The organism is Pseudoalteromonas sp. OF5H-5 (genome assembly GCF_021530695.1).
Classification (GTDB): domain Bacteria; phylum Pseudomonadota; class Gammaproteobacteria; order Enterobacterales; family Alteromonadaceae; genus Pseudoalteromonas.
Genome location: NZ_JAKGBF010000005.1, coordinates 1 through 57,671, shown reverse-complemented (window position 1 = coordinate 57,671; position 57,671 = coordinate 1). Strand labels below are relative to the sequence as shown.

Here is a 57,671-nt window from a genome sequence, read left to right as displayed (position 1 = left end):
AAGGCATGATGTCTAAACCTTCGCCTATCACTCGGCCTTCAACAAAACCAATGTCTAATTCGTAGTCACGAAGCATAGCGCACACTTTCGCCGTATTGGTGATAAACAACTGCTGCTGCGTATGCCCTGTTTGCTGCTGAAAAGCCGCTAACATGGGAGGCAGCAAATGATTGCCTAAGGTATCGCTGGCACCAATTTTAATTTCGCCATATAGCCTCTCGCTTTCTTTAAATAGGGACTCTAAGAAGCGACATCTATCTAGCACTTGATGCGCATGCGGTAGTAATAACTCTCCGGCTGGATTTATCATTAATCGATTATTTACACGATCGAATAATGGTTGTTCGAGGTGACGCTCTAACTCCGCCAGAGCCATGCTAACAGCAGCCTTAGTTAAACATAGCTTATCCGCTGCAGCCGTGATCGAACGCTCTTGCACGATTACCGTAAATACATTGAGTTGCTTAAGGGTTACCATTGACGTTAAGAATTACTGAACACTAATTTAAATATATTCAGATATTCTTAATTAAAGCGCAAGCGTATTATTCCCTCATCGAACAATTATTGTGAAATTACGCATGGCTACTCTTCATTCTTACAGTAAAAAACTCACCGCCAATATCCCCACCCCGATGTCTGGTCTTGCTCTTGGGCTGGCTAGTTTAGGCTGGTGTATCAGTAACCTCTTTCCCGCATTTTTTGTGTTAAAACCTTTAAGTGCACTGCTGGCTGGCTTTATTTTATTGCTGTTAGTGCTTAAGTTTATTCATCAACCTGCTCAATTAAGAGCAGATCTCGCGCATCCAGTGGTTGGGAGTGTATTACCAACCAGCGCCATGACAATCATGGTAATTTCTCATAGCATCGCGGCCTATTCTCACCTTATTGCAACTGTGGTTTGGCTACTCGCCATTGCAGTTCATCTGGGTTTGCTAGCCAGCTTTGTGTATTTTCGCAGCCGCAGTTTTGAGCTTAACCAGCTTGTGCCAAGTTGGTTTATTCCCCCAGTGGGGTTTGTCGTTGCCGATGTCACCTTTAACGGCATGTCAGCGTTGCAACCATTGGCGATGGGGCTTTGGTACTTGGGAGTGATATTTTACTTACTGCTGCTACCGTTCATGATTTACCGTTTATGTAGAGGCAGTGCCATACCACAGCAAACCCAGCCCACAATTGCAGTCATGGCAGCGCCTGCGAGTCTATGTTTAGCAGGATATTTAAGTGTCCATCCAATGCCAGCGGCTGGCGTGGTGTTTGCCCTACTGAGCGTCGCTATTATTATGACCCTAGCGATATACCTTGCTTTTATTCAGCTGCTGCGGCTGCCATTTAGTCCTGCCTTTGCGGCATATACCTTTCCATTAGTCATCGGCGTCACCGCCATTAGTAAAGTCGTCACTTGGCTAAGCAGCGAACACTTAAGCCCAGGCTGGTTAAGTGTGTTGCAATACCTAGTTTGGCTTGAACTTGTCGTTGCGATCGCAGTAATTAGCCTCGTTTGTATTCACTATGCGCGATTCTTACTAAAAATAAGCACTGCCAATTCAGAGAGTTAAAGCTAATATTGCAATAACCTAAACACACACCATTTACTTAGCATGCTAACTAATCTAGAATACTTAGCATGCTAAGTAAATATATCTTAAGTTATGTCGTCACTTCCATTTCATGAAACGCTCGATCTCAGCCTCTGTGGCAAGTTAGGCCGAGTCCATAGAATTTGCCGTCAAGCCGTAACCCAAGCTGTGGAGCCACTCGGTTTTACCCAGCCACGCTGGACCGCCATGATGCATATTCATCATTTGGGTGAAGGTTGCACACAACACCAATTGGCGTGCAGTTTAGATATCGAAATGCCGAGCCTGACTCGCACGATGAAACAGTTAGAAGAAAATAACGTGATAGAGCGCCGCATTGATAAGCAAGACAAACGCTGTCGTAAAATCTACTTTACCGAACACGGGCAAGCCCAGTTAGCGCAGCTAAAGATGCGGATCAGTGAAGTGAAGGCACTTTTATATCATGGGCTTAGCGATGACGAGCTCAATGCTATTGCACGTGCTTTGGTCAAACTTGAGAACAATGCTCAGCAATGTTGTGACAATATTTCTGAAAATGGGAGTACCAGTGAGTAAACTTAGTCCAGATCAGCAATTTTCCCGCTACGTAAAGGTTTCAATCGCCCTTTTTGCACTCTGCTTTAGCTATTTTATCTTTGCTGATCTCTATATACCAATGACGCCTCAGGCACGTGTGTATCATCAAGTAACCAAAGTGACGCCTAAAGTCAGTGGTGAAGTGCTTGCAGTAAATGTCAGCAATAATCAAAGAGTTCAGCAAGGGCAACTACTACTTACTATCGATGAAGCGCCGTATCGTTTAGCATTAGCTAAGGCTGAGCTCGCTTTGGCAGAAGTTAATCAACAGAACAAACAATTAGACGCCCAGATAGTTGCCCAACAAGCACAAATAGAGGCTGCTGTAGCCAAGTATGATGAGCAACAGCGACTTTATAAACGCAGCCAATCTTTGCTGTCACAACACGCAATTTCAACGCAGGAATCAGATCAAATTCAAGCAAATTTTGCGACGGCTAAGTCACAGCTCAGTGCACTCAAAGCTAATCTACATGCGCTTGAAGTAAAGCGTGGTGCAACCGACGAACAGAATATTGCACTAATGCAAGCACGAAATGCCGTAGAGCAGGCTAAATTGCAACTCAGCTACACCGAAGTCCGCGCGCCCCATGATGGCATCATTAGTAACTTACAGATCACCACGGGGACCTATGCTCGCACGGGTGTGAGCCTAACCAGTTTGGTTTCGGACAATGTTGACTTAGCTGCGGATTTCAGAGAAAAATCGCTTTACCACGTCAAACTTGGTGAACAAGCGTTAGTGAGTTTTGATGCGTTACCGGGCAAAGTCTACCCCGCCGTGATCCATGAATTTTCTGCTGGCGTCAGTGATGGACAACTCAATGCCGACGGCCAATTAGCTGCCGTTGAGACCTCCAATCGCTGGGTGCGAGATGCGCAGCGTCAACGCGTTCATTTAGCATTTGATGAGCCATTACCTATACTAGCAAGTGGTGCCAGAGCGACAGTTCAAGTCCTGCCAGAAAGCACTTTGCTTGCAACCCTTGCACAAGCGCAAATCAAATTCGTCAGTCTACTTCACTACGTTTATTGATATGAAAGTTGCACTGAACGCCAATGACCTAAGACAGATGCTGCGTATTGCAACTGGGAGTACGCTAGGCTTTGCACTAAGCAAACTGCTCAACTGGCCGTACGGTATCTTTTTTACCGTATATCCCATGCTGCTACTTGGGTTAGTACCAATGTTAAACGCACACATAGTGCGCCAGTTTATCTTAAGTGGGTTGGTCTGTGCCTTTTCGGTATTGGTGCTACAAGGGCTATTTGGCTTCCACCCTGCGTTAATGTCCTTACTCACCTTTGCCTTATTTGCCTTTTTGTTTTTGCAAATGAGCAAAGGCGTTAATTTCTTATTTGGTGCAATGAGTGTGGTGGGACTATCAATCCAACTTCATTTTGCCAGTTATGCTTCAACCAGTGGTGGCTTATATTCACTCATAGCCAGTAACTCTCTGGCTATTATCATTAGTATCGCAACCGCATATGTAATGCATTGGTTATTTCCGGACGTTACTGTGCGTCAATTACCGCCACGGCCAGCAAAAGATGCTGCAAGTATTCGCCATGAAGTCTTACTGTGCGCCACCGTAGCCACACTCTCATTTATGGTATTCCAAACCCTAGATTTACAAGATTCTGTTTCCGCCCAAGCGGCATCAATATTAATCCTCTTTCCACTGAGCTGGAAAGCGGCGGGCACAGCGGGCTGGCAACGTGCAGTTGGCACGCTGATAGGTTGTAACTTGGCATTAGCAGCGCAAATTCTACTGCAAACCTATAGCCAAATTTTACTTTTTCCAATTTTGATTTTATGGATCTTAGTCTTCATTTTTAGTCGCTACCACTTGTTAAGTGGTGGTGCTCCTAGGATTGGCTTTGGTATTATTACCACTTTTGGGATCTTGTTTGGTCAGTCTCTCGCGCCAAATCAAGATTTAATCTACAGCGCACTGTATCGCTTCAGTTCGGTGAGCGTTGCAATTACGGTAAGTCTCTGTGCAATCTACCTTATTCATCGCCTACTTAACCACTTTAGTGCAACGCGCCACCATACCTACGCCTGAATAAAAGGAATCCACTTGAAGCTTGGAAAACGCTTACAGACTTTGCATGATGTTGTTACTGAAGACTATCAACATATTTGGGACTGCTGCTGCGATCATGGCCAGCTTGGCGCACAGTTTTTAGATTCGAGCCAAGCGCACATACACTTTGTTGATGTAGTCCCAGCGCTTATCGCGAAAGTGAAACTGGATCTCACACGCTTCTTTCCAGAAGCCGAAACGCGCTATAGCCTTTACACCCAAGACGTTGCGAAGCTCCCTCTTGCACAATACTCAGGCAGGCAATTAGTGATCATCGCAGGTGTTGGCGGCGACTTAACCGCAGAGCTGATGACAAGTCTTTGCTGCAATTTGCGTGACGAGGTCGATTTCTTGCTTTGCCCAGTTCATCATCATTATACCCTGAGGCAAACCTTGCAATCTTTGCCACTTAAGCTGACCCATGAATCACTGGTTGAAGAAAATCGACGTATTTACGAAGTGCTCTATCTTACTTCAGGTAAGACTGGCGCTGCCATAACCCCGTTGGGCGAAGCGATTTGGCAACAAGGAACGCTGTCCAAACGCTATTTAGAGAAAACGTTGGATCATTATGCACGAGTTGCCAAAGGCAAACCCGAAGCGCAAGCCATTTTATCGGCTTATCAACACCTTACACTATAAAACACAGCGCACTCAGCCAAACTAACTGAGTGCCATAACTTAATCGCTGATAGAGCCCACTATTACGTTTTTGTTTGTAAGCGTTGGCAAGCTGATAGCTAAAACCGACACAAACAAGTACACAAGCAGTAGAAAACCAAGCAAATAGCGAGCTTAAAGGGCTTACAAACCAAACCAATAAAGGAGCGATAAGTAAACTTAATAGCATTACCATGCCCGCGAAAGAATGAATATTACACGCTCGACTTGGCGAGGTTGTGTATGGATCGGGATCCATAGGAAAGAAACCTGCAACAGCGGTTGCTAGACCATGACAAACAATCAAACCGCCAATAACACCTAACGCCCAGTTCCCTTCGGGTACCAAGATGATATAAAAACCAAAACAACAAAATAGCAAGGCTAAGGGGTAATTATTAACTGCGGGAGACAATCGTTCTGTTGGACTACCACTGGCACCTAACTCACTACAAAATTGATTTTTGTGACTATAGTTTGGATAACGCTTGGCAACGCCATACACCCCTACCAGCATCCATATACTTGCTAGTATGCCAAAATAACTCACCAACTCTTGCAACATCACGCCTATCCTTAATGCGCTAAATTTATGTCTACACACTTTATACTAATTTAGGAACATACGAAACCAAGCAGCTGCATTCAATTTAGTGTATTTTCCAGCGCTCCAAAATAGCTTGTTGTTGACCTCTTTGACTTAATTCCGCTAGTGCGTGCTGCAAGCGGTTCGCAAGTTCATTGGGAAACTCTGCATTCACCGCCAGAGCCAACTCACTTGGGAAATGCTCAAGAAGTAACTTATGCTCAATTGCTTTTGGGTCCAGTTTTAGGGCATTTAGTTCTTTCTCGAGTGTTAGTGTGTTGGTTAGTACAAAATCAATCCGGCCCTTAAACAATAAATTCCAAAGACTTTGGTAGTTTGACACTAATACCAACTCATAGCCTTCAGAAAAGCCAGCTTGTTTGAGAAAGGTTTCACTATAGTAACCGCGTATGGTTCCAGTACGATAGCGCTTTGCAGCGTCAAGATCGTTTATTGGCGTTTGAGATTGTTTCAGGCCAATAAGTGATGCGGACGTATGGCACATAGTCCCCAAAAAGCGGAAATAGACTTCCCGAGTTGGTGTTTTTAGCCAAGATAACAGCACCACATTAGGTTTAGTTTCTAATTCGTGTAACACACGTGCCATCGGCATTATTTCAATTTTAGCAGCAACATTTGCTTTATCTGCTACCGCTTGAGCAAGCTCAACCAAGCCACCATCCACTTCGCCTTGGCCATTAATAAAATGATAGGGAGGCAAATCTTCCGCAACAAAATGCACAGTATCTTGCAGCGAAGCAATTATTTTGGTTGATGCAAGTAGCGCTACAAGGAATAAAATTTTCCTAATCATTTTATCTCAATAAATTAAATAATCATTCGGTCAGTGTGCCCGTATTTGCATTGCAATTCAATCAGCAGCAATGGCTAGATTGCTTCAGAAAGTATTTCATTTGATAATCCAGTACATCATGTAGTAATGGTTTTACCTCGCCATGGGTACAGTTAGCTACTTTTGACCCGCGTTTACCGCTGCCAGACCTTGCCAATCTTCTAAATCTTGTTCTGGCTTTTCAGCACGAAATTGTTGATACAAGGCAATACCTTGCTCATCTTCTAAAATATCGACTTGTACGCCCTTACTTTCAAGTAACGGCTCATTGCCTGAAGCATTAGTGATATCCCCTACCACGACTCGCTGAAAACCACGCATGTAGAGTAATGTTGCGCATACATCACAAGGACTTAGGCTGGTATACAAAGTGGTTTTACTAAAATCAATCCGTCCCGCATCTCGAATTGCCGAGGTTTCACCATGGTTATATGGGTGGCTCTCTTGTACTAACGTATTATGTCCTTTACCTACAATTTGATTGGTCTCGTTATCAACAATAACCGCACCAATTGGGCAACCGCCCTCTTCATAACCCTTTTTTGCCAGCAAAACAGCAATGCGCATAAAGTCTTGATCGCAAAGCTTACGCGTAAAGTCGCTATCGAGTAATACGCCAAGACTCTTGGTTGGCATATGTGCAATGGCATTGAGCGCTTCGCTATTTACTTGGGTTTCTGCGTTGAGTAATACAGTCATTTTTTTATTCCTTGTTGTATTATATGAACCGAGCTTAACACTATAATTTGGCGCAATTATGAAGTACCCAATCACATAGCTTATCTAACCAAGGTTTTGCCACATCAAGCGGCCAACCACAATTGATCCGCAGATGATCTTGATACAACTCACGACTTGTAAATAAGCTGCCTTGGCGAATCTCAACCCCAAGTTCAGCTAGACGTAAAGCGAGTGCATCACAGTCAATATTAGGCAGTTTCAGCCATAATGCCATTCCGCCCTGAGGGGAAGATATTTTACAGCCCTTTGGTAAACGCGATTTCAAATAGCTTTGGTAAGCGAAGCAGTGTGCCGCTAAGGTGCGATTAAGCGTCCGTAAATGGCGCTGGTAATGTCCTGTCTCAATAAAGCGTGATACCGCCATTTGTAAACATTGATTTGGCATGCCGTGAAACGCCTGCATGAGCGCGGCCACTTGGCTTTGATAACGCCCAGCTTCACACCATCCAACTTGCAAGCCCGGCGCTAACGTCTTAGACACTGAGCTACACCAAATTACATATCCGGCTTTATCCCACGCCTTTATCGGTAAAGGCATTGTGTGATTATGGCTCAGCTCCCCAAAGACGTCGTCTTCGATAACCGCCATTTGATACCGCGCAGCAAAATCCGCAAGCCACGCTTTTTGTTGCACAGATAGACTGTGCCCCGTTGGGTTTTGGTGGTTTGCTGTAAGCAAACACGCAGATACCCTTTGCGTTGCCACTACCCGTTCCAAGGCTTCCAGGTCGAGCCCTTCGGGCGTCGTTGGGATCTCAATCACCTTGAGCTGTAGCGTTGCAAGCAGTTGCAATAAACCTTGATAACAAGGTGATGGCACTACCACACAATCCCCCGCTTTTGTAACAGCCTGCAGTCCTGCCATCACGGCTTGAATACAGCCGCCAGTCACCACGAGATTATCAGGATTCAGTGCCAACCCCTTTTGTTTAAAGTGCTTGGTTAGATTCTCTCTAAGCGACCTCAGTCCCATCGCATTGGGATAATGAAAATGGTGATACTGAGGAGAGTCGAACGCTTGCTTTATAAACTTAGTCAGGCGATTTATGGGCATCAACTCGGGTGCTACTTGCACCGTCGATAACATCGTATTGAGCCCTACGACAGAGGGTCTTAACGCACTTTTAGGAGATTTCACTTCACTCGTAAACATGGCAAAGTCAATGTCACTATTTTTCGCTTTCGGTTTACAAATATAAAAACCAGATTTCTCTTGAGAAGCTAAAAAGCCATTATCCTGTAATTCCTCATAGGTTCTAATTGCGGTACTCATGCTCACGCCATGCTGCTTGGCAAAGATCCTAAGTGAAGTCATTTTTTCACCGCATTGACGCTCACCAGCGTTTATCTCTGCAATCACCTGCTCACTTAATGTAATAAACTTCTTCGCCATCTGCACCCCTAACAACCAAGAGTTCTGTATCTGTACTGCATTTTTACCGAAGTTACACTGTAATTCCAGTATTCGTTCACAAATGGGATTGACACATGACGATGACACACAACCAATGGCAAGCATTACCCCAATTGCTCACTGAGTTTTCTAAACTTACCGAGGCGTTTATACAGTCTAGCAATAGCCGCCCAGTCGCAGGTCGAGATATTGCTCCGCCCGACCTAACACTCACAGAGTCTGGAATTGCATTTGAATCACTGATAGAGATTTTTAGTAAACAAGTAGTGCCAAACTTAAGCACCAGTATTGGACCTAGGTATTGGGGATTTGTCACTGGCGGCGCAACGCCTGTTGCCACCTTTGCCGATTGGCTAGTGTCAACCTATGACCAAAATGTCTCAAAAGGCGATGGCTCCATTGCGACCAGTATAGAGCGGCAGGCCATTCGCTGGCTAACCGAATTATTCGACCTACCAGCAAGCTTTGATGGTCTTTTTACTACAGGGGCGACAGCGGCAAATTACTTAGGTGCGGTCGTAGCTCGCCAGTTTGCAGGACATCAACAAGGGATCAATGTGGCAGAAGATGGAGCCTTCGGTTTAGAAATTGACGTTTTTTGCGCGACGCCCCACGCGAGTATGATTAAGGCGCTTGGTCTTGCAGGCCTTGGCCGTAACCAAATCACGAGAGTCGCAACGCAAGTAGGCAATGAGGCTACGGATATTGCAGCGCTTGAGTCAGCGCTTGCAACAAGTAACGCCAAAGGAAAAATTGTCATCGCCAGTGCCGCCACGGTTACTGGCACTAATTTTGATGATTTAATTCAGATCCGCCATTTATGCGATAAACACCAAGCTTGGCTGCATGTTGATGCTGCATTTGGCATTTTCGAGCGTCTGATTTCTGGCTCAGAAGGTCGCACTAATGGGCTAGAGTTAGCCGATAGTATCACCTTGGATGCACACAAGTGGCTCAATGTACCATACGACTGCGGTATTTTTCTCACTCGTCATTTGCACTATTTGGTTGAAAGCTGTGATGTTCCAGCTCCTTACTTAGTCACATCAAAAGCCGAACCCGACTTTTTTTCGATGGGTGTAGAAAACTCTCGTCGATTTAGGGCGCTGCCCGTTTGGATGTCATTACTTGCGTATGGTAAAGACGGGATCCGTCAATGGGTAAGCAAAAATATTGCGCAAACTAAACAACTTGCAGACTGGTTTACTGATTCTCCAGACTATGATTTAGTCTACTACGGAGAGCTCAACGTAGTGCTTTTCAAGCCAAGTGGCAAAGATGACGCAGCAACAACCGCCCTTCTTCATGCCATTAATGCGGACGGCCGTATATTTGTCAGCCCAGGGAGTTGGCAAGGACAGAAGGTGATCCGTGCTGCGCTCAGTAATTGGCAAACGGAGCAAATTGATTTAGACATAGCAAAAAGCGCATTAACCGAATTAGCTAAGGCGCTTTAAGATTATAATATTTGCAGTTAGCTAACGCTGTGGTTAGGAGTAATACTTTGCGCCAATTTGCGACTGTATTCCTCAAAATCGATATTGCTTTGCTCACCAAGTCCAGCCACCGCATGAGAAATAAACTGCGGTGGTACAAATAGATAAGTACGTTTTTTAAATTTCCAATGACGCACGATGTGCTTGGGCTGATGCTTGTCTTCATCTAACCCAGCCAACGAAAATAAATCTTGCCAGTCACTCTCGGTATCGCCTGTCGACTGGGCAACGCTTTGTGGTTCAATACTGAGCAAAATTGCCGACGTTTGTGGCACACCCATCAACAGCTCACCAATAAAAAAGATGCTACCACTGCGGCACAACTGCTGCTGCGCTTCCGTCATCTCAGATTGCTCTGCCATCTTCGCCCTTTGATATTGCATACCATTAAACATAGACTTGGCAAAAGGCAGCTGCTTTTCAGAAAACTCTCGATTTAAGACATGCTGAAACAGCGCTTTGCCGAGCGTATTACCTACGCCATCGTGACTAAAAGTGCCTTCTTCCACATTGGTTTCAATGAAAAGCCCTGACTCTACCAAAATATTTTTCACAGCTTGGTAGTTAAATATTGAAAACGGCTTACCCGTCACCGGATTTGTTGTCGACGTCACCGCTTTTGTCATCGCAGCAAAAAACACACTAATATCAACGAATGCACTTTTTAAGTCAGTGTCAAAGCTCTGAATGCTATCCGCCGTTGCACACAACATGATATTACCCGTTTCATTAAACACATAATGTTTAGTAATTGGGGTATATATTGGCTTTGATTGCAGTTTTGACGGTTTATCTTGCTTGCTAAACCAAGTTGAGAACATTGTTTACTCCCAACATTAACTGTCCTTTTTAGTCGTTTTACTGGCTGCTGTGGTTTGCGGCGGTGCGGCTATGACACTTCGCATTGATTCAATCAGGTTATTAAACTCTGGATCTGACATCGCCTCATTGAGCGATGCCGCTTGCTTAACAAAAGCAGGAGGAACGAATAAATAAACAGACTTACAAAGTGTAAGTTGTATCTCCGTATGGCCCCCTTTTAAACAAGGGCCTGCTTGCCACACCGATTTGACATCATTGGCATCCGCTGAGATAACAATTGGCGCAATAGAAATAGCACCGAGTAAATATTCGCAAACAAAAATGATGGTGCCGACCTTTTTGTCTTGACTGTCGGAACTCGCACTAATACTTACCGAGGCTTGCCCCATACCAGCGATCATATCCATCAATGATTTACCTATGGAGGCTAAATTACCACTGAGCCCTAGTAAAGTTTGAATCAACTGGCTCGATAGTGTGACCCCTGTCTGTTTACTCTCAAACTGAATATTACTCTCTGTCACTTTGACAAAAAGACCTGAACTTGAGACTAATTTATTGAGCGCGTCATAGTCATATAAACTCGTGCCTGACTCTGCCATCGCCTTGGTTAAAGCAGCAAAAAATACACTCACTTCACCAAACGCATTTTCAGCTTCTTGCGGCAATACACTTCCACCTGCGGTACTGTTTAGCGTACTTGCGATAAATAAGTTGCCGGTGGCATTCACTACAAATTGTTTAGTCGCTGGCACTTCATTGCTGTTTGTCGTCGTTAAATTAGCGGCTCTGGTTTGTGCATTACTCACAACAGTGCCGGGTTGAGGTGTTGACATACTCGTTCCTTAGATCTTGGTCTAGCAGATATTCTTCTTATGTCGATTTAGTGTAGTCGCATTTTCAATTACTTAAAATTTACTTTTGTGATTTTTTACAACCCAACCTATGTCGTAAAAACAGCACTAAAATAAACTGGTAGGCGTACCCTGATGATGTAACAACTGCCACTTATCATTTTGCTCGACCCATAAAGATGATCGATAGGCATGCTCTGAAAGCGTGCCATCAGTGTTCCGCCATGCGGAGCGATAAGTAAGAAGCAAAGCGTCACTATTCATATAAGCACAGTGAAACTGCTCTGCTACTACCTCCCCATCTGGCCATTCTTCTTCATTCATTAAGCATAGGATCTGGCCTAAGTTATATTGGCTTCCAGAGCGTCCAACCTCAATAAATTGAGGGTGAAGGAGTTCGCGACACAGCGCCATATTATGCCTATTTTCTTTGCGGTGAAGCGCACACTCCTTCGCGATCACTTGCTTAATAATTGACGTTGAACACATCAGAGCAGGCTAAGGCTGTTTATCAAATACGATGACGCCCTCTGGGATGGTATACCAGTCTTGCTTTTCACTAACCCATGCATGGGCCGTCGGTTGAATAAGGCGAGTATCGTCCAAATTACTTGGTTTGAGTTTAATTGAATTCGGCTCTGCTGGATTAAAGTGGTAAATGCGATTGCCGCAAGTTGGGCAAAACTTAGCTCCGCTAACGTTACCGCTGTCAGCAGGGCGTCGCCATTCCTTCATCGGACCCGAAAATTCAATATCGTCTTTATCAACAATGGCTGTAATGCTAAATGCGCTGGTTGACAGTTTTTGGCAAGCCTTACAATGACAGGCGACCACCATTTTAGGTGCTGCTTTTAACGTGTAGCTTACTTCACCACATTGGCACGAGCCGTTAATTGGAAATGTCATAAAATATCCTTGCTTAAGTTCGGTCCAACTTCATTGGAACAAATCTAATACCGTTTTTCTGTGCTTCTTGCCCTGTCGCCTGAAAACCTAGCGCAAGATAAAACGATGCTGCATTAAGCGATGAACATAGCGAGATTTGAGCTGCGGATGTACTCGCTAACACAGTATCTAATAACTGCCGGCCAACCCCTTTACCTTGAGCTGACTTAGCAACAAATAAATGGGTGAGGTAGTTACCGTCTCTTAATAAAGCAAACCCGATCAGCTCACCGTTTATCAACGCCTTGGCACCGACAAAGTTGGCGTTGCACATGACTTGAGTTACTTCAGGTATTATTTCGTTTAGATAAGTGTCTTTGCCAAGCTGCGAAAAATTCGGTAAGACGTCAGCCTCTGAGACTTCACGCATTAACCTTTCGATGGCATCCGCATCCTCGCCCTGAATCGCATTGATGTTAATCTTCACTTATGACCTTTTGATTTATTGCGTGCTTACATTTCTGGCAAACATTATCCCAAAAAAGCAATGCATTGCCGCTAGGCTAAATATTAACTTACTTAAACTGGCATCGAAAAACCAAATGCCAATAGCAAATACGGGATGCATAGCAACCATTACCCACCAGCACACTCGGCCAATGTTGTAGAGTGGGTAGCCATGTTTGTTTTGGAAATTTAATAACCCAAACGCCCAAGGCAACAAAGTCCAGACGAGTGACATACAAAGTAATAGCGTTACAACAACCTTAATTAATACTTCCCCGAGCATCTATAACCCCTCAAGTGAGGTACGCAAAACCTCTTGAGGTTTAATATTGAGCCCATCGCGTCCAAACGCAAAACTATCTCGCTTATAGCGGGGGAAAATATGCAGGTGATAGTGGCTCAATTCGTTAAAATGCCCGTTGTTTTGCACCAGCGTAATCCCATCTGGGGAAAATTTACGCTCAATTCGCACATAAAGGTCACGCGCAACGCGGTGGATTTCAGCCAGTATGGATTCAGGGACCTGAAGAAGCGTTTCATAAGGGGATTTGGGGCAAATTAAGATATGGCCAAAGTTTATGGGGTCGTGATCGGCAAACGCAATCACCTGCTCTGATTCATATACAATAACCGCTTCAATATCTCTAGCAACTATCTGTTCTACAATCGTCATCAGCTACTTCTCCTTAACCTGATTACATAGAGTAATGTACCTGAGCGACTCTCTTCCTGCCAGTGATATATTCTATTTTCTCCTTTGTTAAGTGAATACTTTTCAAGCCCAAATTAACTCACAACCTATTTAAACCAGTTACATTATTCAATGAATAACCCTACAAGGAATACAACATGTTAAAAACGTTAGTTACGGTGGCTTTATTAGCTTCTGGAAGCGTAGCCAGTGCCGCAAATCACGCAGCGACCCATCATGCGATTCATTATGAAGGACGCGTCAGTAAAAACTATGCCGATGGCAGTGTGAGTTTTAATTGGCCGGGTAGCCAGCTGCATACCAAGCTCACTGGTCGTGCCTTTCATATCGAGTTGATGGGCTATGGCGATCAATTCGATGTATTGATTGATGGCAAATTTACAAAAAAGCTAAAGACCAACGCCAATGGTGTTGCGGAGACCTTCACGCTATTTGAAAGTACAAAGACAGAAACCGTCACAATTGAACTCGTTAAACGCTGGGAGCACTATGACCACAATACCCAGATCCTAAGTGTTGATGTGGACGGAAAATTAGACTCAATCCAGCAGCCACAGCCCCATATCTTATTTATTGGCGATTCAATTAGCGCAGGCTTTGGCAGTGAGTCCACTCAAAGACAGTGTGAATGGAGTGAAATTCTTGATTTAAGTAACGCGCGTAAAGCATTTCCGTATATGAGCGCGCAACAGCTGGGAGCCAGTTTTACCCAAGTTTCATACTCAGGTTTAGGCTTAATTCGAAATTGGGGCGGCAATCAACCACATCATACGTTGCGTAGTTACTACGACAAAATGTCAGCAGTATTTACCGACAACACTGACTTTGAAGAGAAGTTTCCACAGCTTATCGTCATTGAAGTAGGCACCAATGACTTTAGTACCGATCCAACCCCTGCAGAGCCTTGGCAAACTATTGATGAAGTCAAAACGCAGTGGGTAAAAACGATGGTCGTTTTCACCAAACAGCTGCGTGCAAGATATCCTGCAGTCCCCATTATTTATATGCCTCGTCCGGCATATCCATATAATTTTATTATTCCAGCAACTCACGATGCAATTGCAAAGCTTAATCAGCAAGATATCAGTAAACTATACAGTCATACATTCGACTCACCATTAGAAGGCTGTGTGTGGCATCCAACCGCTTCAGAGCATCAAGACATTGCTGAGAAACTCGTTACCTTTATCAAGCAGCAAGCACTTCTCTGAGCATATATTCAGCGTTATTCAGTGAGATTAAGCTCGATGTACTGAATAACACGCAAACCATTTACAAACTTTCACATTGTTTTTTATACAAAAATTCACAACAAAAAATCAACTCACCCGCTTTAAAAACAAATTAATGAGAACGATTTTTATTTGTAAAAATAATACTTGTTGAGATTTATACTTTTTCAACACGTAAAGCCGGTACTTTGAACGACCTACATTAATTTCACTTTTCACAACAAAAATCACCGAGGATAACCTTTTGGCAATAACTCCCCTCTTTTCAAGCACGCAAAAACATGATTAAGATCGTTACGTTATAACATTTTTAAAAATAATCATTTGTATCAAATAAATGATGGTTCTTTTCACATTCGTTTTTGCAGTTGGAATAACAAAATGACAAGGTCACTCCTGACAGTTAGCGTGCTTAGTAGCTTATATTCTTCACTTAGTGTTGCCGAACAATCCATTGAAACAATTGATGTGCATGGCACTCGCGCGCCTCTTTACAGCACAAGAGACGTGAACGCTTCGGCGTTGGGGATGAAAGATCCACAGCTTCTTCCTATTTCCATTCAATCATTTTCTGAAGAACTGATCAGCAATCAAAGAGTAAAAACGCTAGGCGAAGTGCTTGCCAACGATGCTTCTGTTCAAAACACCTCAATTGGTACGGTTTTCGACTTTGTGAGTCTGCGTGGCTTTCAACTAGATTGGACTAACGGTCTAAGACGCGACGGTTTAGCGCTTGCCCCCTACCAAGATGTACCGCTAGAGAATATTCAGCGCATTGATATCGTTAAAGGCCCGTCAAGTCTCGTATCAGGCTTTAACAACCCCGGCGGTACCATCAACTATGTGACAAAGCGCCCTACCATGGACGCCTTTTTGGATGTCACAACAGAAGTACGTAGCCGTGGAGGAAAGTATTTACACATCGACCTCGGTGGGCCAATTTCCGAAGAGCAAACGCTCGGCTATCGTATTAATGCCGCAGCAGAGAAAAACGGTGACTTTACCGGTGGTGATGACTTAGAGCGCTATTTCTTTAGTGCAGCACTGGATTGGCAAGTCTCAGACCGCCTATTTATCCGGTTAGACGGCGATTACCAAGACAAAAGCACTGTATCACAGCCTTTGATAGGACTTGCCAGCGACCCCAATGATCCTGACCGTAAAATATTACCGCCCTATGTCGACACCAGTGATGTCTTGCTCGGACAACCTTGGGCAAAGTATCAAACCGAGTCATATAACCTTGCCGCACGTGCTGATTTTTGGTTGAACGACTCCTGGCAATGGGTAAACCAAGCTGCGCTTTCTGGTAATGACAGGTTTACCGTTTTTCCTGATATCTACTCGGTTGATACACAAGGTAATGTGCTGTCTGCCGCTATCCACATTACCCCAGACGAAACGTATGACACACTCTCCGCACATAGTTTTGTCAGCGGTCAACTTACCACCGCTGCAATTGAACATGAGCTAGTCGTCGGCGTTAGTATTCGTGATTATGAGTCAAAGGATGGGCGTTGGTTTGAGTTAACCAACCCCGTTGGCAATATTTTCAATCCAATTCATAGCAGTAAACCGCAGTTCCCTGATTATCCAGAACCAACCAAAACTGAAGCCTCTGAAAGCGCGTTATTTATCACAGATACCTTGCACTTTAACGATGTATTTTATGCCACCTTAGGGCTGCGTCATATTCAATACAAAAAAGAGCAAACTCTACCTGGCCAAACTAAAACCACGCTAGACGACCGAACTTTTAATACCCCCATCATAGGTCTTAACTACAACCCAAGCGATCAGCTCGCGTTTTATGCCAGTTACTCAGAAGGCGCGGGGGAAGGCGGCGTTGCAGTCATCGGCAGCGGTGCAATAAACGAGGGCGAATCACTCGGCCCACAAGAAAGCGAACAAATTGAAGCTGGCATAAAATACCAAACGGACACCATGAACTACTCGATAGCCGTCTTCGAAATAGAAAAAATGTTGGAGTACCACAATCACATTACTAACTTTTTCGTGCAAGACGGTGTCCAGTCACATAAAGGTATTGAGCTCAATGCTAGTGGTTCATTGGCTCACGGTCTTGCAACCGTAGCATCCATCACCTTGATGGACCCCAGCTTAGATAAGCTCGACGGCGAGCCCGCGCTTAATGGCAACACCCCAGCCAATGTGCCTGAATTTCAAGCAAATCTCTATGTCGACTATCAGCTGCCATTTTGGGAGGCGTTAAGCATCAATGCGGGTATTTTCCATGTTGGTGAGCGCGAACAAAACGTCAATAACACGCTAAAGCTACCAGCCTACACGCGCTTCGACTTAGGCGCTAAATACCACTTTACTGACATTAACACCACGCTACGACTCAAGGCCGAAAACCTGTTCGACAAAGAATATTGGCTATCTGGCGGTGCCAAAGGCATAGACTGGGGAGTCGCTCCCGGTCGTGGCCGCACCTTTATCGCCTCATTAAGCGTGAGCTTTTAAGGATAATTCATGACTACACCTGTTATTCAAATCAATAACCTGCAAAAGCGCTTTGGTGAATACCAAGCGTTACAGGGATTAAACTTGAGCGTACATCAAGGTGAAATTCTAGCGCTGCTAGGCCCAAATGGTGCAGGTAAAACCACCACGATTAATTGCTTACTGGGCTTTTTACAACCGGATGCCGGGGAAATCACCATCGCTGGAATTAATCCACAACATGACGTAGTAACGGCAAGGCAGCAACTGGCTTATATTCCTGAACAAGTCGCGCTCTATCCACGACTTAGCGGACTTGAGAATCTCGCGTATTTCAGCAAAATGGCCAGCATAGAAAAGACCGACGAGGCCTTTCGCACACTGCTCAGTGAAGTAAAACTGCCAAGTCACGCTGTAGACAAACCCGTTGCAACCTATTCAAAAGGGATGCGACAAAAAGTGGGCATAGCCATTGCCCTCGCAAAACAAGCCAAGGCATTGATCTTAGATGAGCCTACATCAGGTCTTGATCCTTCAGCCAGCCATGAATTTAGCCAGCTCATTCAGTCATTAGCAAAGCAAGGCGTCGCGATTTTAATGGCGACCCACGACTTATACCGTGCTCAAGAAGATGCCCATCGCGTGGCAATTATCAATCAAGGGCAATTAGTCGATACCTTAGTCTATGAACAACTGCAAGAAGTCCAACTTGAATCCGTTTACCTCAAACATATCAAGGTGGGTGTCTGATGTTTCAAACGACATTAAAAAAGGAATGGCTCGATACCAAGCGGCAGGGACAAGCGCTTTGGCTTGGAGGCATTGCAGTATTGCTGCTCTTGCTTGCCTGCTTGACCGGTTTTAAAAGCCACCAAAGCTATCAGCAAGCCGTTATTGAGGTGTCTCAATCAGAGCAATTACGCTGGTTAAATCAAGGTGAAAAAGGCCCTCACTCCGCCGCCCACTACGGTATTTACGTGGTCAAACCCACTACCCCACTGGCCGCACTCGACGCAGGATTACAAGCATATCAAGGGAATGTGTTGAGACTTGAGGCTCATATTCGCAACGATAGCATGTTTAGAAGTGCGCAAGATAACTTGCCGATGTCACGTTTTGGTAGCTTATCACCCGCCTTTGTGCTGCAAGTGTTACTACCGCTATTGATTATATTAATTGGCTACCCACTACTTGCCCGAGAGCGTGAGCAAGGCACCTTAAAACAACTGCTCGCATCGGGCGCAAGCCCAGCTAAGTTGTTTATCGCCAAATGTGCGCTGCTTTTTGCTATTTCTTGCTTATTTTTATTGCCTGTCGCGCTTTTTTTACTTTATAGCCAAGTAACAAGCGCGGAGCCTCATACACTCAGAAGTGGACTATTTTTACTATTTTATTTGGTTTACTTATTGCTTTGGTCGTTACTCACCACCACGCTTTCAAGTTTACTTCCAACGGCAAGGCGCGCATTGATAGCGCTATTAACCATTTGGGCCCTTACAACACTTTTACTACCAAAACTGGCGATGAATATCGCAACCACCATTCATCCGCAAGGTTCAGGTCAAGCGTTTCAAGCAAAGCTTGAAAGTGAGGTTTATACCGAAGCACGAGTTGAAGCAATCGCAAAGTTCAAACAGCAAACATTGACTCAATATGGAGTCAGCAATGTGGAAGACTTGCCCTTTGACTATGCCGGAGCGCAACTCCAATTTGGTGAACAATACGCAGATAAAATCTTTGACCGCTTATTTTCAGCGCGTTTAGCTCAACTAGAAGCGCAATCACAAAGCTATCAACTTGCAGGAATGTTAACGCCGTTTATCGCGATACAAACGCTGTCGATGGCCACCGCCGCCAGCGACTTTACCCACCAGCAAGCATTTGAGAATGCGGCAGAGCAGCACCGCCGCCTGATGCAAGAGGTGCTTAACTTTAATCAAAGAGATCACGGTCACAAGGCGGACGGACATTACACCGCGGGCGAGGAATTATGGCAGCAGATCCCAAAGTTCGCATTCCAATACCCCAATTTCATTCGTTACCTGCCTCACTACGTTATAAGCCTGTTTAGCCTGAGCTTTTGGTTGATTGCGCTGGTGTTATTGAGTTTCTTCTCGATTAAAAAACTGCGCTTGGAGGAGCAAAGATGAAACGCTTAATGTTAGCTACTGAGTTTAAAAACCTCTGGCGAGAAAAACTCGTACTCGCGCTGTTTGTGACCACTACCATGCTTGCACTAGTGGCATTTTTTAACGCCCATTACTTTGCTAAAAAACAGCATGACGTGGTACTTGCCGCACAGCAAATGCAGCAACAGGCCATCCAAGATGCCAAAGCTGGATTACCCGAAAGACTCGCCAGTACAGCAGACTATAAATGGTGGGAAGACCCATACGACCTGCGCGGGCAGGCTTTTTACTTAATGCAAAATTACGCCACCAAAACCCCGCTTGCAACGTCGCCAATCGCAACAGGGCAAGCCGACGTATTACCTTACTATTTTAAGATGCTAATCAAAGAAAAACAGCACATCGTTCATCAATATGACTATGTTCATCCGCTATCTCTGTTGTTAGGCCAGTTCGATTTAAGTTTTGTGATTGTCTATTTACTGCCATTGCTCATTATTGGCATTTGCTTTAATGCCTTGGCAAGTGAACGCCAAGATGGGCAGCTAAGACTACTGATGCTTCAAGGAGGCAGTGCGACCCGCCTTCTGACCTATCAATTATTGCTGCGAAGCGCGTTAATTGTGCTGCCATTTTTAAGTATTAGTAGCCTGCTTTTAATAACAATACGAGAGCAGCTAGGGGTGGTTGAACTGCTGAGCTATAACCTTATCGCACTATGTTATTCTGGGTTTTGGATTGCCTTAACCGCTTGGGTAAATAGCAGAGCCAAAAGTGCAGCAAACAACGCAGCTACCTTAGTCACCTGTTGGCTTGCCTTAGTGATTGTGGTTCCAGCTTTGGTCAATACCAGCATCGCTTTGCTTGACCCAACCCCTTCACGAATTCACTATATAGATAGCCTCCGTGCCGCTAGCGACGATGCCCAAAAAGCGAGTGAAAAGACCTTAGCTCAGTATTTTCAAGATCATCCAGAACTTGCGAAGAATGGCAGTGGTTCCAGCGATTACGCAACCAAAAAAATCGCCACCATTAATTCTGTTGAACGCGCAATGACAGCCCAAGATTTACGCTTTTTAACTGCGCAACAAGCACAGCAACATAATGCACAAAAGCTACAGTATCTCTCCCCCGCACTCATCGCACAAACACTGCTGGTTGATTTAGCGGGCAATGGATTAGCACGTCATCACGCCTTCATGGCGGAAGTTGAAGCTCATCATCAAGCACTACAAGGTTTCTTTGCCAACGAAATTGCCAAAGCCAACCAAAGAGGAGACTTTGCTCCTTGTGAGGGTTGTAGCGCAAAGCCAACGCTCACGGACTTAGCTGATATTCCTCAATTTAGCAGTGACTTTGCCACACCAGTGAACAACTACACGCCATTAATCTGGTTGCTGCTACTAGCCGTCGGCCTGCTCCTTATAGCAAAACGCCGTGTCAACAAGATAGACAGTGCAAACAACAAAGAGGTGTTAGTCGTATGAGTGATGCCTTCACTGCAAAATTGCATCCGCAAACGCAGAGCCTGCTATCGGAGCACCAAGCCAAGTTATTTGAATGGGCGGCAGCATTGGGAGCGCCGCTACATTTAGTGTTTCCTCAGCGTTTTGCGGAAAATATCGAAACCCTGCAAGCTAACTTAATAAAGCTCGGGCTTGAACATGAGATTTATTTTGCCAAAAAAGCCAACAAAGCCCAATGTTTTACTCAAGTCGCGTCCAATCACGATATAGGAATAGACGTGGCTAGTGTGCAAGAGTTTGAACTCGCCCTAAGCGGTGGTATTCAAGGTGTAAAAATTGGTGTATCTGGTCCGCATAAATCAGATGCACTACTTAGCTTAGCACTTGTGCATCAAGCACTTGTCGCCATAGATTCAAGTGCTGAGTTAAGCTCCATCATTACACTGGCCCGCCAGCGAAAGCGCCCAGCGCGAGTGCTACTGCGTTTACAAACACAACCAACTAAAGCCTCACGCTTTGGTAGTTCGCTGTGCCAGCTTACGCCGCTATTAGCACAGTGCCGAGAATACAAGGAATGGGTAAGCTTAGAAGGATTTAGCTGCCACTTAAGCGGGTACTGCCCACAAGCACGTGGCGAGAGTATCCATACCTTAGTCGGTGCAATAGACGAGGCCAAGCAAATGGGGCTGTCGCCATCAAAAGTGAATATTGGCGGTGGCCTGCCCGTCTCCTACTTACAGAATGAGCAGTGGCAACAAGCCTTGGACTTTGAATGCTTTTTTGCAGATAAAACCTTTGCAGGATTTTATCCCTACCATAACAAACAAAGCCCTGCGGACACCTTACACGCTATTTTGGCAGTGAAGAACGCGCATGGACAAACCGCATTAGCGGCATTACGCCAAAGGAACCTTACATTGATGCTTGAACCTGGGCGCGCACTGCTCGACGAGGCTGGCATTAGCTTGTTTAAAGTGCAAGGGACAAAGCCGCACCTAGGCACATCAGACTGCCATATCGCCACACTTTCGGGCTCAAGCTTATCACTGTCAGAACAGTGGTTTGAAAGCGAATACTTGCCGAGTCCGCTGTTACTCACGGCACATTCAAACCGCAAACAAGGAACGTATCGCGTTGCTTTTGGCGGCGCAACCTGCCTAGATAACGACATGATAAGCTGGCGGTTTATTCCCTTGTCGCAACTACCGCAGCGCGATGACCTAATGGTTTACCTCAACACTGCAGGATATCAAATGGATTCGAATGAATCTGAATTTCACTCTATGCCATTGCCACGAAAAATCGCCGTAACGTGGGAGCACAACAGACTTTCTTGGCAATTACTTAGCTAAAAAATACCCGACAACACAACGTAAAGGAGCCTATTTATGAACATAAATGCGCAGCATTCGCTCGCCTCAACATTGCACCTAACCCCTTATTTAAGGGTATCGCAAAGCATTGGTAATACACCACTCATGCAGTTTTTAAGTCTACCAAACGGTAGCAAACTGTATCTTAAACTTGAGCAGTTTAACCCCACAGGTAGCGCGAAGATCCGAATGGCGAAGTCTATGTTAGATGAAGCAGAAGCCAGTGGCCAACTGAAGCCGGGGGGCTGGGTCGTTGAGTCAACCTCTGGCAATACTGGCGTTGGTCTTGCGCTGCTTGCAGCGGAGCGTGGCTATCGCTTTACCGCTCTTGTGGATAACCATGCGGCAAAAGAGAAAATCAGCAATATGAAAGCTTTTGGCGCGGAAGTGATCTGCGTTAGCGAAGCCGGAGACGACAGCTTATCGACTGATATTCGAGATGCAATGGCTGCAAAGCTGGCAAAAGAGCAAGGCGCATTTTGGACCGCTCAGCACAATAATTTTGCCAATAGCCGCGGTTATACAGGACTTGCACAAGAGGTCTTTCATGAACTTGGTGAACACATTAGTCACCTTGTTGGTGCGGTTGGCACAGGTGGGTCGCTATGCGGCACAACAAGGGCTTTGCGGGATTTAGGTTGTCATCAACTCACAACGATTGGGGTTGAACCTGTGGGTTCTGTGATCTTCGGTGGACCAGGACTGAATTATCATCAATCAGGAACGGGGACGCCGGAAGGCGCTGAGATAGGTCCTGTAATTGAGTATGAACTTATCGACAAAGGCGTGAAGGTATCTGACAAACAAGCGTTTAATACCGCCAGATACCTTGCCAAGCACTACGCCCTAATGGTCGGTGGCTCGGCAGGTGGGGTTATATACGAAGCGCTACAGGCGTTAAAAACCGCCCCCGCCGATAGCTTATTCGTGGTGCTCGTTTGTGACGGTGGTGAGAAATATCTCGATACGGTATTCAATGATGATTGGATGGCAAAACACGACCTTATCGACATTAACATCGAGCAAGAGCTCGATGACCTATTAACGCAATATAAACCTGCCGCGAGAGCCTAACCATGACCCAACAAACTATTCTGCCGATACTAAATGAAGCCCGACTGGCGCAACTTGATTTTCCCTATAGTAAAGTCATTGAGGTGGTGGAAAATGCCTTTCGTTCACTGCACCACCCTGACTCTGCCAACCCACTCAAAGTGATTATGACGCCACAAGATGGTCGATCCATTGCCTATAGTATGGCTGGCCGAGATGCCGCAAGTAATACCGTAGGGTTTAAGGTGGTCTATGAATACGACCCAGACAGAAGTCGTAACCAATATCAATTCTATTCCTTTATTTTCCTTTGCGATGATGCCACAGGCCACCCTGTGGCCCTAATGGATGTAAAAGAACTAGGCCCTATGCGCACATCAGCCACCTCCGCCTTGTTTGCAAAGTATGCCGTTCATTCAGATGCCAAAAATGCGTTGGTTGTAGGAACAGGTGTTCAAGGGCAAATCGCTTTACCAATGCTCGTCACGGCATTACCACAACTCACACACTTAACCGTCCACGGCAGCTATCAAGCAGGTTTGGAAGCGGTTCAGCAAAAACTAAAGGAGCATCACCCACAGCGACAAGTTGCGGTATCACAAGACTTAGAAGCTTCAGTAAGACAAGCCGATGTGATCCTTGCCGTTACTGGGTTATCCGCCAAAGAGAACATTAAATATGAATGGTTAAAACCGGGCGCTGTGGTGATTTTAGTTGGCTATGGGATCGAAAAGCCAGTGCTACACCGAGCTGATAGATTGCTCACAACGGATGCAGAACAAATGAAGGTCACCGGAGACGATTTATTAGACGAGAACGACAAGCTACCCGCCGTTGATGCGACATTAACGGAAATACTAAATGGTGAAAAGCCGGCACGAACCCACCCTGATGAAATTATCTTTGTCTATAACAGCGGCATGATCATTACTGACGTGGCACTCGGAAGAGCGGTTGCAGACTTTGCCATCACACAAGAAAACGTGGAGGAAGTAACGTTATGGTAGCTTCAGCGCGCGCCGATATTTTTAAAGTAAGTCAGCTCGCAGGGCCGCTTATTCTGACCAATCTGCTCTACGTGGCAATTGCAACGATAGATCTTATCATGCTCGGTATGTTGAGCCCGTTAGAACTGGCTGCAGGCGGCCTCGCCATTGGTATTTTTAATCAATTTAGAACCATGGGAACGGGCGTAGTCACGGCAACGGGTAATTTGGTATCTGATGCAATCGGCAAGGCTAAACTAGATCAGATCACTCCTCTTTTTAACGCCAGCATGCTTATTGGAACATTTTTGGGTCTGCTATTCGCCGCCGCGATGTTTGCCATAGAGCCATTTTTAAGGTTTATCGGTACATCCGAGGCAATTGCCAATTTGACGACCCAATATTTAACCGTTGTCGCTTTGGGCTTATTACCCTGTTTTTGGTTTCAAAGCGTGCGGCATTTTAGTGTTGGATTGAAAAGACCAGGGCCATTGATGTTAATAACGGGTGTATCTGTTGTACTCACTATCGTGCTCAATTACGGTCTAATTTTTGGTCAGTTTGGCCTACCACAACTCGGCTTTGTGGGGGTTGCAGCCGCCACGTGTATCGTGCTGTATTTATCGTTTTTACTGTTTGTACTATTTGCCAAGCGCGATGACGTACTAAGCCCCTACCTCACTATAAAGTTTTGGCAAACCGACCGTGAAGCACTTAGTAAAACATGGAAAATGGGCGTGCCAATTGGCGCAACTTACGGGCTTGAAGCTGGTTTTTTCACCGTGCTTGCGTTGTTTGTGGCAACACTCGGCGTAAATGCCTTAGCCGCCCACAACGTGGTAAGCCAAATGGTGTACATCGTATTTATGGTATCTGCTGGCATTTCATCTGCTTGTTCTATTTACATCAGCGAAGCCAATGCTGCGGGGGACTTTCATCATGCAAAACGCATCGGCAATTTGGGGATTATTTGCGGTGCCGTGGTCATGTCTGTTTTCGCCTTAATCTATTTATTCTCACCCGAATTTGTACTGCGGCCATTTTTAAGTGCAGAAGAATTACAAAACTCCGATGTCGTTGTTATCGCTATAGAGCTACTCGTTATTGCCGCCTTTTTGCAGTTTTTTGACGCGTGGCAAAATATCGGGCTCGGTATCCTGCGTGGACTTGGCGATGTTAAAAGCACCCTAATGCTGTCTTTAATTGGTTATTGGTGCATTGGTCTTCCCGGTGCGTGGTTATTTCAAGAATTTTTCTCTTTGGGTATTTTGGGCGTTTGGTACGCCTTAATGTTAGGACTTGCGGTCACAGCGCTATCTGAGATTTGGCTTTTTAATCATAGGGCTAATCGTTTACTTGAGCCCACATCACTCAAGGAGCAAAACGCATGACAACGACAATGCCAAACCCAGCCCGCAAGGAAGTCATTGCACTACCGCCCTATGGTGCAGGACAAACCATTGAGCAAGCAGCAGCGCGTAATCTCCACCCCAATATGATAAACCTCTCAGTGAATGAAAACCCTTTAGGGCCAAGTCCTGCTGCGCTTAATGCTTTTAAAGCACAACTGCATACCGCTAGCTGCTATCCAGACAGCCAATGCACTGAGCTAAATGAGCAGCTGGCAACTAAACTTAACGTTGCCAGAGAACAAATTGTACTCGGCAATGGCTCTGAGGATGTACTCTCAATGCTGTGTAAAGCTTTCCTCAGTCAAGGCGATAAGGTGTTAGTGGCCAAGCCTACCTTTGCGCTTCATGGGATTTACGCCAATATGATGGGGGCAAAGGTCCTAGAAGTGCCGATGCAAAGCGATTTGTCCTATCGAATTGATGATTGGCTCGATGCTATCGCATGCCACCCAGATTTAAAAATGCTTATGCTTGCTAACCCATCCAACCCCATAGGTTGTACGTTTGATGCCAATAATTTGCAGCGCCTCATTGATGCCTGTCCGCTCAATACGGTTATCGTCATTGATGAAGCGTACTGCGAATATGCCCAAGGCCATAAACAGTTTGTCGATAGCTTAACACTACTTCAAACACAGCCTCGTCCCTACGCGGTATTACGGACTTTTTCCAAAGCCTATGGTCTTGCAGGGCTTAGAGTGGGCTACGGCGTAATGGCAAATGCCCAGTTGGCGGATTATCTGCACCGCGTACGTACACCGTACAATGTAAATCGACTAGCACAACTTGCTGCGATTGCGGTATTGCAAGATCCCTCCTATTTGGTAGACACGGTCACGCAAACAAATAGCGAAAGGGAAAAACTCAGCGCCGCCCTCACCGAGCTGGGTTATTTTGTCGCGCCAAGTCTAGCCAACTTTTTATTTATTGATGTCAAGCAGCCGTCTGCGCATGTCGCATCTTTGCTGCTGCAACAAGGAATAATGATAAAACCATGGCTAGAATCAGGTTTTGATCATTTTGTAAGAGTAAGCATCGGACTGCCGGAGCAAAACCTTAGGGTGCTTGAAGCCTTTAAACAGTTGTAAGTATCGCCCTCTGTGAGGGCTTTTAAGCACAAGCTGCCTGCTGATTTAAATGGTAAAGTACTTGGCTGTCGGCCTTATGAGTAAATAAGGTCGACTTTTCTGGAAAGTACTTGCCTGCTTTGGCAGCAGCAAAGATGTCTTCAATTATGGGGGCGCGACAGATGGCGGTTACAATATGAGCGTCATCACTTAGCTCAACTTTATTTTTAGACCACAGCTCCTCAAACGCTGGCAGTGCCTGCAGTGCTCTACGCAACTGGGTCTGAATAAGATAAGAATCGCTTGTCGCGCGTTGGAGAGCAAAACATAAAGCAGCTTTCCCCAACCAAATAGTATAATCGCCCTCAGTCTCCAGGGATTCACAAATATCAAAATCGCTAAGGTGCTGTTTGAATTTAGTAACATCTACAGCTTGTGTGTAAGATGCCTGCACCGCGAAACTCGTTATCACCGCATCTTGCTGTGGAACTAACCATGCCATCATCCGAGATTGAGGCGCATGACGTTGGCTGGCAGCAAACATCCTGTGATGTCCATCAGCAATTAGCCATTGTTGGTGCATTGCGATCTGCTGTCTGAATTCTTGTAGCACGTGACGATTTTCAACAGCATAGAGGCGATGAGTACACTCACCGCAATCACTGTGCCACTGCGCAGTTTCAACACATTCCGCTTGCCATCGCACCTTGTCCAAATTAAGTTTTCCGACCAAAAGACACGGGGGTAACAGCAACTTCTCGAGCTGAACACGCTTTTTCAGCGCCATAGCATGGGTAACCGAAACCGACTCGTGAGGCAGAATCGCTTGCTCAGGTAACACTGAAACGTCAAGCTCGGCCAAAATGCCTGTAACCAAAATACCACCTTGCTCCACTTGGTAAAGATGAAGTGGTCCATCCGTTATTGTGATCATAAAATAAACCTTGCACCATTTTAGATACAATATAACATACCAGAAGTTGAGTAACATCAAGTTTACATGACAATTTATACTGACTTGTTTAGTGTGGTTATTGCTTTGCTTCAATAATCGGAAAAAATTCAATAAGTTTGCTTTAACTTACTGAGCTTTTTGTATTACAGATTTGGTGACAACGAGAGTTGATAATCATCAAAGTGTACTTCAGCCTGTTTTTGATGTTGAACCGTAACACTAGGGGAAGCGATAAGAACTTGACCCTCAGAAGATAAGCTGTAAATCTCGGTCACTATTTTCACTTGGTTTTCTTGTTCAATTTTTGAGGTGAGGCGAATTTTTAGCTTATCTGAAAATACAATCTCGCTGAATGCGCCTTCGTCATTCAAAACCTGAACATCAGCCAGCGTTTGTCCCTGAGAGGTTAGCATAAGGTCAACCATCACGGGCTTAGCTGACGCCGTTAAGGTAAAAACACTTGCAGCCATCACAGCAGTACCTGCAAAAAATGCCGCAGCTTTGCGTGTTAATTTGGCACCTTTTAGCTTAGGCTGATGTTGAATTTCTATCACCTTAACTTCATAAACCGCAGCAAGTGCTTTTATCGACTCGAGCGATGCCGTCCCTGACTTTTCGATACGTTGTATAGTTCGCAGGCTTAGCCCAGAAACCTGTGCCAATTCGGATTGACTCCACGCCCGCTCTACTCTTTTCGATTTTATAAGTTGTTTGTTAATTTGCATTTCCATGATTGGTCTCCTGTATTAGTTAGCTCAACTATACTCGGAGACCTTCCTACTGATTACGCCACTTAGGCGACATAGGTATGTCAACTCTATGACATTAAAGAATAAATTAAAACTCTTTCACTGTGTTCTGACACATAACGTTTAAGAGTTAAGCATTAATGATATTTTCACTTAATATTGGCAAATCAATTTACACAAATACTAAATGGACATCTCATCGAGTTGTTTCACCATCGACTTTAGCTCATTAACTGTGACTTTTTCTGCACTAAACTCTTTGCTAAGATTTTGCTGGGCTGCTGCGAAAAACGGCTCAGCTGTTAGTGAGTTTCCAAGCTTTTCGTGCAATAATCCGATACGGATGTAAGTAAATGCTAAAATATTGGGCCCCAACTCAGCACGAACACTTGAGGACTCCGCTTGATTCAAAAGCCTAGCCAACGACTCTAGAGCATAGATTCCACTTTCAATTGAGCCATCTTTATATTGCTGAAATGATATTTCAACCTCATTTTTAATAAAATCCATTTCCATATCTTCTGCATAAGCGGTTGTTGTATTGAGTGTAATTAAGCCGCATATGCCTATTAAACATCCTTTAATCATCGAATTCTCCTTAGCCTGTTGTAACATTTATTTTTAGAGTTCGTACCTTTTATAGCAAAAAAAGTTTACTGTGTACATTTTATCATCTTAAGGATGAGTTATTATTGAGCGGGTTTAATTACTGATACAAACGCCAGCTTCTCTATTCCATGTGTGGGCAACCAACGTTTAAACTCAATAAATCCATACTTTTGATAAAGCGCTATGGCGGGGATATTTGCGCTAGCTGTTTCAACTATTACCTTCTCCGCACCCAGCTCAGCTAACACAAAATGCAGTAATTTACCCGCAATCCCTTTGCGAAAATAACTGGGATCAACGGTCAGGCTATCTATTTCTAGCGTTTTCTCAACAATGACAATTTCAATGACAGCAGCAAGATTTTGATTTTCAAAATATCCATAAAAGTGACTCGTCGCACCGCATATATCTTCTATCGTTCGAGATAAAGGCGGAAAATAACTCGCCCCAATTAACTCTGCTTCTATTTTGTATGAGCGTTGAAATACATTGAAAATCTCTCTCGCCACCAACGCATCGCGATTGTTTAATTTTTGGATCATATATTCCGCTTCATAAAAGCGTTCCCACAATTGTACCAATTGATGACCAAAAAAGTATCAATCTCTTGGTTAAAACACAACGCAACCAGTTGAAAAATTTCCAAGTTTCACGGAAATACGATATAAATGGATCAGGATCATTGCTTTTATTAATATCAAGGAGGTGCCCTATGTCGTTAGCTAAACACACACTCGATTTATCACTAACGGATAAAGTGTGGTTCAAATATGTGACTCTAAAAAACAAAAATGAATTGAATGATGACTCTCAAGTATCACTCAAATCTATCGCAGCGCTGGGCATGCTTTCCGGTGGCGCTGAGTTTTTATTTGCATTATTAGTCTTCGCCTTGGCTATCACAGCGTCGTTTATTGATGGCGAGTACCCTCGCTACCTTGCCTTTCCTGCTTGTTTAATCGCATTTTTAATTATCTTTTTCACTAAAAGAGTCATGCTGTACAAAAAATTTGGCTTTGGCTCTCAATGGGTGATGGACGTGTCGAAAAACCAATTAACCATTTCGCCCAAAGCAATAAAAACAAAGGTAACTGGCACGCAAAAAATTGCTAGAGAAGATATTACTGAAATCACCTTTCATTACTTACTATTAAAAGACCGCAAAGGCGGAAGAATAAAAACCACGGCCAATTTATGCTTTGCCGAAATCTTATTAAAAGATGGTACAAAAGTAGAACTCAATGGCACTCGGATCGGTTTTTTTGACTTACTCTACTTGCTTATATTTTTTGACTATCCCTTAGTTTATCGAAATACGTCTGCGGGCGGCAGCTCTGATATTGCCGTCATTTTACTGAGACTACTCTCTCTTTCTGCCATTGCCGCCGGTCTTGCTAAGCTTGCGCTGAATTAAAAAGGTTCGCGCTTATTCTCGTGTAAATTGAGTAATAAGCGCTTCTCCTTTGTCGCCATTAATTTTCTCAATGGCCTCGAGCATTTCAATGATCCGTTGACGGTCAAACGGATTAGTGATGGTATTGCGCACATCGTCGATGATGGCCTCTAAGTAATTAAATAAACTTGCCGTCGCTTGTTGATCCGCACTTGAGCGAAACAGTATATTTTTAAACGCTTCCAACACATTAACCATGACATAGCCATCGGTCTTTGCATAGTTTCTTATCGGCGTAAAATTATCATGCAATAATTCATCAAAAGACGCTTCGTGAATATATAAAAGCGGCTCATTTTTAGCGTGTTTAAAGGAGTAGTTCACATCGCAAATATCCAAACGCTGGATAAGTAAAATACTCAGCATATCAATCGCCTTTACCGCAGTACCGGGGTCATTAATCCCTGGGCTCATGGCCTTCACTGCAATCTCCGAGATTTGTGTTAAACCATAGCGATAATGGTCGCTGATGTACTCTTCAACATAAAAAATAAAACAGCCAAGTAACGCATCCTGTAGCGCCTCATTTTCACTAAGATCCTTATTACACTTAAGAAACGGATAGCCTTTAACGGTAAAAAACCCTTGTTTAACTGCAATATATATTTTTAAGTCATGTTGCTCGCACAACCCGCACAGTTTGTCACTGTGTACTCCCTTAAAATATCCCTCTTCTGTGCTGGGTAAATTATGCCAACTCGAAAAGTCAGGAAAGTTATCAAAAGGCTGCTCTTGCTGTTTGGTGATAATATTCTTCATCTCATTCTTGGTGTTGTTAAACAGGTCATTTAGCACATTATCGACCTGTATGGCGCGGGAGATTGAATGGATAAAAAATACAAAAAAGCCTAATGAGATCAGTCCAAACACCAGCGAAAATAAAACCCCTAACGCCGGGATCCCAGTTTCACCATAGCCCACACCACGAATGTTTATCAGCATAATGATGGCATAAATGATACTGCCGAGATAAAACCCCAATACCAGCTGGTGTGACTTTCTGGTGATAAGACCCGGCAACACTCTAGGTGATAACCCAGCGCTGGCATTATTCAGCACAATCATCACCATTGAAAAACTAAATACCGTCAATGAGATGATACTACCCACGAGCGTGCTTAAGATGGTTCGTGCGTTCTCTTCACTGTCGACCAGTACAATCGCTATAAGCTCCTTAAAGTTGCTGATAGGAGCTGCATATTCAAGTGCCGTGGTTATAAGCGCGAAAATAAAAAATGCAACTGCAAGTAAAGAGGGGTAGAAACCGATACTACTTATCAGTTCGCGATAATTTTCGGCTAACTTGCGAGGTGTGAACATTGCTATCCTTACACTTTGAGAGTCTGGTTATATAGCCTAGCAAGACTTGAGCAATAGAGTAATGTATTTTAGGAAGTTAGCTTTGAAACTAACCCCAAAAACTTACTTGCGATTATGCAATGATCAAGAAGCCAACAAAGGCGATAGCAGCCGCAATCAACGCATAAGGTAGCTGAGTGATGGCGTGACTGACTAAGTTACAATCTGAGCCTTGGGCTGCCAATACCGTCGAATCCGAGTAGAAACACGCCTGACTACCAAATGATGATGCCGACAACAATGCACCTATCACCAGAGGAATATTAGCATCTACAGCAACGGCCAATGGCATCACGATAGGAATAGTCACAGCGAAGATCCCCCAACTAGAGCCTGTTGCAAAGGCCAAAATAGCCATAGATAAAAACACCATCGCAGGCAGTAAACCAGCTGTCATATAAGGACTCAGCGCATTTATCACATATTGTGGCAATAGCAGCTGATCGCACACATCCTTAAAGATAAATGCGGCGATAACCGTTCCTATCGCGGGTAGCATGCATTTAAAACCATTGATCATTTGCTCAAGCATGTCTGCAAGCGGCATCAACCTTTGCACCATATAAAATGGGATAGTCACAGCCAAAGTCGCTAACAAGCCTTTCCATACATCAATGTCAAAATATACCGTAAACGCCACCAGCAAACCAATGGGCACTAAAAAGTTAACCAGTTTGCCTTGAGTGTCGGCTTGTTCAAATTCCTGCTCAATGGCTTTTGCAGCATAGTGATCCGGTGTATGCACTTCTTCCAAATCAACCTGCTCAAGCGCAGGCTGTCCTTGTTTAGCTGCAAGCTCTGCTTTTTTCATTGGGCCGAATAGTGGAACAACACCAAATATCACCAGTGGCACCATAATTACAGCCACCCAAGCATACAGCATGTAAGGAATGGCCTGAATATACGTGCTGATCCCCTGTCCTTCTCCGGCGACACCGTTATCAACCAGCAAACCACCAAAGAACACTGCCCAAGTCGAAAGCGGTACTAAAACACAGATAGGCGCAGCGGTTGAATCCACTACATAGGCAAGCATTTCCCTAGAAATCTTAAACTTATCGGTAACGCGACGCATCGTCTCACCAACCGTCAGCGCATTAAGATAGTCATCAATAAAAATGATCACACCTAAAAAATAGGTCATAAGCAAAGACGACTTTGGCCCTTTTGCCATTTTCAGTGCATTGCGACCAAATGCTAAGGCACCACCCGTGTGCACCAACAATGCTATCAAAACACCAAACGTACCACATACCAGAATAAGCCAGCCGATGGTTTCATCGCCCATCACTTTTAGCGAAGCATCAGCAAAATTTGCCAATACGGTGGCAGGGTCTAACAATGCGAGTCCTACAAGCGCCCCTAAGACAAGGGACAAGATAGGACGACGTAAGATAATTGCAAGCGTCAATACGACGACTGGGGGAATGATGCTAATTGCACTTGGCTCAGCCATGCGAATTTCCCAAATCAAAGGAATTTGAGCAGCGGAAAAAAGGGACGCAACATCGGCTATAAACAGCGGCTGATGCAGTCTTATCCGTTTCCCAAATTCAGAACAAAAGGTTAAAATCACAGGCACTTAATGCGTGTGAGGATCTGCCTAATATTGGGTTGACGAGTTGACTGTATGGCCCTCATTGAAACATCGCGGAGAAAATATACAGAATTTGACTTTGCGTCAATTTATTTTTTGTCTAATGCTAGTTTTGCCATGTGCTTATTTACTTGCTCTATCTCTTCAGCGGTCAATTCGGCGTAACGTCTAGGATAAGACCACCCGTACCCCCAACGAAATGGCGTAGGTAAATAAGGCAACCCACCAAGTCGTACACCCGCTAACATCAAGGTTGCCACTTCTTCTTGACCTACCGCAGCAACACATTTTTGCAAGGCAATGTCGGCATTTTCGCGCTCTATAGCGGTACCACCTTTCCAGTAGGCAAGGTCGTGTGCCGTGCAACAGCTCAACCACAGTTCATTTTGCGCCAAAGTACCATCAGGAAATGCACTACAACCATCGCTTGTGAATGGCTTTAATTCATCAGCACTGCCGTGGCTAGATGCAAACAGCAGCGAGAATATAATTACTATTTTTTTAATCATCGTAAATTACCGTATGGCTACTTTCCTTCCAAGCTTAGCTGGCGCACCTTACACTTTCATTTCCATCAGCAGCGCATCTTCACCATAACTTTTGCATACCTTAATTGGCTTTGGAACATCAACCAAAACCCCACGCTATTTTGTACAGCCACGAGCCGAATGCGACAGTACCCCATTTGAGTCGCCAGCTCAACTAAGCGTTTAATCATCAAGGCACCAATTCCCTGCCCAGATACGGCTTGTGAAACAACTAGGTCATGTAGAAACAACGACGAACTAGGCGGCTGTTCAGGAAGTAATGTAAACAAACTCGGCGGCTTTTCATCGTACCAAGGGTGCGCCAATAAATAGGCATCCACGGCTCGATGTTGTTTAAAAACAACTCTTTGGCGAGCGCATCCATTTACTTTTTAGGATATCCACAGTTTCCGGCGCAACATCATGATACGCCTGACTTTGTAGCGTTAGGATCTCAGGCCACGACGCATCTTCGATAGCGTAATAAGTCATAATATACTCGCATACGACGCTTAGGTTAACTTCATCCTATGCGCCACCATTTTGGCCTTTTTGAAATATAAGAATGAGATTTGGGTTCTAGGGCTTTACGACTATTGGCATCAAAAACGCCGAGCACTAATGCAATGACAGGTGCGTCATCTATTGCACCTAATGTGCTACCACACTCAGGGCAAAAGGCGCGCGATGAATAATCCGATGAACGCCACGCCTTAGGAGCACCGCCAGGCCCATCCCAGCTTACCTCTTCACTTGCGAACTCTACCCATGTAACGGTTAGAGCACCGCTATGTCTTTGGCACATTTTACATGAGCAGGTATGAGGGTTACGAGGGACGCCAATCGCGGTAAAACGGATCTTCCCACATAAACATCCTCCAACAAAATTGACAGCCATCCTTGTGTTTCCTTAGTATTTCGCCATTATCCTAAATTAAGTACGATAGTAAATTACCGTGCCTATAAAGTTCCAAGTGAAACACAAAACTGAACACTAAGCCACTGAATTTGTGATGCATTAGTTAGGTATCTCTTAGTTACGCACTGTTACCATCGAAGTTATCGTGGGGCTCGCCGGCAAGTTCATACTTCAATACTCCAAGCTCCTGATAATAATGCAAGATATCGATAAAAGATTCGTATTCTCTTTGCGGTGAAACCGTCAAGGCAAAGCACCCATCATCCAATTGCTCGCTCTCCACGCCAGATAGAGTAAGCTCTTGAAGTAGCTCTATGTTTTTGGCATTTTCTAACTCGTTTGTAAAGCGGATCCGCAAAGAGTGATACTCACTTCGAGCCACAATCTCGATGACGTCTAAAGAACCTTCGCTATCTGGTGCAACCAAAACGTGGTCGTCGTAGTTAACACCAAAAGCAAAAAGCGGAGCGCCTTTTATTTGATAAATATTATCGCTCACTGCCGTCGCAACAATAAATTCTTCAGCACATCCTTGAGGATGGTTTTTAAAAGTAAACCGTATTTTGTCAGTGACTACATCATTCATATGGATACAAACCGCCTTTACATGGACTGATCTCGTTTTATTTAACCGACCGTAAGTCCAACAAATAAAAGTTACCCACAATTACAATGTGTTACTTGTATATGGGTTTAGATTGCGAACATGATGCAGTAGCAAAACTGAAGAGAAAATTAAGCGACGACCCATAGAAAACAAAGTGGTTAATCACCAGCTAATTTTAGCTTTGAGATCGACTGTGCGATCTTTCTTTTTATAATTTTCTGTTCAATATATAAAGAGACTCCCACTCCTATCATAGCGGTGATAAGCATCACTAACCAAAAGGACAAATTGTCGTAAGACAATAACCCAGAAACGGCAAGGTAGACGTTAAACGGTACTACAATAAACAATACACCAAGCGCTTTGCACAGCTCATTTAAGGTTGCTGAGTCTGCTTTCGCTTCTGTAATTACCTCATGCAATATCCGATCGTCTATCAGCTCGATTTTCGTGAAATTATTCCTTATCCATCGTAAGTAATCCAATTTATCTTTGCCTCCAAATTTCGGTTTTAGATATAACGTATATAACTTGGGAACATGGCGCTCTGAGACTCAAAGTGGCATACTAACGTTTGCCCCAAAGCACATCAATTTCTTTACCGTCTTTAACAAACTCTAGCTTCACCGTCACTTTGGTACCATTTTGTGCCTGAGGAAAAGTGCGCGTACATTGCAATACATAATGGGCGAAAAAGCGGTTATAAAATCCATGTTCGCCCATGTCATCAAAAAGATTAAATGCTTTTTCAAGCACAGAATAATCACCTTCTTGGTGATAAGCGAGGTTAAGTTGTGCAAAACCATCGCATAGGTTTTTAATGTCGTGCAAAATCCGCGGATGCAACTCGACTATTCCTGCAAGAGTTTGGAATTTACTCGCACCTAGCCTGCGCCAATCCCGCTCTTTGCGTGCAAGTTTTCGACATCCCTTTGCTTTGAGATATTGATATGTCGCCAGAGCCACTTCGTTATGAGAGTTAAGTTGCGAATTTAACAATGCCTCAAAAATCGCATCATATAATTTCACCCGATTTTCTATAGTCGCCCGCTCAGGAAGTATTTTGTGATTGATAGGTAATGCAGCGGCAAGCGAGATGGCCAGTCTTCTACTATCAAACTGACCTAATAAAGGTAGTAGCTGAACAAACGCGTCATGGTCAAGGTGTAAGGACTTAACGATCCGCACATTATCGACACCTTTGAGTATCTCGCTCAATCGGTGTTTTGTATCCTCAGAGTCAAACTCTGGGATCATACCCCATACCGATAAATCATCGACCAAGTGGTCCAGCTCGTTACTGGTCACACTCGCCTCTTGCTGTTTATGTAAGAGCGTCAGACCCAATGTAAACTCGTTTAGCTTGGGCGGCGTTGATGTTGAAAAGGCCACCATCTGAGCATCAAAGCTGAGATAGTAATGACGTTTATCGCCATTAATATCATCTTGATAACCACGCATTCCAAGCGTAGCAAGTTGCACTCTATTTAGCTTGTCTCTCGTTTCAATGGTTTTAAATGAATAGCTGTTACGGCTCATGGCCGACCAAGCACCAAAGCCTAAATTGAACCCATAGGCTTGCTTGATTTCAGTACTGGTTTGAAAGAAGAAGCGCTCTATCTCGATTTCATCTTGGTAACTAGGCTGAGTGATAGTACCAACCCGCCCAAATAGCGCATCAAGATGCACCTGCTCTAGGCCTTTGGTAGTTAATTTCGCTTCAAGCAGCGATTGATGACTGGATAAACGCGTGTATTCAAACTTAACACTTAGCTCAGCTTTTAACTTTGCAGCCGTTTCAATATTTGCTAGCACCGTTTTTTTAATGGTCAGTAGCTCGCTTTGAAGTCGTTCTAAACTGTCCGTTAGTGGATCAAGTCGTAAGCGATCTTTTAACCCTAAGATCAGATCATATTGCGCTTCATCGGGAGAGTCTGTTGCGACGAGTGAAAGGACTTCTTCAACCTTATCCAAAGGTGCATTGAATATCCCTGTCAAAATACTCGAATAAGCTTGCTTAAATCCGGCTTGGTCGGCAAATTTGGCGTTCACTCCCCCAGTGATTGTTAAAGCGGTATTCGACAATGTTGATTTTTTAATTGCGAGGAAAGTATGGTGTGGTTTATCCAAGCGTTTAGAAAAGACAACACGAAAGCCACCACGGATCTCGATATTAAGGTCCGCATTCAAAGCCGAATCAAGGTTAACATCAAGTAATTCTCCTTGGTCCAACCAGCGGCTAAACATATCGAGATTTTGCGCGATTATATCTGACCACCTAAAATTGGCGCTCACGGTTAACGCCCCTGCCGTTTCCATCATTAATGCATTGTTAGGTGCAAGTGACTTAATATCCTCAACATCGAAAATAACCGGCATAGTCGCAAGGTCGCGGCCTAAGGCAAGACCCACAGCTTCATGTGGTTGATGGCATAGGTAGGCTGCTAGTTTACATTGTGCCTGCCCATCTGTATTGATGCCAAGCAGCTCCGCTTTGGAGGCACCGGTTAGATCAAAATCAATCTGTGTGCTGTATTTTATCCAGCACACCTCATCACTATAGGTAAGTGTTGTGGTAGGTTCGAGATCTGCATTAACCGCTTTTTGCTCACCAATAATACCGTCTTCATCGATGACAATGCTCGCGTTTATGAGCTCTACCTTAGCGTCACCAGTAACACTTGCGGTTATCCCCTCCAATGCGAAGCTATGGCTTTCTACCATTTCCCCGCGCCAAGGTAACAAATCACCATGATAGTCTTTAAGTGGTGTGAGGGTAGTCTCGACAAGCATTTGTAAGCCCGCCATATTCAGTTCAATCGTCATCGAATTTCCTTTTCATTTAAAGTGGAATTATCTAACCTAAGCTCCGATTAACTATAGCTGTAATTTAACCCTAAGAGGATAATTTTAGACCAATAATCCCAATCACTATCAACAGTAAACTGAGTAGCTTAAGTGATGACAACGGTTCTTTAAAATAGACAAAGCCAACAATAATCGACCCTAGCATACCAATGCCAACCCAGACAGAATAAGCAACGCTAAGCGGTAAAGTTCGTAGTGCAACACTGAGAAAGTAGAAACTTGCGGCCATCGCCACTAAAGTAATAATTGAGGGAACAGGCTTCGTAAAACCGTTGGTAAATTTCAAACCAATAGCCCAAACGACTTCCAATAAACCTGCAAAAGCAAGTAGCAACCAGCTCATGACAACTCCAAAATGGGGTCGTCCCCGCCAGTAAAAGAAAGCTCTGCAGGTCGTCCACCAGAGCGAAAGCAAATTAGCACGCCCGTGAAGCTAATTCAAGCTTCACGGCAGACAAATTAAGACTCAATTAAGATTGTAAAAGAGCGAGGGCCTGTTGACCTTTGCTGTTTGATTTTTGTTCTTCTGAGTGTGTTTTGGTCGCGACGCTCGACTTGTCGCCTAGTAATCTAGGCAAAAGTTGAGCAACAATGAACAAAGCGCACTCAGGTGAACCCAAAGGGCAGCGCTTGATTGGCATTTCTACTGTGTTATCACCTGACTCACATAGAATGACTATGCTACGCTGGCTCTGCCTTGTATAAATACCAATCAAACTGCTGCAAAAACAAACTTGAAAGATCAACAGGCCCTAATATCCTAAAAAATCGCAGTTAGCCGTGACAGATAACACCTTCCAACCATCTTGCTCTATCTGCTCAATCTCTTGGTTGAGTAACTCAACGTCTGGTCCTGGCGAAAAAAATGCTTTTTCTTATTAAATATTACAACTCTTCTCACGCGTCTCTCCATACGCAATTATCAAACTGGCTAAGTATACAGCACAACAAAAAAGGTACAAAGGCAAATAATGGTTACGATTATATGATGATTTATCACCGTTTTAGTGAGGGTAAGACCGCTACAAGCTTTATTATTCATCAGTTCCAGCGCAAAAGACGTAACACCAAAGGCTGTAAATCAAATCAATACATTACTCACGTTTACCCTTTGATGATATTACTTCGCATGTTGGCGTACAAAGCTATCAAGCGCCGCAACCGACTTAATCACATAGAGTGTTTTGGTTTGCGCACTTTCCTCTAACTGCGATAAGAATTTTTCATTCCAAAATTGCGGGCAGCGCCTTAACGTTTTAATACTGGCAATCGTCCCTTTAAACACTGAGCTACCATCTGGCCAGCCTTCAGGCTTATTGAGCATGCTTTTTAAAAGACGTTTTATCACAAACCAATAACTCACTCGATATGGTAAGTCGATGTAGACTAAGGTATCTGCTGCATCTAAGCGCTGTTTAAACGCATCTAACGGGCCAAAGCCGTCAATGATCCACGCATCAGTATTCAATATGTTTTGATGTGCTTTATCAAAAGCGGCTCTGTCAACAAACTCGCCATTTGCTTGGTAGAGCATCGAGTCTAATTGATATAACGGGATGTGTATTGCCGCGGCCAGTCCTTTACTCACCGTAGACTTGCCGCTTCCCGGTTTACCAAAAACTGCTATTTTCTTCATGTAACCTCCTTGCTGTGGCCCCACAAGGCAGATACAAAAAACCCACCTTACTTTGGTGGGTTCATTAAAAAAGCACACAAAACCACCACTCCTAAGGAATGGTAATGATTCGTGTACTTGTGAGAAATAGTTTTATATTCATACCGATACTTTCACGTAATGATTAGTTATTGTCAAGCACACGCAGGCTAGATGAGTGAATTGAGAAACAGCATCACTTTGTGGGCTAGCGAGTCACTAACTTTGGCATCGCTACTGTCTACTCAACAGTAAGTTGCCGCCAGATAGCGCCAAAAATGAAGCACATGCACGATTAAAACGTTTAACCAGTTTAGGTTTACTAAACCACTGCCTTAGATACAGCCCAATAACAGCGTACATAGCGATAGCCACTATTTCCAGAACGAGAAAAGTAGCCCCCAATAGTGAAAATTGCTCTGTCACATTTTTTGCAACGTCGACAAACTGAGGGAGAAAAGCGGTAAATATCAAAATTGCCTTTGGATTACCCGCAGCAAGAGCGAACTCTTGCTTCATCAGTCCGGTAATGCTCAGATTGCGGACATCATCCGAAACTGGACTAACGTCTGAGCGCCATAAATTATAAGCCATCCATAATAAATAGAGCGCGCCACAAATCTTAATGGCAAGAAACAATATTTCCGACGTATACAGCACAACAGCAAGGCCTGAAGCGGCAAGCGCAATCATCACACAAAATGCGGCGAGCCTTCCAAATCCCGCAAGTAGAGCTATACGAAAACCATAACGACGAGCATTATTTAGCGCTAGAAGATTATTTGGCCCTGGAGCCATATTCAAGGCAAAGCACGCTGGGATAAATAAAAGTAGTGTCCAGATGTCCATAGTCTTTCCTTTTAAAAAATATTGGCTCAGCGATTAAATTCTGACTTTAATAACCCAAAGCACGTTAGGTCGTGAAATTGTTCTTTCCAATATCCACTTTGTCGTCTAACCCCCTCAGCTTTAAAACCTAGCTTTTCTAACACAGCTTCTGACGCATGATTTCCCGGCACCGTATCTCCTTGAATTCGATTCAGTGCGCCACATGCTAGTAAACCACCAAACGCTGCGGTGATAATTTGGTGTAATGCTTCAGTGGTATAACCCTTTCCCCAAAATTTCGGCATCAAATCATAACCGATAACTGCATTTTTCATCGCTGAGTTCCATGAGTTAAAACCACACGTACCTATAAGCTGCTCAGTATCTTTTAATCGGATAGCCCAACGGATCCCAACACCGCTATCAAATCGAGAATGAAAGAAATCTATGAGTTTTTCAGCTTGTAATCGCTCACTAAACGCCTCTAAATCGTAGTATTTCACTACCTCTCGGTTTGAAAATAGTTCAAAAATAGCATTACTGTCGCATTCGGATAGCGCCGTAAGCTTCAAGCGTGGTGTTTCAAATTCTGGAAATTGCATATTGATCTCCTAAACATTCAAAACGCAACACAGAGATAACTTCAAACCGCGATAAATAGCATGGTGAAAGTTATCTATACTGCGCGAAATAGCACTTTGACTGCATCTAAAAAATGGCCGGATTGCGGCTGTTTAGTATTAAAACTTCTACCACCATCGTCTTCGACCACAATACTGTAATTACCTGACTCAAGTTCAGCGGTATACCACTGCATAAACTCAGAGAACGACTTAGCAATCACAAACTTTTCGTCTTCATCACGACCAAAGTTTATCACTTGTCCAACTGTGCCATTTTCGGCCGGATCAAAATCTAAACCAAGGTAGTTGCCTGCCCAATCATGGGCAAACGGTACCCACTTTTTATTGGCATAAACTTCTTTGATAAACCCAGGAACGTGAGAGGTTGAAAACATGCTCAGCTCTTTCATTCCCTCTTCACCTTGTGAATCGATGATTTCAGCCCACGAACACCATTCTTCATAAACTCTGTTCAAAGGTAAAAAATTGAGTCCGTAAAATAAACCAGTATTGATCTCATCTTTCTGGCCGTTATGTTCGAGATACATCGCTTTCAATCGCTCAGGCAGTTCAACACCGAGCTTATTCTCTAGGCTTGCTATTTCACTCGCTGTCGCCGGCTGATTAAGATCACACATAAGCTCAGGCAATGTTGCCTGTACCCACTCCATCAAGTTCATTTTAATTACTTCCTTATCACTTAAATCTAAGAGTTAATTCCATTGATATCTAAAATACGCGTGTTTGCTCATCCGCCTTCAACCAAACCGAGCATGCCAATCATTGAATCGGTTCAGCAACTCTGCGCTATTTAGCTTACGATTTGCTGCGCTTTCAAGTTCCAACATATGCTCGCTTGGATCTGTACTTAGCACTGACAGAAAAACATTTTTGGCAAAGACGCCTTCTTGCCTCAACTCTAAAAGCGCCAATACAAAAGCCTTGAAAGTGGGGTTGATAATTTCTTCAAGATAATTTTCATAGAGCTTTGCATCTTCCAGTTCAAGGCGAGCTGCGAGTAAAGTAGCAACACCTTTAAAATGCACATCCCTATCGCTTAAATCCCACTCAACGGGAGAGAACTCAAACTCAGTATTATCATCTTGTGAAAGCCATTGTTGTGTCATGGCAACGTGATAGAGCGTCATTACACTGTCATCAGTACATAAGGCATAACCGAGCAACTCATCTGGCTGGTGTATACGTTGGAGGTTTGTAAAAGTAGTTTTTACGGCATCTTTGACGAGACTTTTCAACTTATCAAAGTCAATCAAATCTGACATGGCACAACCTCCATACACTACACTCTGGATAACACACCAAACAGATCCGCAGGCTTATTTATCTGCTAATGACATCGACCCAACTATTTTGCCATTTTCGATTAAAAAGAGCCTATTTGCGATAGGTGCGTTACCGTAACTATCATCGTTCCAAGCTTCGCTATGTAAATAAATAAACTTATCCAATAAATCGTGCGATGCATCTCTGGATACCACCATTAATCCGGTACGTCTCGCTATTGAGACAAGTAACTGTTCGGCATCTAGCATTTCGTGCGCTTTCAGCATTTGCGTTTGAGATAAAATCGCTTCACTACTAAAAGACTCTCCGCTGGCAGTTAATACTTGGTTGTTTAGCACTGCGGACGGGACAAAGGTTACATCTAAAGCATCAATATTTTGAAAAGCCTGTGGAACTACCACATTTAAATCGATCTCTTGACCGTCTTGATGTGTTAAAAAAACGAAGTTATCTGGGGTATCATAACCAAAACCAATCACGACTTCTGGGTCATCTTCTGGGCCAATTAATACTGAATAAACCGCACCGTATTGAATACCTGGCCAATCTCCAGCCTTAATAATGGGATAAATTGTTCTATCCTTTAAGTCCATTGCTATTTCCTTATCTAAGTTGTTTGGTAAAGTAGTTTCTATTGGCATGTCTGCAACAACATCTCCCGAAAACGCAGCTACCAATAACAGTATTAAAAAGACCTTCATAAAAATTTAAGCCTCAATCAAGTAAGACGTACTGCGTAATTGTCGGTTCGAATGTGTTCGTACTTATGCTGACGGTTGTAAGGGAGATAAATAGACGCACTAGATTTTTGGATTTATTTTGCGATATCCATACCATGCTATCTAAATACGATACTATTCTCAGCAATCCCTGGCAGTATCCATGCTTTTTTATTAAATCACCTTTGTTCCTTTTTTCAAGGTAATTTTATTAGACCATTAATAAAAAATTCAGTGATGTAGAAAAAGGCATGCATGCATGCATGCCGTTTAGTCTAGGTTTTTAGTAGTAGTATAACCAAGAATAATTGAGTGCTAGCGTGTTGGTCTCAGCGTTTCAATAACCTTCGCATCCATCCAATATGGATTACCTTCCCAGTAACTCGTGCCGTCTTTTTTGACTTTTTTGTCACCTCGCCAAAAAAATAAGTACTTTCCGTCTGGTGATACTTTAGGTCGTTGCTCGTACGCAGCCGTATTAATCGTATCTCCCATATTTATTGCGTTTGTCCATGTGCCATCTTGGTTACGAAAACTAATGTAGATATCAGGCGTGTTTTCACCTTCCTTTTCAGCATCCCACATAATATAAGACTCATCTGGCGCGATGTAGGGGTGAGCAATGTACTTTCCTTGGTTAATTGCCTTACTCATTTTGTGCGGTGTTTCATATTTGCCATCAACCAGCCGTGAATAACTCAAATGCCCACTGCCGTCTTTCAAATCTAAGACATAAAAGTAGTGTGTCCCTTTTGCTGAGGTGGTATAACCTCTGATTGGAATATCTTTAAAAGGCTCGATGTTTTGTATGTGTGAAACCGGTGGGCTAAATTGCTCCTGATATGCTTTTATGTCTGCTTCGGGTATTGATTTTTCAATCCATTGATTGTTTTTATATTGCATCACAATCCATGTTGGTTTTTGATATTCCCCACCAGAGCGAGTAAAAGAAAGCTCTGACATATCTGGCAAAAACAACACTTCAGTCTCGCGGTGCTCATCCGTAGAAACGACACCTGGAGCAAATAACTCGGGTGTTAATCCCGGTGTTTTTTGTCCTAAATCGTAATTGTTTTGGGCATAACTTTTATCGCAAATTATTAAACTGCAAAACATAGCAACTAGAATGCTCATCTGCTTCATAAACTATCCTTTTATTAGAGCCTTTAGTTTTCAAGTAAATATAATTGCACTAGGAAACAGACAAATCCAAGCACCTTTACAAAACCTGACAATGACACCAGTTTGTCTTAATACTTGCTCAATTTGAAGGAGCAAATCTGACGCTAACTGCGTTAAAGATTTCTTATTTAGAATAACTAAATAACCTGAGCTGCGGATAATTAATGCCTTTCTAGCAGCCAGTTTTAGCGCTAACTGCGTTGAATTCACTTCCAATAGCCAGCTATTGGTGCGTAAATTCGCCTTGTTTTCCCTAAAACTCTCTGGCTAGACAAGGAGAAAACTAAGTTGTGCTTTAGCAACAATGAGTTGGAACATTCCTTATCCAAACCTCAGGTTAAATATGAATCGTGTAATAGTCATTGAAATAGTCTCCATACCGCTTTATCTGAACGTCTATACCATTTACTGTCAGCGCACAGACCTACTGGCGCTCATTTGTTTTCTTTAATTTTTGTAGCGTTTCTTGGTCAAGACCTGGCACAACTGTCGCTTGCGAGCTGTTTTGAAGTATTTTTTTGATAGACGTGCCATCCACATTTATAGAAAAGACATCATAAAAGCCAAATACATTCTCTGAAGCGAAATACACCTTTGTGCCGTCTGGAGACCAAGATGGATCCCACTCTTGAATGTTATTACGAGTCAGTCGCTTGTTATTGGTTCCATCAATACCCATAACATATAATTCCTGATTCCCATCTCTATTAGATAGATAGGCTATTTTTGTGCCATCTGGGGAAATTTGAGGAGACATGTTATCAGTGTCGTCTTGAGTGAGTTGAATAACCTCGCTGCCATCCAAATTGGCAATGCTAATTTGGCTTGGGCTGGCTTTAGATTGGTATAGTAATCGACCATCTGGCATAAATTCTGGAGCACGACCTTCGAGATTTTTAATTTGGCGCTGTTCGCTACCATCAGCATTCATTAACCAAATTTCTTCCTGCCAAACACCTTCCTTATTTTCATATTCTCTAGCAAACGCTATCGTCATTCCATCCAAAGACCAAGCAGGTGCACTATCCCACACATATTTTTTACTGGTTAATCTTTTCAGATTGCGGCCAGTAATGTCAACGGTATGAATTGACCATGTTTTGAAGTTATCGTATTTACCGTAAAAGGTTACTTTGTCTCCCAATGGGGAGACAGCAGGATAGCCGTCACTTGACGTGGCTTTCACGATCTTTACTGGCGATTTACCATCTTGGTCACTTAAGTAAATCGCTTTGCTATTACCGTCTTTAGAACCATATATAACACCATACGACTCTGTTGGTGGTTCGCTATATGATTGAACTTCATGAATAAAAAACAACATAATGGTGGAAAAACAAGCCAATTTTGAGATACCAATTTTTTTAACAAGCATTACTCAATCTCCCTTTTGTAGTTGTGTATCTAATTGGAAGACTACAGAAGTCTATCTACCAAAAACATGATGTTTTATTGATTTTTCGCTGAATTACACTTTTTCGTACTATTTAACCTGAGCTTCAGATAATTAATGCCTTTCTAGCAGCCAATTTTAGCGCTAACTGCGTTGAATTCACTTCCAATAGCCAGCTATTGGTGCGTAAATTCGCCTTGTTATCCCCAAAACTGTCTGGCTAGATAAGGGTATAATTTAATGTGGGCTTAAAAACAATGAGTTAGCTCATTCCTTATCCAAACCTCAGGTTATTTAGCTGTCACAAAACGCTGATATTGCTATAACCCCTTACACTTATTGCGTAAAATCAATCAATAACCTCGGAACTCGTACTTTCCTAACTCATTGATATTTAAACTCAATGAACAGAAAATGAATAAATTTACCAAAAACCACGTTATTTTCTTGATATTTTTTCACTTTTGCCTGTATTTTAGCTTTGATAATCTCCATTTTTTAGCTAATTTAGCCCTATTTAGCAACAACATTGAAACAAGGTAATTCATGAAAAGAACACTTGCTGCCACCCTAATCGCTAGCGTGACTACTATTCCAACAGTACACGCTATCGAGATATTCAAAGATGAAAAGAATAGTGTCACGGTTGGCGGCTTTATCGATGCTCGAGTTATTAACACTCAAGGCGAGACTGAGTTGGTAAACGGCGCATCGCGTATTAACTTTGACTTTAAACGCCAATTGAAAAACAACTGGCAGGCTTTCGCACTCCTTGAATGGGGTGTAAACCCTGTTGGTAGTAGTGATATTGTTTACAGCAACCGCTTCGAATCAATACAAGACGAGTTTTTATATAACCGATTAGGTTATGTTGGTATTAAGCACGATGAATACGGCCAAGTTACCCTAGGAAAACAATGGGGCGCTTGGTACGACGTGGTATACAGCACCAACTACAGCCTAGTTTGGGATGGTAATGCCGCAGGTGTTTACACCTATAACAAAGACGACGGCGCGATCAATGGTACTGGTCGTGGTGATAAAGTGCTGCAATACCGTAATCAATTTGGCAAGCTGAGCTTTGCTGTACAAGCTCAGCTAAAATCTGATGACTTTTATACTTGTGATGTCGTTGATATTTCGAGCAGCTCCTGCGAAGCCCAATTTAATCAAGGGAACAACGCGGCACAAAAAGTAGAGTTTAATTCAACTTATGGTGCCTCACTTACCTATGCTGCGACCGAAAACTTAACTCTCACAGCCGGTGTTAACCGCGGCGCGTTTGATATTGTGTACGCTGGTGGCCGAAATCAATCGGTTAAAGATTTAATTTATGGCGTCGGTATTACTTACGGGGATTTCTATAAGCCTGGTTGGTATGCAGCTGCAAACATCAATAAAAACGAAAACCACGATACAGATAACCTAGGCCGCTTAATCAAGGATGCCGTTGGATTAGAGTCGCTTGTTAGCTACCGCTTTGATAATGACGTGCGTACATTTATCGCTTACAACGTATTTGATGCGGGCGATGACTATGTGATCCAACCAAACTTTAATGCTGATCCTAATGATGTTTTTAAGCGTCAGTTTGCCGTGATAGGCGCACACTACTTTATGTCTGAAGACACCATTTTGTACATTGAAGCACGTAAGGACTTTAGTGACTTCTCAAGCGCCGATGCCGCGCAAGAAGCACAAATGTCACAAACCGAAGACGACGGTATCGCCATCGGTTTCCATTACACGCTGTAAGACTAAGCACTGTAATAACAACTTCAAGTGCATCAAAGCTCATAACTTTCGTGATCTTTGATGCACAAACTTACAATGAGTTTAAAAATGCCAACACGGCTGATTTATCATTTGCCGACAAGCTTTCGTAAGCTACTCTCGCTGCTTGCGCTTCACCATCATGCCATAAAATAGCTTCTTCAATCGTTCGCGCACGACCATCGTGCAGATAGCTTGGCTCAGCGGTACAAAACTCATTGCCCTGCCCACCTAACACATTATCAACACCACCTGTCACACAAGCAGACAATCCAATCCCCCATAATGGCGCTGTTCGCCACTCAGCACCGCTAGCGATGCCTTCACCTAAGTTATCCGCAAGACCTGGGCCCATATCATGTAGTAATAAATCGGTATACGGATGGATCGTTTGCGCACGTAACTCCGCAAATGGATGATACTCACTGGTTTCAAATGTTGCTGTATGGCAACCTTCACAGCCAATTGAGGTAAAGCGTGCCTTTCCTAATTGCACCTCAGGGTCGTCAAGCCCACGCTGCGCTCTTACACCCAATAAAGCGATATATTTGCTTAGCGCAGTGAGGTGTTGATCAGACACTTCTACACCGCCACCTCCGCAGCTTGATTGTGATGCCCCACAGTCAGGATTTGGAAATACCGAGTTGGTTACTCCCATATCCGTATTAAATGCACTAGCGACTTGGTGTTTAATTGATGCCGCCGCAGCTTTGTAGCCAAAGCGTCCTAACCGTGTTTGACCGGTAATAGGATCGTTCACGCGCTGCGCTTTGCCCGAAATACCGTCGCCGTTACTGTCGTTTTCATCCGCCAAGGCTAACACCGCACTCTCTGGTATCGCTTCAAGTAAGCCCAAGCCCACCAGCTGAGGCGCGATACGGGCTGAGTAGCGTGCTGGAGTGGTTTTATTAAATTGGTAATTGGGTGAACGCAAACCATTATTTTCAGTCCACGAAGCAATCGTTACATCTCCCTCGCCTTGCGTCTCGGTATCTATGCCTGTGTTTTTAGGCTGTAACACATTCCCCAATAAGGGATGGGTGTTGCCATTGATATCGGCCACTTTAAACACCCATTTTGCCAATGAGCCGCCAATAGCTGGTGGAGCCGCACGACCATTGCGAACATGGCAAGCTGCGCAACTGTCGTTGATATAGTGTGGGCCTGACTTTCCAACCACCGCACTAAACACGCCATTTTCTCCGTTGCGTTCATCGTGCTCACCATTAACAAAACTACTGTGGTGAACACGTCGCCCCTGAACAAATGCCTGTCCATTTTGGCTCGATAAATTGGTCGCCATTTGCATAAAGTGATTATCAGGCTCATTAGTGTAATTGTATGGCAATGTGGTTTTGCCTCCTAACCACCCCGCTTCTGCAATCGGGTAAGAATCTTCGCGTTGTGATGATGGATCAGCAAAGTCGCCAACGGTTTTCCATGGGACAAGCCCTTCACCTACCATGTATAAATACGTTGTACCATAATAATTTTCTCGTCCTTCTGGTGGCGCATCAAGAAATTGGCTAACTTCAAACTCCATGCGCTGACCAACTTCAAGAGGCAAAAAGCCTGCAGCAGGGTCCCAATTTAGCGGCCTGTAGTCATCAATGATCACTCTATAACGATATTGATCACCTGAATCACTTATCTTATTAAAGTTCGTATCATAACTGCCGTTATCAAGCTCAACGACCGCACCGCCACCAAAGTAATTACCGTGGTACTCAGCAACTGTGCCTAATCCACGATACCAAGCACGAAATTCGCGCGCACCGAGTTTCCATTCTGTAATAAAGGTCACTTCAATGCGTGAGCCGCCTTTAGCTACAAAATCAGCGATTTCAAATTGCGCAGTTCGATGCGTCCAATAATGCGATAAATAGTGATCATAGATTTGAAACTGATCTTCTTTTGCATGGCGGTCTCGGCCGCGATCAGCAAAACGCGTAATTAGTGCATCGCCACGGTCATAACTCACAGCTTGCTCTAAAGGTGTTGTTGCATCATAAAGTGGCACAATAGTGCCAAAGCTGATCTCACAACCTTGGCTGTCAACTTGGCGCCCCGTAGGGGTATTGGGACATTGGTCTAGATTATCTGGCACACCATCGTTATCGCTATCATTGTTAGATGAACCAGCGATATTGAACTCAAGCCAGTTTAGATTTAACTCGCCACCCGCCATTTCAACACGAACGGTATGTACACCCTCATTTAACGTAATCGACGCAATATTTTGACTAATAAAGGTTTGCCAGCCACCCGTAGCAGGCACAACGGTACTGGCAACTAGATTACCATTAACAAGAACGTTATACGCTCCGTTACCAACTTGGGAGGCAACGCGTGCGGTCAAATTATAGCTTCCCGCGCCTAAATTAGCCTGATATTCGAGCCACTCTCCCGCCGACGTCCAACCTACGTTGTAACCACCGCCGTTGTCGCTGGTCAGCTCAATATCAACATCATCATTGCGATATTCGCCACCTGTATTGCCTGCATCGTTATCAAAATAGTTGCTGTAGTCTTCCGCTTCGATACGAAGTTGCTCAGTGATTAAAATGCTACATCCATCGGTGTTTACCACATCCCCCACAGGCGTATCTGGACACTGATCGATACCATCATTCACGCCATCACCATCGCTATCGTTACCAGCTGAGGATTCTGAAAGTATATAGGCCTGCTCTGCGGTATCTACGACCGTTCCGTCCTCCTGTTGGTAAGTAAACCAAAAACTAACTACATCCCCCACTGCTAGCCCAGATATTGTCAGCTCATTGCGACCATTAATCACTTGCATGCGGACATTTTGCTGCACACCGCCGTTGACTCGATAATGAACATCCGCCCAGCCGGTAGTGTTAACATAGAAAGTTAAGGTATCCAGAGAGACCTGTTCCAATCCATCGGGTAAATTATTCAGTGGACAGCCATTCGCATCAACTTCTTCATTTGGTTGAGTATTTGGGCACTGATCGAGGCTATCCTCAACACCATCTTGATCACTATCGACAGGTGCACTACCGCCACCAGTCCAGGTAATATCGTCAATTGCCATTTGAAAAGAATAGTTAAGTTCTTGCCCAGCGACAGAGACAATATTGAAGTGATTTTTAATTGATTGTAATGCCACCAAGCTACCCGCTAACTCAGTGATTGGAATACGCACTTCACCCCATTGACCATCACGAACAAGGCCATACTGATTGGTGTTCGCGGGGAATGTGATCCAGTTCTCATTAGTATAAGTGTCAGCAATGCCAATTCTGAAACTCACATTCGCAGGAATTTTAATCTTAAAATTTAAGTAACCATCCCTAAAGTTGCTCATATCTCGCGCTTGACGACTTTGAATACCGGCTCCAAACCACTGCGTTGGCAAATATTGCCATGCAATCACTTCATTGCCTTCATAGGCAGGGATATTGCCCTGTGTGAGTGAGTTTTGGTTCCACACATAAATATCCGCGTTGCTTCCCGGCACTAACTGATTATCGCTTGGCCCCTCACTAAAAACACCAAAGGTGCCAACTTCGGGCTTAGTGACATTGCCGCTGAACACTTCACCTTGACCATCTAGCTCATAAATACGCACATAATCCACCACCATTTTCCCAGGAAGTGGTGCGCTCACCTGGTCATTGCTAAGCGCGTCCGTAAATAACCCGCCGACAGCCAAGTTCATCAATAGATAAAATGGCGCGTTGAATTCGTTTGACTCTTCACTAATAACAAACGGGCTATCGAACATATCATATTCGACCCCATTATCTTCAACTGTGAAACGGATCGTTTCTTCGGTCCAATAAGTACGATAGATAACAAAGCGATTGGTTAAGGGGGTTGAGGACAAATGTGCATTATCGGTTTTGTATGCCACACTTGCTGCACAGGTTGGATTACCTTCATTGCAGGCGGCATCTGCATAAAAAATTAAGTTTGAGCCTGTATAGTTATTGCTTGGCGCACCGGGAAAGCCAGCATCATTACGAGCGGCTTGAGATTGGCCCATCTCCATGATGTCGATTTCGCCTTTTGCCGGCCAGCTAGCTGTACTCGTCCCTAGCATCCAAAGTGCAGGCCAAAGCCCCGTGTCGACATCAGATACCTTCATTCTGATCTCTATCATGCCATATTGCACAGCAAGCTTATTCTTACTCTGGATCTTACCTGAGGTAAATGCCTTGCCGCCTATCGCTTGATTTTTTGCTTCAAGAACAAGGCCTTTGTTTCCCACCTCGCCTACAATGTCGCTAATATAGACATTATTTTCACTGTACCACTGTAATTCTTGATTACCCCAACCACATATTCCTTGGTCACAACCATCCCCGACATCTATATTCCATGTGTTGGTATCTAAATTATTAAAATTATCTTCCCAAAGTAAATTCCCCACAGCCGCGTTACTTTGCGAAGACGCACAAACAATCAGACTGATAACGCTAATGTTTGCGAGCTTTGCGATTAACTTGCTACTCGTTTTCACTTTATGTCTCCAAATGTAATGTATAAAACTGCTTTAGTGATCAACCACTAAAACACGGATCCTTTTAATCACTTCATAAACCGCAGAAATAAAAGCGCTTACATTTCAATCCATAACAACCCCGAACAATTGAAAAATATAGCGCTTTTCAAACACACGAGCTTTACTACACACTTTTCAGCGCGGTGTAATCGTATGTTGAATGTTAAACCTAACATGTAAGCGCTTACATTAACGAGAAAATAACAACAATTGTTATATTTTTTACTTTTATCAATTGATGGACTAACGACAAGTCGAGCGCTGTGACCAAAGCACATTCAGGGAAATAAAAGTCAAACCGCTGAGGTCAACAGACACGATGGATCTCATATTCAAAGAAAAGTGGACTGTTTTCATCATGCACTTGCTGTGAAAACCCCAGCTTTTTGAGCAACCGAATGGAAGCATGGTTGGATTGCTCCACTCCCGCAATTAGGGTACTCCAACACTCTATACTGGTAACTGCATGAATAAACCCTTGCAGCAACTCACTGGCGTAACCTTTACCCCAGTGCTTTTCAGCCAATAAGTAACCGATATGCGCATCACTTTCGTTTTCAACGTAAACAAACAAAAAGCCAATTGTCTCATGCTGCCCAAGCTTAACTTGCAGTAAGCGGCTCTCTGAACACATACGCTGAAACCAGTTTTCGGCCTGTTTTGTTGAATCAATACCATGAAAATAAGGGGGAAGGTTTTCAACCACGTTAGAACTCAGGATATGGGGAATTTGCTCTATCAGCCGTTCACGATCGAGTGCTGGAAGATCGTCGTTAACCTCAATAATGTGCAACCTTAAGGTCTGAAATGATAATGCCATTAGCTTCCTACTTTTTATCAACTCGATTGTTATCCTAACTAGGATACTAGCATTGCTTCTTTTAATGTGTAAGGCGTACGCAGCTATTTGCTGCAACAATTGATTGGATATAGGTTGCACAATCAACAAGATTGAAATGCACAAAAGTCCAACGCTGTCATTTTTATTTGCTTGATAAAAATTCAATATAATAAACAACTTAAAAAACAAACAACTAAAAGATCTACTGAAGTTATTTGCCATCCCCGCTTGAAATGTGTTTAAAAATTAAACACATTATTTAACAGATAAGTACTTAGAAATAGGTATTTATCTACATTACTAAATAATCAAAGATAACAAAATAACTGGATACAACATGAAACTGAAAAAAGTAAAATTAAAAAACCTTAACGCAAACAAAGCGCTAGATGCTAAACAAACGAAAGAAATAGCAGGCGGAACCGGCGCTTACAGTAAAGACTACGGTGCATGCTATACCGCACCTGAATTTTGCTCAACAGTTTACATCTGCTAAGTATGCCAAGCCCAGCAACTAGCTGGGCTTGGCTGTGTTTCTCAATCAAGTTATCTTTTTAATTTTACATAGAACTCTTACAGCTAACGTTACTCTACTTTTGCAAAATATTCGGCTTAATTGAAAGTCACCAACCTTATTCAAGACTGTCAGGTGAGCTTAGCATAGGCCTTTAATAACTGGGTGATTTTCCTCCCTATAAAACATGGACATAAACTTAAAAAGTACTAAGAAACTATTTTAAAATATTTTTATTTCATAAAGCATTTGTAGAACCTCATAGTATTTTTTAGTAATTAATATTTCACTCGCACCAAGAAAAATTAGACTATAATTTGTCGGTAACGTGAGGAGGGATTCGATGAAAATTATATTCTTGATGGCAGCCTTTTTTCTTTTTCACAATCTTCAGGCGGCTGCTTCACCTGAAGCTCGCATGATACTGGCTGTTGATTATAGCAAGCTGTCAGATGATGAAATTGGTCAGGTCAACAAACTCTTGATCGAAATGCAGCCTCAAGAAGAGTACTTCGAACATACGGTAGCAGAGAACGAAAATCTTTACTCTATCATACAAAACTACACTAGATATTCTGATGGTGCCTCTCCATTATCTGTCACCCAAATTGCAAACGCAGTAGCTAAAGCTAGTGGTGTTGGTAACTTGAATATAATTAGACAAGGTCAAACTCTTCAATTTCCATCACTGCCAGTGCGTCCTTTCCGTGAAGGTGCATCATATAATCAATATCAAGAGTTTAACCTTGAAACAAAGGAGCTAGCAATTTGCTCCGCAGATGGGTGTGATCCTGTTGGTTTACCAAAAACCTTGATTAACAATCAACGTCGCAGCCTTGCTGACTCAGGTGCACTGTCAATATCCGTAAGTAAAATAGCCCCTCGTGAATTTGAGAAAATAGACGTACTACTCTCAAACCTCGGCTCAAAGGCAACTTTAATACCTTCTGGATATGTTGAAATTGAACTACTGCAAGATGACTTTGGAGTTTCACCAACAATAGTAAAATCCCACCTTCCACAGGCTCCAAGTGCTGGAGCTGCATCTCTATATATAGTGGATAAATTTTCAGAAGACAATTGTGCACACGGTAATCTCGTTGAAGATGTTGTTAGAGATACACTGACTAAGCTTGAAGCATGGGATGAGTTAAAGGCAAGAGTTCATAGGCTTGAACTAGATTTTTGGAAAGACCCTGAAAAAGGAATTAAAATAATCAGGAATTTTATAGACTCTAAATATGCTGACTTTCATGCTAAACAGCTATTCGAGAAAGAGCTTTACGATATAAAAAAAGACGTCGAAAGAGGCGCTGCTCGTAATGGTATCCCAGCCTTATATTTGAGAGCATTGTTGGAAAACGTTGAAGCCGACAATGGTATTCCAGTTTTATCAGCTTCCTTTTGGGTAAAAGATCAAGGAATAAGAATTCTACCTCGGGATCATAGGTTTTATGAGCGGACCTTCATCTTTGCTGCTACACCAAATTTATCTCTCGAAATTGAGTCAGCGAGCCTTCCTGAACCTCAAGGGAGTGTATACTCAAATCGTTCTCGCTCTGCAATTCTTGTTTCGGCTTTTGACGCTAACCTTGCTATTACAAGTATGTTTTCACGTAATGGAGATGGAATAGAATTCATTGATTTAGGTACTGTCACAGGTCAATTTGGTCATTGTAAAAACCGTAACGACCATGGCAGTAGCTTTGCAACTCCAAAAATAGCAGCATTGGTATTCAAACTCGCAAATGAATCTCCACGCGACAAAGTAATTAGGCGAGTTTTACTCAGTGCCGATATACAAGAAAAGTTTGTGAATAGAGTTCAGGCTCCTGGCTCACCTAGGCTAGATCTTGCCAACCTTGATTCTGGCCTCTACGGAATTAAGCATAATGGAATTATTGAACGATTAAGTTCCACTTCAAAGAAACACACTTTAACGGTTGATCAGATTAAGCAACCTTTTGGCCTTGTCAGCGGAAATACCCCCTCTATCGCAGGTGTATTTTTCGGAGTAAATGATACGTACGTATTCAGAGAATCTCTCTGGAGGTGGAGCCAAGCTAAGGTAAGTACATTCAGTATTGTAACAGACATAGGCACTATTGAACTTAGTGAGTTGAAACTGAAATATAAAGGAGTCATTGCTTTATGAAAAAATACTGTCTTATAAGTATTATTTTTAGCACATTATATATTACGGGTTGTGACGAAGATTATAATGGAATAATGCGAGAAAAAGTACGTAACGCTTTAGGTGAAGATTACAATAACTACTACTTTTTCTCTTATCCAACTGATAATTTTGGAATCGGTACTATCCACGTTTTAAATAAACCCAACGAACCGATAAACACATCAAATCAATATTGCGCGACATATAGCTGCCTAGGCCTGGAGAAAAATAGAGTCTTAGGCAAGTCAACTATAGACTTAGACGGATTTGCAAGCACAGGCTTAAAAGGCGGAGTCATTACATTCTCTGAGAATGAATCAAAAAGCCTTGGCTTGAGCTTTGTTTTGCCCCAATTATTCGCAGCTCTTGGTCTTAATGGTAATTTCGAAAAGGAATCTGTTACACGGGCCAAAATCACTCTTGGCCAAGCATACCCAAGAACCCTTGAACGAAGAAAGTTTAGAGAGTTTATCACTAGAGCAGATATTGGCGCGGATACATTCCTTAGAGAAGCTTTTATGGAAGGACGTCTTGCCGTCGTTGTATCCGACGTAGTTATTGAAAATATGACAGTAGAAATTATGGTTGATTCTAAATTACAATCAGGGCTAGATGCTAAGCTAATTGAGATTCCAGGAGGGGCTTTTTCTGATTCACAAGTAGGCTTCAAGCTAAGTTCTTCCTCCCAAGGAACATTTGTATTTGAAGTGAAAAACCCTGTTATCTTAGCAAAATTTACTAAGAAACAACCCAGGGGGGGAGAATTAGCAGATGAGAACTCGTGGGATGATTGGATTGCTATCCCGACGATTTCAGAAAGCTCAGAATAGATATCAAAATAATTTCCCAATCTTACTCACGACAGCACCAAAATTGAGACAGTTACTAGATCACCATGGCGTGCTGGCAAAATAGTGAGACAAATAGTCTATCAATGCCCTCACGGTTGGAGACATATACTTTCTCGAAGAATAGAGCACATATATATTCATATCGCTTGGCTTCCAATCAGGCAATACCTGCTTAAGCTCGCCAGATTTGATGTAGCGGTTAACCAAATAAGTGGGTTGAATTGCCAGACCAGCGCCATTTAACGCTGCGTGCAATAAGGCCGTTGCTTCGTTCGCAGTTAAACGGCAGTTTACGGCTACCGACTGTTGTGAGTTATCTTTGCGCAAATGCCAGATATGCTGCTGAAAGTTCTTATACCCGAGGCACAAGTGCTCAGCTAGATCATCTGGTTTTTTGATTTCACTTGCACTCGCAAGATACTGCGGCGACGCCACGATAACTGAGCTACATACTGCAATTGATTTACCAATCAAAGAAGGGTCCGGTGCAGAGGCAATACGAATAGCCAGATCTATCTGACTCTCAGTGAGATCGGCCACAGTGTAACTCCCCCAAAAAATGAAACAGTTCATAAGTAGAATTTTCCATTAACTAAAATAGGAAAATTTACGATGAGAAAAAGCAAGTTCACCGAAACCCAAATTGTCAGCATGATCAAAGAATCTGAG

General features: G+C 43.5%; 58 protein-coding genes (1 of these 58 running past the window's edge). 21 read left to right on the top strand and 37 right to left on the bottom strand.

Annotated elements, in window-relative coordinates:
* Positions 1 to 478 carry the 5' portion of a LysR family transcriptional regulator gene (locus L1271_RS08855; RefSeq protein WP_010605138.1) on the bottom strand. The gene continues 392 nt to the left of window position 1, outside the view, so only the first 478 of its 870 coding nucleotides appear in the window; it begins with the start codon at positions 476 to 478; its stop codon lies off the left edge, out of view.
* A 103-nt stretch (positions 479 to 581) separates the two neighbouring features.
* Between L1271_RS08855 and L1271_RS08850 the strand changes: the two genes are divergently transcribed.
* The 5 genes from L1271_RS08850 to L1271_RS08830 all read left to right on the top strand — a co-directional run bounded on the left by L1271_RS08850 (position 582) and on the right by L1271_RS08830 (position 4,891).
* Entirely contained in the window at positions 582 to 1,559 is a 978-nt protein-coding gene (locus tag L1271_RS08850; RefSeq protein WP_235367612.1) for a TDT family transporter, read from the top strand.
* A 93-nt stretch (positions 1,560 to 1,652) separates the two neighbouring features.
* The gene (locus L1271_RS08845) at positions 1,653 to 2,138 is read left to right on the top strand and encodes a MarR family transcriptional regulator (protein WP_010605140.1); all 486 of its coding nucleotides are present in this window, start codon (positions 1,653 to 1,655) and stop codon (positions 2,136 to 2,138) included.
* Positions 2,131 to 3,195 carry an HlyD family secretion protein gene (locus L1271_RS08840; protein ID WP_211866476.1) on the top strand — a complete coding sequence of 355 codons (1,065 nt, stop codon included), beginning with the start codon at positions 2,131 to 2,133 and terminating at the stop codon, positions 3,193 to 3,195. Before L1271_RS08845 ends, L1271_RS08840 begins: the two co-directional genes overlap by 8 nt.
* A gap of 1 nt (position 3,196) precedes the next feature.
* Complete coding sequence (locus tag L1271_RS08835; RefSeq protein WP_235367610.1) at positions 3,197 to 4,228, top strand: DUF2955 domain-containing protein; 1,032 nt, start codon at positions 3,197 to 3,199, stop codon at positions 4,226 to 4,228.
* Positions 4,229 to 4,243: 15 nt separating this feature from the next.
* A complete protein-coding gene (locus tag L1271_RS08830) occupies positions 4,244 to 4,891 on the top strand; it encodes a tRNA (adenine(22)-N(1))-methyltransferase TrmK (protein ID WP_174170086.1) in 648 nt (215 codons plus the stop codon).
* Here the strand turns inward: L1271_RS08830 and L1271_RS08825 are convergent.
* The 4 genes from L1271_RS08825 to L1271_RS08810 form a co-directional block, all read right to left on the bottom strand.
* Positions 4,881 to 5,474: a DUF998 domain-containing protein gene (locus tag L1271_RS08825; RefSeq protein ID WP_235367609.1), complete on the bottom strand. Its 594-nt coding sequence runs from the start codon at positions 5,472 to 5,474 to the stop codon at positions 4,881 to 4,883. The genes L1271_RS08830 and L1271_RS08825 overlap by 11 nt on opposite strands.
* An 85-nt stretch (positions 5,475 to 5,559) precedes the next feature.
* Positions 5,560 to 6,309 carry a substrate-binding periplasmic protein gene (locus L1271_RS08820; protein ID WP_235367608.1) on the bottom strand — a complete coding sequence of 250 codons (750 nt, stop codon included), beginning with the start codon at positions 6,307 to 6,309 and terminating at the stop codon, positions 5,560 to 5,562.
* 156 nt (positions 6,310 to 6,465) lie between these two features.
* Complete coding sequence (locus L1271_RS08815; RefSeq protein WP_235367607.1) at positions 6,466 to 7,047, bottom strand: nucleoside deaminase; 582 nt, start codon at positions 7,045 to 7,047, stop codon at positions 6,466 to 6,468.
* Positions 7,048 to 7,087: 40 nt separating this feature from the next.
* Positions 7,088 to 8,482, bottom strand: a complete 1,395-nt coding sequence (locus tag L1271_RS08810; RefSeq protein ID WP_235367606.1) for an aminotransferase-like domain-containing protein — start codon at positions 8,480 to 8,482, stop codon at positions 7,088 to 7,090.
* A 95-nt stretch (positions 8,483 to 8,577) separates the two neighbouring features.
* On the opposite strand from L1271_RS08810, the gene L1271_RS08805 reads away from it, so the two are divergent.
* A complete protein-coding gene (locus tag L1271_RS08805; RefSeq protein ID WP_235367605.1) occupies positions 8,578 to 9,960 on the top strand; it encodes a pyridoxal phosphate-dependent decarboxylase family protein in 1,383 nt (460 codons plus the stop codon).
* A gap of 17 nt (positions 9,961 to 9,977) precedes the next feature.
* Here the strand turns inward: L1271_RS08805 and L1271_RS08800 are convergent, their stop codons facing one another.
* From L1271_RS08800 to L1271_RS08770, 7 genes are all read right to left on the bottom strand, one after another.
* Positions 9,978 to 10,820 carry a hypothetical protein gene (locus tag L1271_RS08800; RefSeq protein WP_102057051.1) on the bottom strand — a complete coding sequence of 281 codons (843 nt, stop codon included), beginning with the start codon at positions 10,818 to 10,820 and terminating at the stop codon, positions 9,978 to 9,980.
* A 15-nt stretch (positions 10,821 to 10,835) separates the two neighbouring features.
* Positions 10,836 to 11,657, bottom strand: a complete 822-nt coding sequence (locus L1271_RS08795) for a hypothetical protein (protein ID WP_010605150.1) — start codon at positions 11,655 to 11,657, stop codon at positions 10,836 to 10,838.
* A 126-nt stretch (positions 11,658 to 11,783) separates the two neighbouring features.
* Positions 11,784 to 12,164: a nuclear transport factor 2 family protein gene (locus L1271_RS08790; RefSeq protein WP_102057052.1), complete on the bottom strand. Its 381-nt coding sequence runs from the start codon at positions 12,162 to 12,164 to the stop codon at positions 11,784 to 11,786.
* A 9-nt stretch (positions 12,165 to 12,173) separates the two neighbouring features.
* Positions 12,174 to 12,581 carry a GFA family protein gene (locus tag L1271_RS08785; protein ID WP_010605152.1) on the bottom strand — a complete coding sequence of 136 codons (408 nt, stop codon included), beginning with the start codon at positions 12,579 to 12,581 and terminating at the stop codon, positions 12,174 to 12,176.
* A 13-nt stretch (positions 12,582 to 12,594) separates the two neighbouring features.
* A complete protein-coding gene (locus L1271_RS08780; protein ID WP_102057054.1) occupies positions 12,595 to 13,047 on the bottom strand; it encodes a GNAT family N-acetyltransferase in 453 nt (150 codons plus the stop codon).
* Between the two features lie 15 nt (positions 13,048 to 13,062).
* Complete coding sequence (locus L1271_RS08775) at positions 13,063 to 13,350, bottom strand: hypothetical protein (RefSeq protein WP_010605154.1); 288 nt, start codon at positions 13,348 to 13,350, stop codon at positions 13,063 to 13,065.
* Positions 13,351 to 13,740, bottom strand: a complete 390-nt coding sequence (locus L1271_RS08770) for an HIT family protein (protein WP_010605155.1) — start codon at positions 13,738 to 13,740, stop codon at positions 13,351 to 13,353.
* A gap of 176 nt (positions 13,741 to 13,916) precedes the next feature.
* On the opposite strand from L1271_RS08770, the gene L1271_RS08765 reads away from it, so the two are divergent.
* From L1271_RS08765 to hisC, 10 genes are all read left to right on the top strand, one after another.
* Positions 13,917 to 14,990: an SGNH/GDSL hydrolase family protein gene (locus L1271_RS08765; protein ID WP_235367602.1), complete on the top strand. Its 1,074-nt coding sequence runs from the start codon at positions 13,917 to 13,919 to the stop codon at positions 14,988 to 14,990.
* A gap of 402 nt (positions 14,991 to 15,392) precedes the next feature.
* Positions 15,393 to 17,498, top strand: coding sequence for a TonB-dependent siderophore receptor (locus tag L1271_RS08760; protein WP_235367601.1), 2,106 nt, complete (start codon positions 15,393 to 15,395; stop codon positions 17,496 to 17,498).
* 9 nt (positions 17,499 to 17,507) lie between these two features.
* Positions 17,508 to 18,227 (top strand): ABC transporter ATP-binding protein, encoded by a 720-nt coding sequence (locus tag L1271_RS08755; protein ID WP_039497249.1) that lies wholly within the window; start codon positions 17,508 to 17,510, stop codon positions 18,225 to 18,227.
* Positions 18,227 to 19,627, top strand: coding sequence for a DUF3526 domain-containing protein (locus tag L1271_RS08750; RefSeq protein WP_235367599.1), 1,401 nt, complete (start codon positions 18,227 to 18,229; stop codon positions 19,625 to 19,627). Before L1271_RS08755 ends, L1271_RS08750 begins: the two co-directional genes overlap by 1 nt.
* A complete protein-coding gene (locus L1271_RS08745; protein ID WP_102057058.1) occupies positions 19,624 to 21,093 on the top strand; it encodes a DUF3526 domain-containing protein in 1,470 nt (489 codons plus the stop codon). Before L1271_RS08750 ends, L1271_RS08745 begins: the two co-directional genes overlap by 4 nt.
* Positions 21,090 to 22,424: an alanine racemase gene (locus L1271_RS08740; protein WP_010605161.1), complete on the top strand. Its 1,335-nt coding sequence runs from the start codon at positions 21,090 to 21,092 to the stop codon at positions 22,422 to 22,424. Before L1271_RS08745 ends, L1271_RS08740 begins: the two co-directional genes overlap by 4 nt.
* A gap of 36 nt (positions 22,425 to 22,460) precedes the next feature.
* On the top strand, positions 22,461 to 23,519 hold the full coding sequence (locus L1271_RS08735; protein WP_235367598.1) for a cysteine synthase family protein: 1,059 nt from the start codon (positions 22,461 to 22,463) through the stop codon (positions 23,517 to 23,519).
* Positions 23,520 to 23,521: 2 nt separating this feature from the next.
* Positions 23,522 to 24,505: an ornithine cyclodeaminase gene (locus tag L1271_RS08730; protein ID WP_235367597.1), complete on the top strand. Its 984-nt coding sequence runs from the start codon at positions 23,522 to 23,524 to the stop codon at positions 24,503 to 24,505.
* Positions 24,499 to 25,875 (top strand): MATE family efflux transporter, encoded by a 1,377-nt coding sequence (locus L1271_RS08725; RefSeq protein WP_235367595.1) that lies wholly within the window; start codon positions 24,499 to 24,501, stop codon positions 25,873 to 25,875. The genes L1271_RS08730 and L1271_RS08725 overlap by 7 nt, the downstream gene beginning before the upstream one ends.
* On the top strand, positions 25,872 to 26,984 hold the full coding sequence (hisC, locus tag L1271_RS08720) for a histidinol-phosphate transaminase (RefSeq protein WP_235367594.1): 1,113 nt from the start codon (positions 25,872 to 25,874) through the stop codon (positions 26,982 to 26,984). The genes L1271_RS08725 and hisC overlap by 4 nt, the downstream gene beginning before the upstream one ends.
* A 22-nt stretch (positions 26,985 to 27,006) precedes the next feature.
* Here hisC and L1271_RS08715 read toward each other — a convergent pair whose 3' ends face one another.
* From L1271_RS08715 to L1271_RS08700, 4 genes are all read right to left on the bottom strand, one after another.
* Positions 27,007 to 27,897, bottom strand: a complete 891-nt coding sequence (locus tag L1271_RS08715; protein ID WP_235367593.1) for a DUF1015 family protein — start codon at positions 27,895 to 27,897, stop codon at positions 27,007 to 27,009.
* A gap of 164 nt (positions 27,898 to 28,061) precedes the next feature.
* Entirely contained in the window at positions 28,062 to 28,649 is a 588-nt protein-coding gene (locus tag L1271_RS08710; RefSeq protein ID WP_102057064.1) for a helix-turn-helix transcriptional regulator, read from the bottom strand.
* Between the two features lie 201 nt (positions 28,650 to 28,850).
* Positions 28,851 to 29,255: a hypothetical protein gene (locus tag L1271_RS08705; RefSeq protein WP_010605168.1), complete on the bottom strand. Its 405-nt coding sequence runs from the start codon at positions 29,253 to 29,255 to the stop codon at positions 28,851 to 28,853.
* A 101-nt stretch (positions 29,256 to 29,356) separates the two neighbouring features.
* Entirely contained in the window at positions 29,357 to 29,818 is a 462-nt protein-coding gene (locus tag L1271_RS08700) for a GNAT family N-acetyltransferase (RefSeq protein ID WP_235367591.1), read from the bottom strand.
* Positions 29,819 to 29,988: 170 nt separating this feature from the next.
* On the opposite strand from L1271_RS08700, the gene L1271_RS08695 reads away from it, so the two are divergent.
* Positions 29,989 to 30,690, top strand: a complete 702-nt coding sequence (locus L1271_RS08695; RefSeq protein ID WP_235367590.1) for a hypothetical protein — start codon at positions 29,989 to 29,991, stop codon at positions 30,688 to 30,690.
* A 12-nt stretch (positions 30,691 to 30,702) separates the two neighbouring features.
* On the opposite strand, the gene L1271_RS08690 is transcribed toward L1271_RS08695, so the two are convergent.
* From L1271_RS08690 to L1271_RS08605, 18 genes are all read right to left on the bottom strand, one after another.
* Positions 30,703 to 32,049: a DUF2254 domain-containing protein gene (locus L1271_RS08690; protein ID WP_235367589.1), complete on the bottom strand. Its 1,347-nt coding sequence runs from the start codon at positions 32,047 to 32,049 to the stop codon at positions 30,703 to 30,705.
* Positions 32,050 to 32,161: 112 nt separating this feature from the next.
* Positions 32,162 to 33,544 (bottom strand): Na+/H+ antiporter NhaC family protein, encoded by a 1,383-nt coding sequence (locus L1271_RS08685; protein WP_235367588.1) that lies wholly within the window; start codon positions 33,542 to 33,544, stop codon positions 32,162 to 32,164.
* A 230-nt stretch (positions 33,545 to 33,774) separates the two neighbouring features.
* Complete coding sequence (locus tag L1271_RS08680; RefSeq protein WP_010605173.1) at positions 33,775 to 34,194, bottom strand: hypothetical protein; 420 nt, start codon at positions 34,192 to 34,194, stop codon at positions 33,775 to 33,777.
* A gap of 65 nt (positions 34,195 to 34,259) precedes the next feature.
* A complete protein-coding gene (locus L1271_RS08675) occupies positions 34,260 to 34,553 on the bottom strand; it encodes a GNAT family N-acetyltransferase (RefSeq protein WP_235367587.1) in 294 nt (97 codons plus the stop codon).
* Between the two features lie 13 nt (positions 34,554 to 34,566).
* Complete coding sequence (locus tag L1271_RS08670; protein ID WP_227387021.1) at positions 34,567 to 34,704, bottom strand: hypothetical protein; 138 nt, start codon at positions 34,702 to 34,704, stop codon at positions 34,567 to 34,569.
* Between the two features lie 31 nt (positions 34,705 to 34,735).
* The gene (locus L1271_RS08665; RefSeq protein ID WP_102057070.1) at positions 34,736 to 35,110 is read right to left on the bottom strand and encodes a GFA family protein; all 375 of its coding nucleotides are present in this window, start codon (positions 35,108 to 35,110) and stop codon (positions 34,736 to 34,738) included.
* A gap of 139 nt (positions 35,111 to 35,249) precedes the next feature.
* Positions 35,250 to 35,717, bottom strand: a complete 468-nt coding sequence (locus tag L1271_RS08660) for a DUF4265 domain-containing protein (RefSeq protein ID WP_102057071.1) — start codon at positions 35,715 to 35,717, stop codon at positions 35,250 to 35,252.
* A 179-nt stretch (positions 35,718 to 35,896) separates the two neighbouring features.
* Positions 35,897 to 36,223, bottom strand: coding sequence for a hypothetical protein (locus tag L1271_RS08655; protein ID WP_233525164.1), 327 nt, complete (start codon positions 36,221 to 36,223; stop codon positions 35,897 to 35,899).
* An 82-nt stretch (positions 36,224 to 36,305) separates the two neighbouring features.
* Complete coding sequence (locus tag L1271_RS08650; RefSeq protein ID WP_235367586.1) at positions 36,306 to 38,564, bottom strand: hypothetical protein; 2,259 nt, start codon at positions 38,562 to 38,564, stop codon at positions 36,306 to 36,308.
* 70 nt (positions 38,565 to 38,634) lie between these two features.
* A complete protein-coding gene (locus tag L1271_RS08645; protein WP_235367585.1) occupies positions 38,635 to 38,949 on the bottom strand; it encodes a DMT family transporter in 315 nt (104 codons plus the stop codon).
* Positions 38,950 to 39,726: 777 nt separating this feature from the next.
* Positions 39,727 to 40,242 (bottom strand): adenylate kinase, encoded by a 516-nt coding sequence (locus L1271_RS08640; RefSeq protein WP_211866517.1) that lies wholly within the window; start codon positions 40,240 to 40,242, stop codon positions 39,727 to 39,729.
* A gap of 252 nt (positions 40,243 to 40,494) precedes the next feature.
* Positions 40,495 to 41,109, bottom strand: coding sequence for a LysE family translocator (locus L1271_RS08635; protein WP_235367584.1), 615 nt, complete (start codon positions 41,107 to 41,109; stop codon positions 40,495 to 40,497).
* Positions 41,110 to 41,135: 26 nt separating this feature from the next.
* A complete protein-coding gene (locus L1271_RS08630) occupies positions 41,136 to 41,690 on the bottom strand; it encodes a GNAT family N-acetyltransferase (RefSeq protein WP_099028907.1) in 555 nt (184 codons plus the stop codon).
* Positions 41,691 to 41,764: 74 nt separating this feature from the next.
* Positions 41,765 to 42,391 (bottom strand): SMI1/KNR4 family protein, encoded by a 627-nt coding sequence (locus L1271_RS08625; protein WP_095728453.1) that lies wholly within the window; start codon positions 42,389 to 42,391, stop codon positions 41,765 to 41,767.
* A gap of 78 nt (positions 42,392 to 42,469) precedes the next feature.
* Positions 42,470 to 42,994, bottom strand: coding sequence for a DUF4303 domain-containing protein (locus L1271_RS08620; protein WP_069018644.1), 525 nt, complete (start codon positions 42,992 to 42,994; stop codon positions 42,470 to 42,472).
* Between the two features lie 54 nt (positions 42,995 to 43,048).
* Positions 43,049 to 43,717 carry a hypothetical protein gene (locus tag L1271_RS08615; protein WP_227387014.1) on the bottom strand — a complete coding sequence of 223 codons (669 nt, stop codon included), beginning with the start codon at positions 43,715 to 43,717 and terminating at the stop codon, positions 43,049 to 43,051.
* A 333-nt stretch (positions 43,718 to 44,050) separates the two neighbouring features.
* Positions 44,051 to 44,878, bottom strand: coding sequence for a hypothetical protein (locus tag L1271_RS08610; protein ID WP_235367583.1), 828 nt, complete (start codon positions 44,876 to 44,878; stop codon positions 44,051 to 44,053).
* Between the two features lie 463 nt (positions 44,879 to 45,341).
* Entirely contained in the window at positions 45,342 to 46,292 is a 951-nt protein-coding gene (locus tag L1271_RS08605) for a TolB family protein (RefSeq protein ID WP_235367582.1), read from the bottom strand.
* A 564-nt stretch (positions 46,293 to 46,856) separates the two neighbouring features.
* On the opposite strand from L1271_RS08605, the gene L1271_RS08600 reads away from it, so the two are divergent.
* Positions 46,857 to 48,065, top strand: coding sequence for a porin (locus L1271_RS08600; protein ID WP_102057081.1), 1,209 nt, complete (start codon positions 46,857 to 46,859; stop codon positions 48,063 to 48,065).
* Between the two features lie 70 nt (positions 48,066 to 48,135).
* Here L1271_RS08600 and L1271_RS08595 read toward each other — a convergent pair whose 3' ends face one another.
* A complete protein-coding gene (locus tag L1271_RS08595) occupies positions 48,136 to 52,578 on the bottom strand; it encodes a di-heme oxidoredictase family protein (protein WP_235367581.1) in 4,443 nt (1,480 codons plus the stop codon).
* A gap of 349 nt (positions 52,579 to 52,927) precedes the next feature.
* Positions 52,928 to 53,440 carry a GNAT family N-acetyltransferase gene (locus L1271_RS08590; protein ID WP_102057083.1) on the bottom strand — a complete coding sequence of 171 codons (513 nt, stop codon included), beginning with the start codon at positions 53,438 to 53,440 and terminating at the stop codon, positions 52,928 to 52,930.
* A 358-nt stretch (positions 53,441 to 53,798) separates the two neighbouring features.
* Between L1271_RS08590 and L1271_RS08585 the strand changes: the two genes are divergently transcribed.
* From L1271_RS08585 to L1271_RS08575, 3 genes are all read left to right on the top strand, one after another.
* The gene (locus tag L1271_RS08585) at positions 53,799 to 53,957 is read left to right on the top strand and encodes a hypothetical protein (protein ID WP_235367580.1); all 159 of its coding nucleotides are present in this window, start codon (positions 53,799 to 53,801) and stop codon (positions 53,955 to 53,957) included.
* A gap of 361 nt (positions 53,958 to 54,318) precedes the next feature.
* Positions 54,319 to 56,130: a hypothetical protein gene (locus L1271_RS08580; protein ID WP_235367579.1), complete on the top strand. Its 1,812-nt coding sequence runs from the start codon at positions 54,319 to 54,321 to the stop codon at positions 56,128 to 56,130.
* Entirely contained in the window at positions 56,127 to 56,981 is an 855-nt protein-coding gene (locus L1271_RS08575) for a hypothetical protein (protein ID WP_130126071.1), read from the top strand. Before L1271_RS08580 ends, L1271_RS08575 begins: the two co-directional genes overlap by 4 nt.
* Positions 56,982 to 57,041: 60 nt before the next feature.
* On the opposite strand, the gene L1271_RS08570 is transcribed toward L1271_RS08575, so the two are convergent.
* The gene (locus tag L1271_RS08570; protein ID WP_235367578.1) at positions 57,042 to 57,575 is read right to left on the bottom strand and encodes a substrate binding domain-containing protein; all 534 of its coding nucleotides are present in this window, start codon (positions 57,573 to 57,575) and stop codon (positions 57,042 to 57,044) included.
* Positions 57,576 to 57,671: the final 96 nt, after the last annotated feature.

Bases quoted from the DNA above. Each gene is read 5' to 3' on its own strand.
- L1271_RS08850 (WP_235367612.1), top strand. From the start codon at position 582: ATGGCTACTCTTCATTCTTACAGTAAAAAACTCACCGCCAATATCCCC.
- L1271_RS08845 (WP_010605140.1), top strand. From the start codon at position 1,653: ATGTCGTCACTTCCATTTCATGAAACGCTCGATCTCAGCCTCTGTGGC.
- L1271_RS08835 (WP_235367610.1), top strand. From the start codon at position 3,197: ATGAAAGTTGCACTGAACGCCAATGACCTAAGACAGATGCTGCGTATT.
- L1271_RS08825 (WP_235367609.1), bottom strand. From the start codon at position 5,474: ATGTTGCAAGAGTTGGTGAGTTATTTTGGCATACTAGCAAGTATATGG.
- L1271_RS08820 (WP_235367608.1), bottom strand. From the start codon at position 6,309: ATGATTAGGAAAATTTTATTCCTTGTAGCGCTACTTGCATCAACCAAA.
- L1271_RS08815 (WP_235367607.1), bottom strand. From the start codon at position 7,047: ATGACTGTATTACTCAACGCAGAAACCCAAGTAAATAGCGAAGCGCTC.
- L1271_RS08810 (WP_235367606.1), bottom strand. From the start codon at position 8,482: ATGGCGAAGAAGTTTATTACATTAAGTGAGCAGGTGATTGCAGAGATA.
- L1271_RS08805 (WP_235367605.1), top strand. From the start codon at position 8,578: ATGACGATGACACACAACCAATGGCAAGCATTACCCCAATTGCTCACT.
- L1271_RS08800 (WP_102057051.1), bottom strand. From the start codon at position 10,820: ATGTTCTCAACTTGGTTTAGCAAGCAAGATAAACCGTCAAAACTGCAA.
- L1271_RS08795 (WP_010605150.1), bottom strand. From the start codon at position 11,657: ATGTCAACACCTCAACCCGGCACTGTTGTGAGTAATGCACAAACCAGA.
- L1271_RS08790 (WP_102057052.1), bottom strand. From the start codon at position 12,164: ATGTGTTCAACGTCAATTATTAAGCAAGTGATCGCGAAGGAGTGTGCG.
- L1271_RS08785 (WP_010605152.1), bottom strand. From the start codon at position 12,581: ATGACATTTCCAATTAACGGCTCGTGCCAATGTGGTGAAGTAAGCTAC.
- L1271_RS08775 (WP_010605154.1), bottom strand. From the start codon at position 13,350: ATGCTCGGGGAAGTATTAATTAAGGTTGTTGTAACGCTATTACTTTGT.
- L1271_RS08770 (WP_010605155.1), bottom strand. From the start codon at position 13,740: ATGACGATTGTAGAACAGATAGTTGCTAGAGATATTGAAGCGGTTATT.
- L1271_RS08765 (WP_235367602.1), top strand. From the start codon at position 13,917: ATGTTAAAAACGTTAGTTACGGTGGCTTTATTAGCTTCTGGAAGCGTA.
- L1271_RS08760 (WP_235367601.1), top strand. From the start codon at position 15,393: ATGACAAGGTCACTCCTGACAGTTAGCGTGCTTAGTAGCTTATATTCT.
- L1271_RS08755 (WP_039497249.1), top strand. From the start codon at position 17,508: ATGACTACACCTGTTATTCAAATCAATAACCTGCAAAAGCGCTTTGGT.
- L1271_RS08750 (WP_235367599.1), top strand. From the start codon at position 18,227: ATGTTTCAAACGACATTAAAAAAGGAATGGCTCGATACCAAGCGGCAG.
- L1271_RS08745 (WP_102057058.1), top strand. From the start codon at position 19,624: ATGAAACGCTTAATGTTAGCTACTGAGTTTAAAAACCTCTGGCGAGAA.
- L1271_RS08740 (WP_010605161.1), top strand. From the start codon at position 21,090: ATGAGTGATGCCTTCACTGCAAAATTGCATCCGCAAACGCAGAGCCTG.
- L1271_RS08735 (WP_235367598.1), top strand. From the start codon at position 22,461: ATGAACATAAATGCGCAGCATTCGCTCGCCTCAACATTGCACCTAACC.
- L1271_RS08730 (WP_235367597.1), top strand. From the start codon at position 23,522: ATGACCCAACAAACTATTCTGCCGATACTAAATGAAGCCCGACTGGCG.
- L1271_RS08725 (WP_235367595.1), top strand. From the start codon at position 24,499: ATGGTAGCTTCAGCGCGCGCCGATATTTTTAAAGTAAGTCAGCTCGCA.
- hisC (WP_235367594.1), top strand. From the start codon at position 25,872: ATGACAACGACAATGCCAAACCCAGCCCGCAAGGAAGTCATTGCACTA.
- L1271_RS08715 (WP_235367593.1), bottom strand. From the start codon at position 27,897: ATGATCACAATAACGGATGGACCACTTCATCTTTACCAAGTGGAGCAA.
- L1271_RS08710 (WP_102057064.1), bottom strand. From the start codon at position 28,649: ATGGAAATGCAAATTAACAAACAACTTATAAAATCGAAAAGAGTAGAG.
- L1271_RS08705 (WP_010605168.1), bottom strand. From the start codon at position 29,255: ATGATTAAAGGATGTTTAATAGGCATATGCGGCTTAATTACACTCAAT.
- L1271_RS08700 (WP_235367591.1), bottom strand. From the start codon at position 29,818: ATGATCCAAAAATTAAACAATCGCGATGCGTTGGTGGCGAGAGAGATT.
- L1271_RS08695 (WP_235367590.1), top strand. From the start codon at position 29,989: ATGTCGTTAGCTAAACACACACTCGATTTATCACTAACGGATAAAGTG.
- L1271_RS08690 (WP_235367589.1), bottom strand. From the start codon at position 32,049: ATGTTCACACCTCGCAAGTTAGCCGAAAATTATCGCGAACTGATAAGT.
- L1271_RS08685 (WP_235367588.1), bottom strand. From the start codon at position 33,544: ATGGCTGAGCCAAGTGCAATTAGCATCATTCCCCCAGTCGTCGTATTG.
- L1271_RS08680 (WP_010605173.1), bottom strand. From the start codon at position 34,194: ATGATTAAAAAAATAGTAATTATATTCTCGCTGCTGTTTGCATCTAGC.
- L1271_RS08670 (WP_227387021.1), bottom strand. From the start codon at position 34,704: ATGACTTATTACGCTATCGAAGATGCGTCGTGGCCTGAGATCCTAACG.
- L1271_RS08665 (WP_102057070.1), bottom strand. From the start codon at position 35,110: ATGGCTGTCAATTTTGTTGGAGGATGTTTATGTGGGAAGATCCGTTTT.
- L1271_RS08660 (WP_102057071.1), bottom strand. From the start codon at position 35,717: ATGAATGATGTAGTCACTGACAAAATACGGTTTACTTTTAAAAACCAT.
- L1271_RS08650 (WP_235367586.1), bottom strand. From the start codon at position 38,564: ATGACGATTGAACTGAATATGGCGGGCTTACAAATGCTTGTCGAGACT.
- L1271_RS08645 (WP_235367585.1), bottom strand. From the start codon at position 38,949: ATGAGCTGGTTGCTACTTGCTTTTGCAGGTTTATTGGAAGTCGTTTGG.
- L1271_RS08640 (WP_211866517.1), bottom strand. From the start codon at position 40,242: ATGAAGAAAATAGCAGTTTTTGGTAAACCGGGAAGCGGCAAGTCTACG.
- L1271_RS08635 (WP_235367584.1), bottom strand. From the start codon at position 41,109: ATGGACATCTGGACACTACTTTTATTTATCCCAGCGTGCTTTGCCTTG.
- L1271_RS08630 (WP_099028907.1), bottom strand. From the start codon at position 41,690: ATGCAATTTCCAGAATTTGAAACACCACGCTTGAAGCTTACGGCGCTA.
- L1271_RS08625 (WP_095728453.1), bottom strand. From the start codon at position 42,391: ATGAACTTGATGGAGTGGGTACAGGCAACATTGCCTGAGCTTATGTGT.
- L1271_RS08620 (WP_069018644.1), bottom strand. From the start codon at position 42,994: ATGTCAGATTTGATTGACTTTGATAAGTTGAAAAGTCTCGTCAAAGAT.
- L1271_RS08615 (WP_227387014.1), bottom strand. From the start codon at position 43,717: ATGAAGGTCTTTTTAATACTGTTATTGGTAGCTGCGTTTTCGGGAGAT.
- L1271_RS08610 (WP_235367583.1), bottom strand. From the start codon at position 44,878: ATGAAGCAGATGAGCATTCTAGTTGCTATGTTTTGCAGTTTAATAATT.
- L1271_RS08605 (WP_235367582.1), bottom strand. From the start codon at position 46,292: ATGCTTGTTAAAAAAATTGGTATCTCAAAATTGGCTTGTTTTTCCACC.
- L1271_RS08600 (WP_102057081.1), top strand. From the start codon at position 46,857: ATGAAAAGAACACTTGCTGCCACCCTAATCGCTAGCGTGACTACTATT.
- L1271_RS08590 (WP_102057083.1), bottom strand. From the start codon at position 53,440: ATGGCATTATCATTTCAGACCTTAAGGTTGCACATTATTGAGGTTAAC.
- L1271_RS08585 (WP_235367580.1), top strand. From the start codon at position 53,799: ATGAAACTGAAAAAAGTAAAATTAAAAAACCTTAACGCAAACAAAGCG.
- L1271_RS08580 (WP_235367579.1), top strand. From the start codon at position 54,319: ATGAAAATTATATTCTTGATGGCAGCCTTTTTTCTTTTTCACAATCTT.
- L1271_RS08575 (WP_130126071.1), top strand. From the start codon at position 56,127: ATGAAAAAATACTGTCTTATAAGTATTATTTTTAGCACATTATATATT.
- L1271_RS08570 (WP_235367578.1), bottom strand. From the start codon at position 57,575: ATGAACTGTTTCATTTTTTGGGGGAGTTACACTGTGGCCGATCTCACT.